Here is a 57,671-nt window from a genome sequence, read left to right on the forward strand (position 1 = left end):
GGGGCCGTCGACACCGTGGACGGTGTCGACGAGGACCGGGGGTCGCCGCCGGGCGCGTCACACCCGTACGGGTGCGGGTGCGGACGGCGTCCCGGTGGTGGCGTGGCGGGTGGTGGCAGAGCGGGTGGCGGAAGTGCGGGTGGCGGACGTCCGGTCCGGTGCCCGCGGGACGGCCGGACGCCCGGGCGGGCAGCCGGTCCCGGCCGTGCTCGGCAGGGACCGCCCCGGCGCGGGCGGGCGCGCGGCGGGATGCTCGTCCGCCCCTGCGCGGACGTACGGCACCGCACCGCGGTTCCGCGTCCGGCCGACGACCAGCAACGCCACGGGCGCCATCGCCCTCTCCGTTCGGGAAACTGTCAGAACACGGCCGCCGCCGACGCGCCTACCGGTCGCGCACGGCCAGCGGCCGGACCGTTCACGTGGTCGTAACGCTAGGGTCGGGACGGGATTTGGTGAAGCCCTCGAATCCCTCAATTGGCCGTCATCGGAACCGTCATTTGCCCGTCATCGCGCGGCTCGGCAGCGCGCGGGCCGGCATCGCCCGGCCTCTCTATCTCCAACCTGCGTTGTTCCTAGAATGGCCGTGTGAACGACATCGACGCCATCGCGGCACTGCAGGATCCGGTACGACGCCGGCTGTACGAGTACGTGGCCGCACAGGGCCGCGAGGTCGGCCGCAACGAGGCTGCCGAGGCGACCGGGGTGGCGCGCACGCTCGCCGCGCACCACCTGGACCGGCTGGCCGAGGCCGGACTGCTCGACACCGGGAGCCGGCGGCTGACCGGGCGCTCGGGGCCGGGCGCGGGCCGGCCGGCCAAGGTGTACACGCGGGCCCGTGCGGAGCGGGCGGTGTCGCTGCCCGCCCGCGACTACCGCACCGCCGCCGAACTGCTCGCCGAGGCCGCCGAGCAGGCGGGACTGGACGCCGGGCTGTGCGTGGCCGCCCGCCGCCGCGGTGAGGCCCTGCGCGGTTCGGCGGCGCCCTGCGGCGGCCTCGAAGAAGCCATGGAGACCCTCGCGGCCCGAGGGTACGAACCGCACCTGGAAGCCGCCGTGGGCGCGGAGGGCGCGGAGGAGGGTGCGGCCGGGGCGGCCGGCGCCGTCGTCCGTATGCGCAACTGCCCCTTCCATGCCGTCGCCGAACGCTTTCCGCCGCTCGTCTGCGGCATGAACCTCGCGCTGCTGGAGGGGCTGCTCGGCACCGAAGGGCCGGTCCGGGCCCGCATGGCCGCCCGGCCGGGCGAGTGCTGCGTGGTCGTGGAGGAGGCCGTCGGCGAAGAACTCTAAAAACAACGGTGATTGACATAGAAGGGGGTGCGTGCTGATATGAGGCCATGACCGCATCCGCGTACGCAGCCCACCTCGCCCAGCTGAATGTCGCCACGCTCCGCTTCCCCCTCGACGACCCGCGCATGACGCCGTTCGTCGAGATGCTCGACACGGTCAACGCCGCTGCCGACGGCGCGCCCGGCTTCGTGTGGCGGCTCGTGGAGGACGGCGCTGCCGACGCCACCGCCCTGCGTCCGGCGGGCGAGGACGTCATCGTCAACCTGACGGTGTGGGAGACGCAGGAGGCGCTGTGGGGCTTCACCTACCGCAGTGGCCATCTGGACGTGATGCGGCGCCGGCGCGAGTGGTTCGAGCGGCATGCCGAGGCGCACCTGGTGCTCTGGTGGGTTCCCGCCGGTCACCTCCCGACCGCCGGCGAGGCCCTGGACCGGCTGGCCGACCTGCGCGCACACGGACCCTCGGCGCGCGCCTTCACCTTCGCCGCCGCCTACTCCGCGGACGAGGCCGCCCTTGCGCCGGCCCCGGTCCCGGACGTCCGTACGGCTGCCGCCGGGCGCGGACCCGGGCGCTGAGCCGGACCGCGGTGGCGCGACGGCGGGACCGGCGCGGTGGCGTCCGCCGCCCGTCGCGAGCGCGACCTTCTCCGTGAAGGGGCCCGTCACCGCGCCTCTGCCGCCGCCGCGGGGGCGGGAAGGCCGGCCGGGTAGGCCTGGCCGAAGTCCGCCGACCGGCTCACCGGCTCCCAGGCGGCAGCCTCCGCCAGCTGGCCGTGTGAGTAGTCCTGCGCCATCCGTACGGCACCGGCGCCCAGGATCAGGTGCGAGGGCGGGTTCTCCGACTTGACGACCCGGACCAGGATCTCCCCGGCGCGCTGCGGGTCCCCGGCGGTGGCCACGGCGCCGCCGAGCAGGCGCACCATCGCGCCGACGGTCGGGTCGTACTCCGGCGCGACCTCGGGGATCTGCATCGAGGGGCCGGCCCAGTCGGTGGCGAAGCCGCCCGGTTCCACGACGAGGCAGCGGATGCCGAAGGGTGCGGTCTCGGCGGCCAGGACGCGGGTGAAGCCGTCGACCGCGAACTTGGCGGCCTGGTAGGAGCCGAGGCCGGGGGTCCCGCCGACGCGCCCGCCGATGGAGGAGAACTGCACGATCGTGCCGCCGCCCTGCGCCCTGAGGACCGGGAGCGCTGCCGTCGAGACGTTGTAGACGCCCCAGAAGTTGGTGTCGAACTGGCGGCGGAAGTCGTCCTCCGGGGTGGTCTCGACGGCGGCGAGGTTGGCGTATCCGGCGTTGTTGACCACGACGTCGACCCTGCCGAACCGGTCGACGGCCGCCCGGAGGCCGGTCACCGCGGCTGCCCCGTCGGTGACGTCGAGCGCGACGGCGAGGACGCGCTCGTCGTACTTCCGCACGAGGTCGTCGAGCTGCTCGGGCCTGCGTGCCGTGGCCACGACGTTGTCGCCGGCCTCCAGGGCCGCGATCGCGAGGTTGCGGCCGAAGCCGCGGGACGAGCCGGTGATGAACCAGGTGTGTGTAGTCATGTCGATAGCAAAACACGGTTGCGGTATTACTGCAACCCTGTTGTGTTACGAGTGGCCGACAGGGGCGCCGGGGCCGGTCTTCGGGTCGGTCTTCGGGTCGGTCCCCGGGCGGGACCGTCGGCCGCCTCCGGCGGTCAGACGGCCTTGATCGGCGGATACACCGGCTGCCACATGGCGGCCCTGACCCGCTTCTCGACGGAGTCGTCGACGGTCGTGCCGGCCACGCCGTCGGTGGCCGCGGCGTGAGCCACCGCGACGGCGACCGCCACCGAGGTCTCGCGCAGCTGGTCGGTGAGGGGCAGGATCGGGGCGCCGGGGCCGGTGGCGTCCGTCTGCCCGGCGACGGCGTGCGCGGCGGCGACCAGCATGCCGTCGGTGACCCGGCCGGCCCTGGCGACGATCGCGCCGAGCCCGAGGCCCGGGAAGACCAGCGCGTTGTTGGCCTGCCCGATCAGGTACCGGACGCCGTCCCGCTCGACCGGGCGGAACGGGCTGCCGGTGGCGATCAGGGCGCGGCCGTCGGTCCAGGCCAGCAGGTCGGCCGGGACCGCCTCGGCCAGGTCCGTCGGGTTGGACATCGGCAGGATGATCGGCCGCTCGGCGTGGGCGGCCATGGTGCGGACCGTCTCCTCGGTGAAGGAGCCGCCCTGCCCGGAGGTGCCGATCAGGACCGTCGGCCGGACCCGCGCGACGACCTCGGCCAGCGCGATGCCGCCCACCTCCGCGTCCCGCCGCCAGCCGGCGACCTCGGCGGCCGGGCGGGCGTAGCGGACCTGGAAGTCGCGCAGGTCCTGCTGGTCCTCGGTGAGCAGCCCGTGGCGGTCGACGCCGAAGATGCGGGCGGTGGCCTCCTCGGCGGTCAGTCCGTCGGCGGCCATGGCGTCCCGCAGCTGGTCGGCGACGCCGATGCCGGCGGTGCCCGCGCCGAAGACCACGACCCGGTGGTCGCGCAGCGGGATCCCGCTGGCCTTCACCCCGGAGAGCACGGCGGCGAGGTTGACGGCACCGGTGCCCTGGACGTCGTCGTTGAAGGTGAACTCGGTCGGGCGGTAACGCTCCAGGATGCGGCGGGCGTTGGCGGCGCCGAAGTCCTCCCAGTGCAGCAGGGCGGCCGGGAAGAGCCGGCGGGCGGTGGTGACGTAGGCGTCGATGAACGCGTCGTACGTCTCCCGGTCCACGCGCGTGTGCCGGTTGCCGAGGTAGAGGGGGTTGTCGAGGAGTTCCTGGCGGTTGGTGCCGACGTCCAGCATCACCGCCAGGGTGCGGTTGGGGTCGATGCCGGCGGCGGCCGTGTAGACGGCGAGCTTGCCCACCGAGATGTCGATGCCGCCCACTCCCCAGTCCCCGATGCCGAGGATCGCCTCGCCGTCCGTGGCGACGATCAGGTCCACGTCGTCGGGGCCCAGGCCGGCGGCGGTGAGCGCGCTCTCGATCTCCTCCGGGGCGTGCACCGACAGGTAGACGCCGGACGGGCGCCGGTACTCGTTGCTGTAGCGCTGGATCGCCCTGCCCACGGTCGGGGTGTAGACGATGGGCAGCATCTCGTCGAGGTGGTCGCCGAGCAGGCGGTAGAAGAGCACCTGGTTGCGGTCGTGCAGCGCGGTGAGGTTGACGTTCTTGGCGAGGTCGGTCGGCTGGGCCGCGTACTGCAGGTACGCCCGCTCGGCCTGCTGCTCCAGGGTCAGCACCGCGGGCGGCACCAGGCCCACCAGGCCCAGCGTCCGCCGCTCCTCGGGGGTGAAGGCGGTGCCCCGGTTGAGGCGGGGCTGGGAGAGCACGGCACGCCCGCGGGCGGTGGTCTCGATACGTCCTTCGCCGGCGTTCCACTGGGTCGTCATGATCGGCTCCTTGCCCGTTTCCGTATCGCTTCCAGGATCCCGTGCGGGACGCGCCGAGTCGCTTCGGGTCGCTCGGCGGCCCTTCCGGGGCCGGTCGGCCGCGGCGGGCCGTGGCGAGAACGTCGTCGTCGAGTTCCCCTTCGCGCCCGAGGGCAGCCCCGCCCGGCTGGCGGGCCGGACCGCCGTCCACGAGTACCTGAAGGGCTGCCCCGACCTCATCGACGTGCACCGGATCGCGTCGCTGACCGTCCACGCCACCGACGGCCCGGACACGGCCGTCGCCGACTTGGAGCGTCACCGATGAGGTGCCGGCCAACGGGAACCCGTACGAGATGAGTTGCGCGACGTTCGTGACGTTCAGGGACGGAAAGATCGTCGGGTACCGCGAGTTCTGGAACCCGCTGGCGTTCCTCAAGGCGCTGGGCGGCGAGGGTTCCTGACCGCCGGGGATCGCGGCACTTCCCGCGGAGCGCCTACGCCGCCGGCCGGATCAGCCCCGACTCGTAGGCGAAGGCGACCGCCTGTACCCGGGCGCGGGCGCCGATCTTCGCGAGGACGTTGCTGACGTGGGTCTTCACGGTGGTCGGGGCGATGGACAGCCACTGCGCGATCTCGGCGTTGGTCCAGCCGGAGGCGACCGCGATCAGGACGTCGCGTTCGCGCCCGGTGAGGGCGCCGAGCCCCGAGGTGCGGGGGAGGGGGCGGACGGTGTGCTGCTGGCGGACGGCGTCGATGAGCGCGCGGGTCAGGCCGGGCGTGATGACGGCGTCGCCGGCGGCCACCATCCGGATCGCCGCGGTCAGTTCGGCCGGGTCGGCGTCGTTGAGCAGGAAGCCGCCGGCCCCCGCCCGCAGCGCCGCCCAGGCGTCCGCCTCCTGCTCGGCCGCGGTCAGCATCAGGACCCGGGAGACGCGGGAGGCGGCCGCCGCCTCGCCGGTGAAGCCGGGGGAGGGGGTGCGGGTCCGGGCAGCGGGGCGGGCGATGCGCCGGATGGTGTCGATGGCGTCCGCCCGGGACGGCTGGCTGTCCATGAGGACGACGTCGGGGCGGAGCGCGGCGCTCGCACGGATCGCCTCGTCCCCGTCCGTCGCCTCCCCGACGACCGTCAGCCCGGGCTCGGCCGCGAGGAGCATGCGCAGGGCGAGACGCTGGAGGGATTGGTCGTTGACGACGAGTACGGAGACCGTGCCTGTCTTCTCCATGCGAGGTCCGTTCCGTGAACGAAACTGTTTCGTTCACATGCTACGCCTGGCGCCGCCGTACCGGGAGAGGGGGGTACCCGGAGAGGGGATCACCGGGCGAGGAGCGGCCGCCGACTACCTGGCCCGGACCAGTCCGGCAGTACGGGCTGAGGGTGTCGTACCAGGAGTCGGGCAGCAGCGAGGCCAGCCCGGGCAGGATCAGCAGGATGCCGACCAGGGAGGCGATGGCCCCCGCGGAGTTGCGCAGCAGCACGCCCAGGGCCACCCCGAAGACGGCGACCAGACCGAGGTAGAGACCGGCCCCGGCGAGGCTGCGCAGCACCCCGTCGTCACCGAGCGACAGGGAGATCTTCTCGCCGTCCAGCCCTGGCGAGCCCAGCCCGAACGCGGCCAGCGCGCCCAGGGTGGTGAGGACCAGCGCGATCGGGCCGATCACGGCGGCCTTCCCCCACAGCACCGGCAGCCGGCGCGGGACGGCCGTGAGCGTGGAGCGGACCATGCCGGTGCTGTACTCGCCGGCCGACAGCAGCACCCCGAGCACGCCCACGGCCAGCGACGCGAACGTCACCCCGGTCAGGGCCAGGCCGACCGCGTCGCTGTCGCCGCTGCTCGGGCCGGGCGGGCCGCCCGCCGTGGCGCCCGCGGTGTAGGTGTAGCTGGCGATCGTCCCGAACAGGACCAGCAGGAACACGGCGACCGAGAGGGTGATCCAACTGGAGCGCAGCGACCAGAACTTGGCCCACTCCGAACGCAGCACCCGGGCGCCGGTGACCTTGTACGCGGCCGGGCGGGCGGGGGCGATGCTGGTGACGGTCATCAGGCGGCCTTTCGTGCGGTGCCGGCCGGAGCGCTCTGGTACTCGACCACGTCCCGGGTGAGGTCCATGAACGCCGTCTCCAGGGAGACGGCCTGCGGGGTGAGTTCGTACAGCGGTACGCCGTGCAGCGCGGCGACCGTGCCGATCTCCCGGGCGTCCCGGCCCGCGACCAGCAGTTCCTCGGCGGAGGAGGAGGTGATCGTGACGTCGGGTCCGGCCAGCAGCGAGCGCAGCTTCGCGGGCTCGCCGGTGACGACCTTCACGCCGCCGCCCGCCTCCCGGGTGAAGTCCTCGACCGTGGTGTCCGCGAGCAGCCTGCCCCGACCGATGATCACCAGGTGGTCGGCGATCAGCGCGGTCTCGCTCATCAGGTGCGAGGAGAGCATCACGGCCCGCCCCTCGTCGGCCAGTTGCCGCAGCAGGTTGCGCACCCACAGCACGCCCTCGGGGTCGAGGCCGTTGACCGGTTCGTCGAGCATCACGATCGCCGGGTCGCCGAGCAGCGCGGAGGCGATGCCGAGCCGCTGGCCCATGCCGAGCGAGAAGGCGCCGACCCGCTTGCCGGCCACGCTCGTCAGCCCGGCCAGCTCGATGACCTCCTCGACCCGGCTGCGCGGGATGCCGTGCGTGTAGGCGAGCGCCATCAGGTGGTTGACCGCGCTGCGCCCCGGGTGGACCGACTTGGCCTCCAGGAGGGTGCCGATCTCCTGGAGCGGGGCCGAATGCCGGGCGTGGGAACGGCCGTTGACGGTGACCGAGCCGTGCGTGGGGGCGTCCAGGCCGACGATCATCCGCATGGTGGTGGACTTGCCCGCGCCGTTGGGACCGAGGAAGCCGGTCACCTCGCCCGGCTTCACGGTGAAACTCAGACGGTCGACGACGGTCTTGTCGCCGTAGCGCTTCGTCAGTTCGCGCGCTTCGATCATGGAGCTGGGCCTTCCTGCCTCGCACTCGGCCGCGGCCGGTCCCGGCGCGGTGTCCGATGTCGACGGTAGGAGCGGGCAGGCCCCGGGCCCTGGGACCCCGGGGGAATCTTCGGCGGGCGACTGGTACCGGGGTACCAGTGCGGTGTCCTCACTCCGGTGGACGGCACACCGACCGCCCGGCCCCCCGGCGCTACCTACTTGAGCGCGGCCGGCGCTGTCCGCTGGGCGACCGGGTTCGTGTCCGGCGAAAAAGTGTTATCCCGGAACCCCGCACTCCGTCTCCACACTGTGATCCCCGACATTGCCAAGGTCGCCGCCCCGGCTGAGAGGGTGCGGTTATGAGGACGGACGTGCCGGTGTCGCGGCAGTGGCGGGCCACGGTCGCCGCCGCGCAGGCCGGCGACCGGCGCGCGCTGGACGAACTGGTCGAGGGCTGGCTGCCGTTGGTCTACAACGTGGTCGGCCGTGCGCTCAACGGCCACGCCGACGTCGACGACGTCGTCCAGGAGACCATGCTGCGCGCCGTCGACAACCTCGGCACCCTGCGCGACCCGGACAGCTTCCGGTCCTGGCTGGTCGCCATCGCCATGCGGCAGATCCGGGACCGGGCGCGCCGCCGGCAGGACCGGAAACTGGACGAGGCGGTCCCGGACGGCACCGCCGACTTCGCCGAACTCACCGTGCTGCGGCTCCAGTTGGCGGGCCAGCGACGGGAGGTCGCGGAGGCCGTGCGCTGGCTGGACGCCGAGGACCGGCAACTGGTGTCGCTGTGGTGGCTGGAGGTCTCCGGCGAACTCACCCGGCGCGAACTGGCGGCGGCCGTCGGCATCAGCCGGCAGCACGCCGCCGTCCGCGTGCAGCGGATGAAGGAGCGGCTGGAGACCTCGCGGGGCATCGTGCGCGCGCTGGACGGGGCCTGCCCCGAGCTGCGCGAGCTGACCGGCCGCTGGGACGGGCGGCCCGACTCCGTCTGGCGCAAGCGGCTGGCCCGGCACATCCGCGGCTGCGGCTACTGCGGAGACGCCCGCGACTCCGTCGTACCGGCGGAACGGCTGCTGGTCGGGATCGCCCTGGTCCCGGTGCCGGTCGGCTTCACGCTGTCCCTGGCGCTCGGCGGCAAGACGGCGGCGGCCGCCTCCGCGACGTCCGCCGGGTGGTCGGCGAAGGTGCTGGGCGCGCTGACCAAGCCGGCCGTGGCGGTGACGGCGGGCGCGACGATCGTGGCGGGCGGCGCGTACGTCGCCGTACGGACGCCGCACGACCCGGCACCGCGGACGGCGGTGTCGCCGACGGCGGCGGTCACGCGCGCGGTGCCGCGGACGCCGGCGACCGCTCCCGCGCCGTCCCCCTCCACCTCGCCGTCCCTCTCCCCGTCCCGGTCTCCGTCCCCGTCGGTTTCGGCGGGCGCGGCGGTCTACGGCTCGGTCGTCGACGCGGTCGACACGGCGCCGGACCCGGACACCAGGCCGGGCGCGCTGCCGCACCGGCCGGAGGGCGGGATCACCAGCAGCGGCGGGGCGCACGCCGTGCTGAACCACCGCGGCGACAGCGTGACCCTCAGCGGCCAGGGCTATGTGCTGGTCCGCTGGCAGATCTCGCCCCAGTACCGGGCCGGCAGCCTGGTCATGCCGTCCTGGACCGCGCTGAAGGGGAAGATCTTCCATGTGGCGTCCGGCGGCGGGCGGCGCATGGACGACCGCGTGAGTACGACGGACGCGTCCGCGACGGGGATGGGGAACTCGGCGGTGGGGTACGCGGTGCTGCCCGCCGGCGCTCAGCAGATGTGGCAGAACGAGTACTACTACGTGGACGGCAGCGTGACGTTCACGGTGAACGAACGCGGGGCCGACTACGGGGTGAGCGTCTTCCCGTCCACGTGGGACGCGGCCGAGAAGGACGTGCTCTACGGGCCCGCGGACGGGGCGATCCGGTACGGGCTGGTACGGGACGACGGGAAGGATTCGGCGCCGGTGCCGCAGTACGTGACGCGGTCGGCGCCGAGCGATCCGGCGACGGTGGCTCAGAGGTCGGTCGTGTAGCCGCGTACGGCGTTGAGCACGTCCACCCTGTTCGTCGTGATCGAGTCGACGCCCGTGTCCAGCAGGCGGCGCATCGAGCGGCGGGTGTCCGGCGTCCAGCACGAGACCAGGCAGCCGCTGCGGTGGACGTGTTCGGCCAGGGCGCGGTCGAGCAGGGCGAAGCGGTAGTTCAGGTAACGGGGGCGGATCACGTCCAGCAGCGCGGGGCGGACCGGCGCCAGGGTCTTGCGGGTCAGGGCGATCTCGGCGGACGGGTCGGCCGCCCGGACCGCCAGCATCGCGACGGCGTCCCCCGTGTAGTAGACACGGTCCGCCGCGCCGCACTCCCGGGCCACGCCCACGATCCTGGCCACCGCCCGCTCGCCCGGATCGCCGGGCAGGTCGAGCATCAGCCGGCTGCCCTCCGTCGCCGCCAGCGCCTGGGCCAGGGTCGGGACACCACCCTCGGTGAGGCCCCACACCTCGTCCGCCGACAGGGCGCGCAGCGGGCGGTCGTGCCCCCACAGCCGCTTGAGCGTCTCGTCGTGCAGGAGGACGGGGACGCCGTCACGGGTGAGCCGTACGTCGGTCTCCACCGCGTCCGCGCCCCGGCGGAGCGCGGAACGCAGGGAGTCGAGCGTGTTCTCGCGGAAGCGGTAGGGGTCGCCGCGATGGGCCACGGCGGTCACGGTCTGCATGAGCCCATGTTCTCAGGGCCCGACAGCGGGCCGCCGGGGGCTCGGCGTGGGACGCGGTGCGGGACTGGGCGCACTCGGTGCGGGGCTCGTCAGGGGGCGAGCCACGCCTTCGTGTACGCGTCGATCTCGGCGGAGATCCTCGCCTTGCCGGGCACGTCCAGGAAGGACGCCTCCACGGCGTTCTTCGCGAGGTCCGCGAGGCCGCGCTCGTCGAGGCCGAGGAGACGGGCGGCGACCGCGTACTCGTTGTTGAGGTCGGTGCCGAACATCGGCGGGTCGTCGGAGTTGACCGTGACCAGGACACCGGCGGCCACGAAGTCCTTGATCGGGTGCTCTTCGAGGGTGCGGACCGCGCGGGTGGCGATGTTGGAGGTCGGGCACACCTCCAGCGCGATGCGGTGCTCGGCGAGATGGGCGAGGAGCTTCGGGTCCTGCGCGGAGCTGGTGCCGTGGCCGATGCGCTCGGCGCCCAGGTGGGTCAGCGCGTCCCAGACCGTGCCGGGTCCCGTGGTCTCGCCCGCGTGCGGGACGGAGCGCAGGCCGGCCGCGATCGCCCGGTCGAAGTACGGCTTGAACTGAGGCCGGGGCACGCCGATCTCGGGTCCGCCGAGACCGAACGAGACCAGGCCCTCCGGCCGCAGCCGGTCGTCGGTCGCCAGCCGGACCGTCTCCTCGGCGGCCTCAAGACCCGCCTCGCCCGGGATGTCGAAGCACCAGCGCAGCACCGTGCCGAACTCGGCCTCCGCCGCCTTCCGCGCGTCCTCGATCGCGTCCATGAAGGCCCGCGCGTCGATCCCGCGCCGGGTGGACGAGAACGGGGTGACCGTCAGCTCGGCGTACCGCACCTGCTGGCGGGTCAGGTCGCGGGCCACCTCGTAGGTGAGCAGCCGCACGTCCTCGGGCGTGCGGATCAGGTCGACCACCGACAGATAGACCTCGATGAAGTGCGCGAAGTCCGTGAACGTGAAGTAGTCGGCCAGGGCCTCGGGGTCGGTCGGGACCTTGGAGTCGGGGTGCCGGGCGGCCAGTTCCGACACGATGCGGGGGGAGGCGGAGCCGACGTGGTGGACGTGCAGTTCGGCCTTCGGCAGTCCGGCGACGAAGGCGTGCACGTCGCGCGGGGCGGCGGGGTCGGTGTGGCGGTCGGTCAAGGGTTCCTCCCCGGAACGGCGCGGGCCGCCTACGGCGGGGTACGGCCGTGGGGCCCTGCGCGGTGATCGGCTGATCGGTGACTCGGGCTCATGGTAGGCCGGGCCGGGATCCGGCAAGGGGGCGGGCCGTAGCATGACGGCGGCATGCGCGCAGGAGAGGGGACATCGCACGATGGCTGACGAGGTGCCGGAGGCTCCGAAGGTACGGCTGGACAAGGGGGAGGCCGCGGGGGAGGGGGCCGGGGTGGAGGTGGAGGCGCCGGTGGCGACGCCGTCCGTCCATGGGCAGACGGTTCATGAGCAGTCGGTCCACGAGCAAGGGACGGTGGCGGCGATACCCGGGCCGTCCGCCGCCCCGCCGCCGCAGGGCTGGGCCAACCCCTTCGCCGCGCCGTCCGACACGCCCCCGGCTCCGCCGGTGAACCCCTTCGCGGCGCCGGACCCCGCCGGGCCGCCGCCCAATCCCTACGCCCCGCCTGCGGCGCAGCAGCCGCAGCAGCCGCGGAGTGCGGCGGTGCCGCCTCCGCCGATCGCGCCGAACGGGCCGGGGCCGGTCCCGTACGGCTACCCCGGCGTCCCCGGTCCCGGCGGCGCGCCGGTGCCGGGGTACGGCTATCCCGGACAGCCGCTGCCGCCGTATCCGGCCGGGCCCGGGGGGTACGGCGGCTGGGCGGGGATGCAGCCGATGCCGAACAACGGGCTGGGGACGGCCTCCATGGTGACCGGGATCATCAGCGCGATCGGGTTCTGCCTGGCGCCGGTGGCGCTGGTGATGGGGGTGCTGGCGATCGTGTTCGGGTCGATCGGGCGGGGGCGGGTGAAGCGGGGGGAGGCGACGAACGGTGGGCAGGCGCTGGCCGGGATCATCTGCGGGTCGGCGGGGCTGGTGCTTGCCGGTGCGTTCATCACGTTGATCGTGGTGGCGGGGAGCCAGGGGAGCCAATAGCCCCGGCGGTTCGGTGGGTGGTCGGGTGCGGGCGAGTGGGGGCTGGTCGCGCAGTTCCCCGCGCCCCCTTTAGGCAGGGACGGTTCGGTCGGGGAGAAGCGTCGCGTCCCTTTAGGCAGGGACGGTTCGGTCCGTGAGAAGCGCCGCGTCTCCTTGGGCGGGGCCGGTCCCGTCGGACGCCAGCGTTGCCCCTGTATCGCCCTACGCCCCCGCCGCCCTCAGCTGCTCCCGTGCCTCCATCAACGCGAACCCCAAAAGGTTCAGCCCCCGCCACCGTCCCGGGTCCTCCGCCGCCGGGTCCGTCGCCGCGAGGCCGATGCCCCATATGCGGTCCACCGGGCTCGCCTCCACCAGGACGCGGTCGCCGGTGGCCAGGAGGTAGTCGCGCAGCTCGGGCTCGGCGGCGAACTTGTGGGCGCTGCCCTCGGCGACGATCCGGAAGCGCTCCCGCGTCCATATCGGCTCGTCGAAGCCCCGGACCAGTCGGCCCGCCTTCTTCGCCTCGGCGGGGTGGGCCGCGGCGAGGACCGCCCGTTCCGCCTCCGGGTCCCCGAAGAGTCGGGCCTTTCCCGCCATCATCCAGTGCTCGGCGGTCGCGTACTCGACACCGTCGACCACGAAGGGTGACGGCCACCACTGGCTCAGGCAGCTCGCCGAGACCTGCCCGTCGGGACGCGGTCGGTGTCCCCAGAAGTGCAGGTACTTGATCCCGGCCCCCGCCTGGACCGCCCTGATCAGGGCCTCCACAGAATCGATCTTCGCCATGCACGCCAGTCTGGCAGCCACCACTGACACTCCGTCCTGCCTTTTCACCGCCGACTCGACACCTGGTCGACAGATTCCGTCGCGTAACCAAAAGGCAACAACGGAATCACTTGTTGGTCGCCCCCTGCTCTGTCAGGATCGGCAGTCAAATCCAGCTGGAGCTACGCCACCCGCCTCTCGGGACGGGGTGACGGCGGAGGAGAAGCGACATGGACAACCCGGGCACCGCCACCCCGGAGACCTTCCCCGCGCAGGAGCGGCTCGCGGGCGGCGCGCAGTACATCGCGGGCCGGTTCGCCAAGGGCACGTCAGGCCGTACGCACGCCGTCGTAGACCCGGCCACCGGCGCGGACGTGTACACGTACGAGCTGGCCGGCACCGAGGACGTCGACCGGGCCGTGGCCGCCGCGCGGGCCGCCTTCCCCGGCTGGGCCGGGACCACGCCCGGCGACCGGTCGGACGCGCTGCACCGGTTCGCCGCCGTGCTCGCCGACCGCGCCGAGGAATTCGCCCGTGCCGAGTCCCTCCAGTGCGGCAAGCCGCTGAAGCTGACCCGTGAGTTCGACGTGCCGGGGACCATCGACAACACCGCGTTCTTCGCGGGGGCCGCCCGGCACCTCCAGGGCCAGGCCGCCGCCGAGTACTCCGGCGACCACACGTCGTACGTCCGCCGCGAGCCCATCGGTGTCGTCGGCTCCATCGCGCCCTGGAACTATCCGCTCCAGATGGCCGCCTGGAAGATCCTCCCGGCGATCGCCGCCGGCAACACGATCGTGCTGAAGCCGGCCGAGCTGACCCCGCTGACCTCGCTGCTCTTCGCGGAGGCCGCCACGCTCGCCGGTATCCCGGACGGCGTGATCAACATCGTCACCGGGACGGGAAAGGTGGCCGGCGAGCATCTCGTCGGACACCCCGACGTGGCCATGACCTCCTTCACCGGGTCCACGGGCGTGGGGAAGCGGGTCGCCGAGGTCGCCACCGCGACCGTGAAGCGGCTGCACCTGGAGCTCGGCGGCAAGGCGCCGTTCGTGGTCTTCGACGACGCGGACCTGGAGGCGGCCGCCAACGGGGCCGTCGCGGGTGCCCTCATCAACACCGGGCAGGACTGCACCGCCGCCACGCGTGCGTACGTGCAGCGGCCGCTCTACGACGCGTTCGTCGAGCGGACGGCCGCCCTGATGGAGACCGTGCGGCTCGGGGATCCGTTCGCTCCGGGTACCGATCTCGGGCCGCTGATCTCGCACGCCCAGCGGGACCGGGTCGCAGGCTTCGTGGAGCGGGCGCGCGGCTACGCGCGCGTGGTGACCGGCGGGGAGGCTCCCGGAGGGGAGCTGAAGAGCGGCGCCTACTACCGGCCGACCCTGGTCGCCGACGCGCCGCAGGACAGCGAGATCGTCCAGTCCGAGATCTTCGGGCCGGTGCTGGTCGTTCTGCCGTTCGACAGTGATGATGAGGGGATCCGGCTGGCGAACGACACCCCGTACGGTCTGGCCGCCTCCGCGTGGACCGGCGGCGTCTACCGGGCGAACCGCGCGACGCGCGAGATCAAGGCGGGGTGCGTGTGGGTCAACGACCACATTCCGATCATCAGCGAGATGCCGCACGGCGGCTACAAGGCGTCCGGCTTCGGCAAGGACATGTCGGCGTACTCGTTCGAGGAGTACACCCAGGTCAAGCACGTAATGTTCGACAATACGGCGGTGGCGCGGAAGGACTGGCACCGCACGATCTTCGGGGACCGATAGTCACAGCACCGGCCGTTCGGTGAACGGCCGTCTTCCCGAAAGGGCATCTAGCGCATGAGGCAGTACGAGCCCGACCGCCCTAACCCGGTCGAAATGGCCGCCATGCGGCGCAGTCTCCGCAACGGCCGGGCCGCCCTGGCCCGCCGGTCGTTCCTGGGCGGCGCGCTCGCGGTGGGCGGCGTCGGGGCGCTGAGCGCCTGCGGCATCCCCGCGGCCGGCAAGTCCCAGGGCGGGGTCTCCGCCGACGACCACTCGGCCACGGAGAAGGTCGTCAACTTCTCCAACTGGCCCGAGTACATCGACGTCGACGACAGCGGGAAGACCCACCCCACGCTGGACGCGTTCCGCAAGCGGACCGGCATCACGGTGAAGTACACCGAGGACATCAACGACAACGACGAGTTCTTCGGCAAGATCCAGCCGCAGCTCGCCGCAGGCCAGGACACCGGCCGGGACCTGATCGTCCTCACCGACTGGCTGGCCGCCCGCATGATCCGGCTCGGCTACGTCCAGAAGCTGGACGCGTCGAACCTGCCGCACGCCTTCGCCAACCTGTCGGACCAGTTCCGCAGCCCCGACTGGGACCCGGGCCGGGCCTACTCGTACGTGTGGCAGGGCATCTCCACGGTCGTCGCCTTCAACAAGAAGGCGCTGAACGGCGTCGAGGTGAAGTCGGTCTCCGACCTGCTCGACAACCCCGCGCTCAAGGGCCGGGTCGGCCTGCTGACCGAGATGCGCGACACCGTCGGCATGACCATGCTCGACATGGGCATCGACCCGGGGAAGTTCACCGACGACAACTACGACGCGGTGATCGCGCGCCTCCAGAAGGCCGTCGACAAGGGGCAGATCCGCCGGTTCACCGGCAACGACTACACCTCGGACCTCAGCAAGGGCGACCTGGCCGCCTGTGTCGCCTGGGGCGGCGACATCGTGCAGCTCCAGGCCGACAACCCGGACGTCGCCTACGTCATCCCGGACAGCGGCTACATGACGTCGACCGACAACCTGCTGATCCCGAACAAGGCGCGCCACAAGACGAACGCCGAGCGGCTCATCGACTACTACTACGAGCCCGAACCGGCCGCCCAGCTCTCCGCCTACGTCAACTACGTCAGCCCCGTCGCGGACGTGCAGCCGTACCTCGCCAAGATCGACAAGGGGGCGGCGAGCAACCCGCTGATCGTCCCCGACAAGGCCATGCAGGCCAAGTCCCACGCCTTCCGAGCCCTCAGCTCGAAGGAAGAGACGGCCTACCAGCAGAAGTTCGCGAAGCTCACAGGGGCGTGACGACACCATGACGACAGACAGCAGCGGCGACGTCCGCCTCACCGGCATCGGCAAGACCTACGACAACGGCTTCACCGCCGTCCAGCCGATGGACCTGACCGTGCCGCAGGGCTCCTTCTTCGCCCTCCTTGGTGCCTCCGGGTGCGGCAAGACCACCACCCTGCGCATGATCGCGGGCCTGGAGGAGCCGACCACCGGCACCGTGCACCTCGGCGACCAGGACGTCACCCATCTGCCGCCGTACAAGAGGCCGGTGAACACGGTCTTCCAGTCGTACGCCCTCTTCCCGCACCTCGACATCTTCGAGAACGTCGCCTTCGGCCTGCGCCGGCGCGGCATCAAGAGCGTGAAGAAGCAGGTCGAGGACATGCTGGAGCTGGTCCAGCTCGGCGAGCAGGCGCGCAAGAAGCCGCACCAGCTCTCCGGCGGCCAGCAGCAGCGTGTCGCGGTGGCGCGGGCGCTGATCAACCACCCCAAGGTGCTCCTGCTCGACGAGCCGCTCGGCGCCCTCGACCTCAAGCTGCGCCGCCAGATGCAGCTGGAGCTCAAGCGGATCCAGACCGAGGTCGGCATCACCTTCGTGCACGTCACGCACGACCAGGAGGAGGCCATGACCATGGCCGACACGGTCGCCGTGATGAACGCGGGCCGCGTCGAGCAGCTCGGCTCGCCCGCCGACCTCTACGAGAACCCGAACACCACCTTCGTCGCCAACTTCCTCGGCACCTCGAACCTGATCGAGGCCGAGGTCGACACGAAGAACGGCGACGACATCATCCTCAAGGCCGGCGGCGGCAAGCTGGTGCTGCCCGAGGCGCGATGTTCGGCGCCCACCACGACCGGCGGCAAGGTGCTGGTCGGCATCCGCCCCGAGAAGATCTCCCTCACCCACGCCGACGACGCGGGCTCCATCCCCGAGGGCCGCAACCGCATCACCGGCAAGGTGGCCGACGCCAGTTTCATCGGCGTCTCCACGCAGTACGTCATCGACAGCGCGGTCTGCCCCGAGTTCGCGGTGTACGTGCAGAACGTCGAGCGCGACGGACGCCTCGTCCCCGGCGCCGACGTCGTCCTGCACTGGAGCCCGGCGCACACCTTCGGTCTCGACGCCGCCCAGTCCCTGCTTGCTGGGACAGTGGGCTCCGCCGGCACCGAGGAGGAGGCGGCCTGATGGCCACGCTGACGGAAGCGCCGCCGCCGCTGGCGCCGGCCCCCGAGAAGAAGCCCCCGCGCAAGCGCGGCCGGTTCACCCCCTACTGGCTGCTGCTCCCCGGCATCCTGTGGCTGGTCATCTTCTTCGCCCTGCCGATGATCTACCAGGGGTCCACGTCGATCCAGACGGGTTCCCTGGAAGAGGGCTACAAGGTCACCTGGCACTTCGCGACCTACTGGGACGCGCTCAGCGAGTACTGGCCGCAGTTCCTGCGGTCCGTCTTCTACGCGGCGGCGGCCACGGTCCTGTGCCTGCTGCTCGGCTACCCGCTGGCGTATCTCATCGCCTTCCGTGCGGGGCGCTGGCGGAACCTGATCATGATCCTGGTGATCGCGCCGTTCTTCACCAGCTTCCTGATCCGCACCCTGGCCTGGAAGACGATCCTCGCCGACAACGGCCCGGTCGTGCACGTGCTGAACTCGCTGCACATCCTGAGCGTCACCGACTTCCTCGGCTGGACGGCCGGCGACCGCGTCCTGGCCACACCACTGGCCGTCGTCTGCGGTCTGACGTACAACTTCCTGCCGTTCATGATCCTGCCGCTCTACACCTCGCTGGAGCGCATCGACGGCCGGCTGCACGAGGCCGCCGGCGACCTGTACGCCAAGCCGTGGACGACGTTCCGCAAGGTCACCTTCCCGCTGTCGATGCCGGGCGTGGTCTCCGGCACGCTGCTGACCTTCATCCCGGCGGCCGGTGACTACGTCAACGCCGAACTCCTCGGCTCGACCGACACCCGCATGATCGGAAACGTGATCCAGACGCAGTTCCTGCGGATCCTCGACTATCCGACGGCCGCCGCGCTCTCCTTCATCCTCATGGCCGCGATCCTCGCCATGGTCACCATCTACATCCGCCGGTCCGGGACGGAGGATCTGGTCTAAATGCCCTTCGTCAACTGGCTCAAGAAGCATCTGGTCGTCATCGCGGGACTGGTGACCCTCGGATATCTCCTGCTCCCGAACGTCATCGTCACGGTGTTCTCCTTCAACAAACCGAAGGGGCGCTTCAACTACGAATGGCAGCAGTTCTCGCTGGACGCCTGGAAGCAGCCGTGCGGGGTCGCCGACATGTGCGGCTCGCTCTCCATCAGCCTCCGGATCGCCGCCCTGGCGACGATCGGCGCCACCGTCCTCGGCACGATGATCGCCTTCGCGCTGGTCCGCTACCGGTTCCGCGCCCGCGGCGCCGTGAACTCGCTGATCTTCCTGCCGATGGCCATGCCCGAGGTCGTCATGGCGGCCTCGCTGCTCACCCTGTTCCTCAACATGGGCGCCCAGCTGGGCTTCTACACCATCCTGATCGCCCACATCATGTTCTGCCTCAGCTTCGTCGTCACCGCGGTCAAGGCGCGCGTGATGTCGATGGACCCGCGCCTGGAGGAGGCGGCCCGCGACCTCTACGCCGGACCGGTGCAGACGTTCGTCAGGGTCACCCTCCCCATCGCGGCCCCCGGAATCGCGGCGGGCGCGCTGCTGTCCTTCGCGCTCTCCTTCGACGATTTCATCATCACCAATTTCAACGCGGGCTCCACCGTCACCTTCCCCATGTTCGTCTGGGGTTCGGCACAGCGCGGCACGCCCGTCCAGATCAACGTCATCGGTACGGCCATGTTCCTCGTCGCCGTACTGCTCGTCCTGGTATCGATGCTCGTCAACAGCCGCCGCAACAGGCAAAAGGCATAGCCCTTTAACTGACTCTGTAGGGAGTTGAAAATCATGGCCCCAAGCGCCATGAGCCGTCAGGCAAATTGGACCAAGTCTCTCTCCGAAGCACAGCCGGTGTCGTACTGGCTGGAAGACCCCGGCAAGCCCCACCCCGAGCCCGCGCTGACCGGCGCCGACACCTGCGACCTGCTGGTCGTCGGCGGCGGCTACAGCGGACTGTGGACCGCGCTCAACGCCAAGGAGCGCGACCCCGGGCGCGAGGTGGTCCTGCTGGAAGGCCACGAGGTGGGCTGGGCCGCCTCGGGCCGCAACGGCGGCTTCTGCGCCGCCTCCCTCACCCACGGACTGCCCAACGGGCTCGCCCGCTGGCCCGACGAGATCCGCACACTCCAGGAGCTGGGCCGGCGCAACCTCGACGAGATCGAGGCCGCCGTCGCCCGGCACGGCATCGACTGCGAGTTCGAGCGCACCGGCGAGATCGACGTCGCCACCGAGACCTACCAGGCGTGGGAACTGCGCGACTGGCACAGGCAACTGGAGCAGCAGGGCCTCGCGGACGACATCGAGTTCCTCGACGCCGACGCGGTGCGCGCCCAGGTCGCCTCGCCCACCTTCGAGGCGGGCCTCTGGGACCGGCGGGGCGTGGCCATGCTCCACCCGGCCAAGCTCGCCTGGGGCCTCAAGCAGGCCTGCCTCGCGCTCGGCGTCCGGGTGTACGAGCACACGCCCGCCCTGGCCCTGAAGGCCTACGGCGCCGGCATGGCCGTACGCACCCCGTACGGCTCGGTCCGCGCCCGGCAGGTCGCGCTCGCCACCAACATCTTCCCGAACCTGGTCAAGCGGGTCCGCGCCTATACCGTCCCGGTCTACGACTACGCCCTGATGACCGAACCGCTCACCGCCGAGCAGCTCGGCGCGATCGGCTGGAAGAACCGGCAGGGCCTCGGCGACTCCGCCAACCAGTTCCACTACTTCCGCCTCTCGGCCGACAACCGCATCCTGTGGGGCGGCTACGACGCCATCCACCACTACGGCGGCCGGGTGCGCCGGGAGTACGACGACCGTCCGGAGACCTACGCCAAGCTCGCCGGGCACTTCTTCACCTGCTTCCCGCAGCTGGAGGGCGTCCGCTTCAGCCACGCATGGGGCGGCGCGATCGACACCTGCTCCCGCTTCTCGGCGTTCTTCGGCACCGCGCACCAGGGGCGGGTCGCGTACGCGGCCGGGTACACCGGCCTCGGTGTCGGCGCGACCCGGTTCGGCGCCGACGTGATGCTGGACCTGCTGGCCGGGGAGGAGACCGAGCGCACCCGGCTTGAGATGGTCCGCAAGAAGCCGCTGCCGTTCCCGCCCGAGCCGTTCGCCTGGACGGGCATCGCCCTCACCAAGTGGTCGCTGGCCCGCGCCGACGCCCATGGCGGCCGTCGCAACCTGTGGCTGCGGGCGATGGACCGGCTGGGGCTGGGCTTCGACAGCTGAGCCGCCTCGGTATGTGATCCAGGTCACTTGAATACGGTGCCGAAACCCGCGTAATGCCCCTGGAGGACCTCCCTCTCTCCCCGTGACGCGACGCCCGCGTCGACGAGCGAGATGGGGAGGTCTTCTGATGACTGGGGCGAAGACGGCGGTCGAGTGGCTGGCATCCGTCGCACCGGATCCCGAGGCCTGCCGCTGGGAATGGGAGCGCAACCCGCGTGGGGTCGCGCTGCTGCCCGCCGGCAGGGCCTGGGACGTGCTGATCCTGCCGGGTGGACTCGGCTATCCGACCCTCGACGTGCTCACCCGCGTCCTCGACCAGCCGGGGCCCGTCCTGGCCGACTTCGGGGACAACCGGGTGGGCTTCTTCGTGCCGCCCGGCACGGCCGCCCGGTGGCTCGGCACCGGGATCCGCACGGCGGGTACCGGCACCTGGATCGTCGTGCCGTATCCCGGCCGGGCGACCCAGGGGGTGCGGTGGCTGGTGGCGCCGGACGGGTCGGGGACGCTGACGGATCCGGCGTTGCTGGAGCTGGCGATGCACGAGGCTGCCGCCGGCTTGGCCGACGGTGAGTAGCCGTCGTGGCGGGTGCGGTCGGCGGTCGGGTGCGGCGGCGTCGTGGCTGGTCGCGCCCACGCGGCGGAGCCGCAAATGTCACAGCCCCGCGCCCCTGAAGGGGCGCGCTGCCGGGCCGTCGGTAGATCGGTGCCGTAGCTCTTGACAGGTGAATTGGTCTGGACCAAGTTGAGTGCGCACCTCACCTCCAAATCCCCCATCCCCGGAGGCACTTGTGGTTCGCGCGAGACCTGTCCTCACCATGCTCACGGCCGCGTTGCTGGCCGTGCCCGGTATCACCGCGCTCTCGTCGGCCGCCCGTGCGGCCGACGCGGACCTCGCCGTCAACGGCGGATTCGAGTCGGGCCTGTCCGGCTGGACCTGTACGGCGGGCAGCGGTACGACGGTCAACTCGCCTGTGCACGGCGGAAGTTCCGCGCTGCAGGCGACCCCGGCAGGCAGTGACAACGCCCAGTGCGCGCAGACCGTGACGGTCAAGCCGGGTTCGCAGTACACCCTGTCCGGTTACGTCCGCGGCTCCTACGTCTACCTCGGCGCGAGCGGCACCGGCACCACCGACGTCTCCACCTGGACCCAGTCCGCCCCCGACTGGCAGAAGCTCACGACCACCTTCACCACCGGCGCCTCGACCACCAAGGTCACCATCTACACCCACGGCTGGTACGGCACCGGCGCCTACTACGCCGACGACGTGTCGCTGGTCGGGCCGGGTGCCTCCGCGGGCCAGCCGCCGGCCGCGCCCACCGGGCTGAAGGCCGGGACCGTCACGTCCTCCAGCGTGGCCCTGTCCTGGGCCGCGGTCACCGGCGCGACGAGCTACGCGGTCTACCGGGACGGGGCGAAGGTCCAGACGGCGACCGGGACCTCGGCGACCGTGACCGGGCTGAACCCGTCGACGGCGTACGGCTTCCAGGTCACCGCCGTGAACGACGCCGGCGAGTCCGCGAAGTCGGCCGCGGTGACGGCGACCACGACCGCCGGTTCCTCCGGCGACCTGCCCACCCACGCCCTGGTCGGCTACCTCCACTCCTCCTTCGCCAACGGATCCGGGTACACCCGGCTCGCCGACGTCCCCGACAGCTGGGACGTCATCGACCTGGCCTTCGGCGAACCGACCTCGGCCACCTCCGGGGACATCCGCTTCAACCGCTGCCCGGTCACCGAGTGCCCGAACGTGGAAAGCGACGCCGACTTCAAGGCGGCGATCAAGGCCAAGCAGGCGGCCGGCAAGAAGGTGCTGATATCGATCGGCGGCGCCAACGGCCAGGTGCAGCTGACCACCACGGCCGCGCGGGACGCCTTCGTCTCCTCCGTCTCGAACATCATCGACACCTACGGCCTCGACGGCCTCGACATCGACTTCGAGGGCCACTCGCTCTCCCTGGACGCGAGCGACACGGACTTCAGGAACCCGACGACCCCGGTGATCGTCAACCTCATCTCCGCCCTGAAGACCCTGAAGGCGAAGTACGGGTCGAAGTTCGTGCTGTCGATGGCGCCCGAGACGTTCTTCGTGCAGATGGGCTACCAGTACTACGGCACCGGCAAGTGGGGCGGCCAGGACCCGCGCTGCGGGGCGTACCTCCCGGTCATCTACGCCCTCCGCGACGACCTGACCCTGCTGCACGTCCAGGACTACAACTCGGGCCCGATCATGGGCCTCGACAACCAGTACCACTCCATGGGCGGCGCCGACTTCCACATCGCCATGACCGACATGCTGCTCACCGGCTTCCCGGTGGCCGGCGACGCCGGCAACGTCTTCCCGCCGCTGCGCCCCGACCAGATCGCGATCGGCATGCCGGCGTCGGTCAACGCGGGCAACGGCTACGTGGCGCCGTCCGAGGTCACCAAGGCACTGGACTGCCTGACGAAGAAGACCAACTGCGGCTCGTACACCACCCACGGCACCTGGCCGGCCCTGCGCGGCCTGATGACCTGGTCGGTCAACTGGGACCGGTTCTCGAACTGGGAGTTCCAGAAGAACTTCGACGCGTACTTCGGCTGAGCAGCAGCCGTAGCGACGTCAGCAGGACGGTGGCCAGGCACCAGCTGGCCACCACGTCCAGCGGCCAGTGGTAGCCGCGGCGGACCAGGCCGTAGGAGACGCCGAGGACGAGCGCCGCGCAGACGGCGACCGTGGTGCGGCGGGCGGCGGCGGAGGTGAGCCAGGGGAGGAGGAGCAGGGTCGCGGAGCCGTACGCGATCGCCGCCGTCGCCGTGTGGCCGGAGGGGAAGTAGCCGACAGCCGGGGGCACCACGGGGGTCCCCGGACGGGCGGTCCACTCCTTGAGCGGCACGACGACCGCCGGGACGAGGGCCATCAGGACGGCGGCGGCCGTGGGCGGCAGCCACCACCGGTCTGTACCAGTGGCACGGCCGCGCCGGGCGACCCACGCGATGACGAGGACCAGGACCGGGACCGCGACCTGCGCGTTCCCGAGGTCGGAGAGGAGCTCGGAGAACCGGTCCGGGTGGACGAGTGCGCTGCTCAGGCGGCTGTCCAGGCGGAGCAGGGGGCCGTGGGCCACGACCTGCCAGGTGATCAGCGCGAAGAGGAGGGCCGGAAGGCCCGGCAGTCCCAGGAGTCCCGCGAGGGGAAAACGGAGGAAGGAGGTCGGCCGCCCCGGAACAGGGGGGGTGGTTCCGAGGCGGCCGTCCGGATCGGAATGTCGCGCGCCCCGGGGGGTTTGGGGCGAGCGACCGTCCGATCGGTGAGGAGATCCGGAGCCGGAGGCACCGGTTGTGTGCGCGAGGGCACGACCAGGTCGAAGCTGGGGAGGCCCCGGCCTGAAATCGCCCACAGTCCCCTGTGGGCGGGGTGTATCTCTCATCTGGGTAGAACCTACGGCAGGGTCAGGTGCGACGACAGGCGGAATCGCGTCCCGTCATGCACCTCGCACACCTTCTTCACACGGCCCGACGGGGGCCGCCCCAGCCCCCCACATCACGCCGGACGGGAGGGGTGGGGCGGTGGTGGCACACGGGTTCGAGCCCCTTTGTGCCGACTTGGCGAACCCTGTGGCTCAGATCCGCGCGAAGGCCTGCTCGATGATGTCGAGGCCCTCGTTGAGGAGGTCGTCGCCGATGACCAGCGGGGGCAGGAAACGCAGCACGTTGCCGTAGGTGCCACAGGTCAGGACCAGCAGTCCCTCCTGGTGGCAGGCCTTGGCGAGGGCGGCGGTGGCCTCCGGGTTCGGCTCCTTGGTGGCGCGGTCCTTGACCAGCTCGATGGCGATCATCGCGCCCCGGCCGCGGACGTCGCCGATGACGTCGAACTTCTCGGCCATGGCGGCGAGCCGCGGCTTCATGATCGACTCGATGTTCTTCGCCCTGGCGTTGAGGTCGAGCTCCTTCATGGTCTCGATGGCCCCGAGCGCACCGGCGCAGGCGACCGGGTTGCCGCCGTAGGTGCCGCCGAGCCCGCCGGCGTGCGCGGCGTCCATGATCTCGGCACGGCCGGTCACGGCGGCCAGCGGCAGACCGCCGGCGATGCCCTTGGCCGTGGTGATCAGGTCCGGGACGATGCCCTCGTCCTCGCACGCGAACCACTGACCGGTACGGCAGAACCCGGACTGGATCTCGTCCGCGACGAACACGATCCCGTTGTCCGCGGCGAACTGGCTGATCGCCGGCAGGAAGCCCTTCGCCGGCTCGATGAAGCCGCCCTCGCCGAGCACCGGCTCGATGATGATCGCGGCGACGTTGTCGGCGCCGATCTGCTTGCTGATCTGGTCGATGGCCTGCTTGGCGGCCTCGGGACCGGCGTTCTCCGGGCCGGTGAGCCAGCGGTAGGCGTAGGCGACCGGGACCCGGTACACCTCGGGCGCGAACGGCCCGAAGCCGTTCTTGTACGGCATGTTCTTCGAGGTCAGCGCCATCGTGAGGTTGGTCCGGCCGTGGTAGCCGTGGTCGAAGACGACGACGGCCTGGCGCTTGGTGTACGCACGCGCGATCTTCACGGCGTTCTCGACGGCCTCGGCGCCGGAGTTGAACAGCGCCGACTTCTTGGCGTGGTCACCCGGGGTGAGCTCCGCGAGGGCCTCGGCGACCTCCACGTAGCCCTCGTACGGGGTGACCATGAAACAGGTGTGGGTGAAATCGGCCAGCTGGGCGCTCGCCCGGCGTACGACGGCCTCGGCGGAGGCGCCGACGGAGGTCACGGCGATGCCGGAACCGAAGTCGATGAGGCGGTTGCCGTCGACGTCCTCGATGATCCCGCCGCCCGCGCGCACGGTGAAGACGGGCAGCACCGAACCCACACCCTGCGCCACCGCGGCGAGACGGCGGGACTGCAGCTCCTGCGACTTCGGGCCGGGTATGGCGGTGACGACGCGACGCTCCTGCGGAAGTGCGGTCATGGGGGCTCCCTGATGAGTCGTGCGAACCGATGCGTGCCGGGCGCGTCCCGTCCGGTTGCTCCGGTGGTGCGTTTTCGGACGCTTTCCTTCTTTCTTCGCAGGCTAGGGCCGGGTGTGGGAGGTGGGCATGCTCCATGTGGGCGTTGTCGGAGAGTGACGTTGTCCGCGATGGACATAGTGCGGTCGGGGGAGCGGTGTCCGGCCGGACGGCTCCTCGGCCGCGTAAGCGGTGAACTCCCCTTGCGAGGGCGTTAGATTGGCCGCTGACGGTGGACGGAAGAACGGCTGGTCAGGGAGCGAGAGCGATGGACAGCGACGGGACGCGGGACACGCGGCGTACGCATGCGAATCCTGTACCGCGTCCGGCGGGACCACAGGACGCGGACGCGGTGCCGACCGAGGCGTCCGCGATGCCGCCACGGCCGACGGCACCGCCGACGGTCCCGCCGCTGCCGGACGGGTCCGCCTTCCTGACCTGGCTGCGGGCGCCCAGGCCCGAGGCGGCACCGGGGGTGTGGCGGTTCGGGTACCGGCCCCGGGCCGAGCAGGAACCCGAGGAACTGCCCACCCGGCAACTGCTCAGCGGCGCCCTGATCGCCTTCCTGGTGGGGTGGCTGGTCTGGTCCCTGCTGACGCACGGGTACCTGGGGGCGTGGTGGGGCCTGCCGCTCCAGCTGTTCCTTCCCGACTCGTGGCAGGGCGCCGACGCCACGATCCCGGCCGTCGCGACCCGTTTCATCTACGAGGGCTACACGTACCTGGTCGCTCTCACCATCATGCTCGTGGTGGGCAGGCTCGGCCGCTGGGGCGAGGTGTGGCGGCGGTTCGTGGCGCCCAGGTTCAGGGCCGCGGCGACCGCGGGAGCCCGCCAGGAGCCTCCCGCCCCCTCGGAGGATCCCGCCCAGTGGCCGCACCTCCGGGCCGCCGGGGCCGGCGCCGCCGCCGACCGGCTTGCCGGGGAGGCGCGCAGTGGGCTGATGCGGGACGTGGACCATGCCCGGATCGCCCGCGCCTGGCAGGGCGTACGCAGCGGCCGGCACACCATGGCCGGCTTCACCGCCGCCGTGGTCAAGGACGGCGCCGCCGCCTGCCTGCACCCCTCCGGCGAACGCGACCTGCCCGCCCGGCACGCCCGCCACGACCTGGTCACCGGCCAGGTCCGGCTCGGCACCACGGCCGACGACCCCCGCAACCCCTACCGGTACCGGGGCACCGGCCTCGCCCTCGGCCCCGACCTGCTCGGTACCTCGCTGCTCGCCGTCGGCCCGGCCGGCTCCGGCAAGACCGGCAGCCTGGTCCGCCCGCTCGCCGAGTCGCTCTGCCTGCACGCGCTCGCCGGCCGCGCCTCCGTGGTTGTCGTCGGCGCGGCCGGCGCCGGCCTCGGACCCGCCGACGCCTACGACGTCGTCGTCCGCATCGCCCACCCCGAGTCCGTCTACGACCTCGACCTGTACGGCGGCACCACCGACCCCGACGAGGCCGCCGCCATACTCGCCGAGGCCCTCGCCGGCGACCTCGCCGACCCGCACCCCGGCAGTGACAGCCGCCGCTCCACCACCGTCCTCGCCCAGCTGCTCGGCCCGTTCCGGGCGGTCCACGGCCGCTTCCCCTCCGTGCCCGAACTCCGCCAGCTCCTCGACGGCGCCCCGGGCCCGCTCGCCGCGCTCCGCAAGGCGCTGACGACGACCGGCCACGAGTCGCTGCTGCGCGAACTGGACGCGCGGGAACGCCAGATGGGTCACCCCGGGGACGTCGGCGCGGTCCTCGCCGACCGCATCGCGCTCCTCGACCGCCCGGCCTTCGCCGGCTTCTTCGACACCTCCGGCCAGTCCCGCCCCTTCTCCCTCAAGGCCCTCGACCACCCGGTCCGGGTCCGCATCGACCTGCCCGAGCGCGGCCACGCGGACGCCTCCCGCATCCTGGCCCGCCTGGTCCTCGCCCAGTTCACGGCGAGCGTCTCGGTACGGGACGACCGCTCGCTCTTCTCCTGCCTGCTCCTCGACGACGCGACCGGCGTGGTGACGCCGGAGGCGGTCCGCGCCATGCAGCGGCTGCGCTCCGCCAACGCGGGCGTGGTGCTGACCCTGCGCACCCTGGACGACGTACCCCGCCCGCTCCGCGGCCCGCTGCTCGGCGCCGCCGGCTGCAGGATGGCCTTCGCCGGACTCACCCCCTGGGACGGGCAGGACTTCGCCGAGGTCTGGGGCAAGGAGTGGACCGAGGCCCGGGACGTCACCGACCGCCAGATCATCGCGGAGACCCCGGCGGGCAAGGCGCTGCACGTCGTACGCCGGGTGATCACCGGCAAGGCGGCCACCGCACGGGCGGTCACCGTCCGGCAGGTGGAGCGCGAACGCTGGTCGGCCTCGGAACTGGCCCACGGTCTCCCGCCGGGCCACGCGGTCCTCTCCCTGACCACGGTCAAGGGCGAGCACGCGCCCCCGCTGCTGGTCGACCTGAGGCCCGGCGGCCGGGTCTGAACACCGGGGCACGCGGGACCGTACAGTGAGGCAGAATCGAGAGAGGCCGTTCATACGGGACGGCCAAAGACCACTGCCCTCACTCGCGGCGCTCACGAAGCTCACGGAACTCGCGGCGCTCAAGACCGAAGAGAAGACCTGACGGCCTGATGCCACCGACGCTCGCCTCGCTCGTCCACCACTCCGCGCTCAAACTGACCGTGCGCGCGGGCGAGGACCGCCTCGACGTGCCCGTGCGCTGGGCCCACGTCAGCGAACTCGCCGACCCCGTGCCGTACATGGAGGGCGGGGAACTGCTCCTGATCACCGCGCTGAAGCTGGACGCGGAGGATCCGGAGGCGATGCGGAAGTACGTGAAGCGCCTGGTCGGAGCCGGTGTGGTGGGCCTCGGCTTCGCCGTCGGGGTCAACTACGACGAGATCCCCAAGGCCCTGGTCGACGCCGCGGAACGCGAGGGCCTGCCCCTCCTCGAAGTGCCCCGCCGCACCCCCTTCCTCGCCATCAGCAAGGCGGTCTCGGCGGCGATCGCGGCCGACCAGTACCGGGCGGTGACGGCGGGCTTCGCCGCCCAGCGCGAACTGACCAGGCAGGCCCTGAACGCCGGCCCGGAGGGCCTGCTCACCGCGCTCGCCGCGCAGGTGGACGGCTGGGCGGCGCTGTACGACGCGTCCGGCGCGGTCGTCGCGACGGCACCGGAGTGGGCGGGGCGCCGCGCGGCCCGCCTGACGGCGGAGGTGGAGCGGCTGCGGGAACGCCCGGCACCGGCCTCCTCGGTGGTCGGCGGCCCCGACAACGAGGACCGCGTGGAACTCCACTCCCTCGGCACCGGCCGCCGCCCGCGGGCGGCCCTGGCGGTCGGCACGGCCTCGGCGCTGGGCACGGCGGAGCGCTACGCCGTCCACTCCGCGATCGCCCTCCTCACCCTCACGACGGAACGCTCCCGCTCGCTGCACGCGGCCGAGCAGCGGGTCGGGGCGGCGGTGCTGCGCATGCTGCTCGCCGGCCAGCCGGACCACGCCCGCGGGGTCGCCGGTGACCTGTACGGCGGGCTGCTCGACGCCCCGTTCCGGATGATCGTCGCCGACGCGGGCGGCGAGCTGCTGGCCGGCCTCACCGAGGCGGTGGAGTCGGCCGCGGCCCGGTCCGGGGAGGCGGTGCTGGTGGTGCCGGAGGGCGAGCGGCTGGTGGTGCTGGCCGCGGACGGGGGCGCGGCGGTGGCGGCCACCGTGGAGTACGCGGCGGCGCGGGAGGCGGCCAGGGCGGCGCCGGAGCAGCCGGACGCCGCGGACGACGACCTGGTCGTCGGCCTCTCCGCCCCGTCCGGCCCGATCGCCGCGGCGGCCGCCTACAAGCAGGCCGAACAGGCCTTGTCCGTGGCCCGGCGCCGGGGCCGGGTCCTGGTCGAGCACGACCAGCTGGCGTCGGGCTCGGTCCTTCCCCTCCTCGCCGACGACGCGGTGAAGGCGTTCGCCGACGGCCTGCTCAGGCCGCTGTACGAGCACGACGCGACCGGCCGGGGTGACCTGGTCGCCTCCCTCCGGGCCTGGCTCTCCCGGCACGGCCAGTGGGACGCGGCGGCGGCCGACCTCGGCGTCCACCGGCATACCCTGCGCTACCGGATGCGCAGGGTGGAGGAGATCCTGGGCCGTTCCCTCGACGACCCGGACGTCCGGATGGAGCTGTGGCTGGCCCTGAAGGCGACGGCGGGGGAGTAGCCGCGCACTCGCCCACCGACCCGCCTCGCCCGCCCGGTGTTCAGGCGGCGGGCAGGTCGAAGGCGGCACGGTTCTGGGCGATGAAGCCCTCGATGTCGAGGGGGTCGCTGCCGCCGATCGTCTTGACCAGGTCGTTGGTGCCGGCGAAGACGCCGTTGCGGTAGTCGACGGCCACGGCGAGCAGGTGCTGGATCAGGTGGTCGGGCGCGCCGCGCCCGCGCAGGATGGCGGCGAACTCGTCGAGTTCGATGGGTACGTAGGTGACGTCACGGCCCAGTGCCTTCGACATCTTCTGGGCGATCTCGTGGTGGTCGAGCTCCTCGGCTCCGTAGAGCGGGTAGATCTGGCCGGCGTGCGGGGCGGGGTCCTCCAGGATGGCCGCGATCACCCTGGCCTGGTCGCTCTCGGCGATGGGGGCGTGGCGTCCGTCGGCGAAGGGCAGGCGCAGTTCGCCGGTTCCGTCGGCCCAGGTGTCGATCAGCCACTGGGCGAAGAAGGTCGGGCGGAGGTGGGTGACGGGGACAGGGGCGTGGTCGAGGACGCGTTCGGCGACCCAGTGCCGGCGGGCCGCGTTGCTGGCGGTGTTGCGGCGGGCGGAGACCTGGGACATGTTCACGATGGCCTGGACCTCGTTCTCCTCCGCGGCCTGGGCCACGTTGGCGGTGGCGTCCATCAGGCCGGGGCGGATCGGGTAGGTGAAGTACAGGGCGTCGATGCCCTTGGTCGCCCGGGCCAGGGAGTCCAGGTCGAGGACGTCGCCTTCGACGACGTCCGCGCCGAGGGCGGCGAGCCGTTCGGCGCGCCCGTCGAGGCCGCGGACGAGGGCGCGGACGCGGTGTCCTCGCCGGAGCAGGAGCTCGGTGGTCTGGCTGCCGGTCTTGCCGGTGGCCCCGATCACGAGGAGGGTGCGTTCCATGACGGTGATCTCCGTTTCCTGAGCGGGAGCTGGGCGGAGCTGGGGGGATTCCCGGCGTCGGCTCGGCGCGCGGGTCCCGCACGAGGCGGGGCCGGCGGTGCGGCCTGTGCGGACCTCCCGTCCACCTCTCAAAAAAGTGGGCCTGGAAGCCCTTTTTCCGTCTGCGTCAAGAGAACGCCTCACGGAATGGGTTGTCAAGCCCTTTTTAGGGTTACAGTGGTGACCATGACCACCACCAGCCAGGTATCGGACCGGAAGCTGACCGCCAAGGGCGCGGCCACCCGCGAGCGCATCGTCCGGGCGGCTGCTGAGCTGATCTACGAGCACGGTGCGCAGAACACCAACAACGAGCAGATCCGGGAGGCCGCCGGGGTCAGCGGCTCGCAGCTGACGCGCCACTTCCCCACCAAGGAGTCCCTGGTGCGCGCGGTGCTCGCCTGGCAGGCCGACGGCATCGTCGCCCGCCACCAGGTGCCGGAGCTGGGCGAGCTGGACAGCCTCGCCGCCCTGCACCGGTGGGCCGACTCCTACATCGCGTCGCAGGACATGCTGCGCGGCGGGTGCACGTTCGGCTCGCTGGCCGCCGAGGTCGTCAAGAACGAGCCCGCCCACCGGGACGCGGTGGCCGACGGCTTCGAGCGGTGGCAGGCGCTGTTCAGGCGCGGTCTGACCAGGATGCGCGAGCGCGGCGAACTGCGGCCGGACGCCGACCCGGCCGCCCTCGCCCACCTGCTCACCGCCGCGTTCCAGGGCGGCGCGCTGCTGGACCAGGCGGCCGGCGAGTCCACGCCCCTGCGGGACGCGCTGCACGGAGCGCTGGCCTACGTCGAGTCGTTCGCCGTGCCGCGCGGCCCGGACGACGGCCCGGCCGCCGGCCGGTGACCCCCGGCCGACCCGACCTGCCGGGAGCCACCGGCCGGCGGAGCCCGGGTGCCGCAGTCGGCCACAACTACCGGCGAAGGGGCGGGAGTCGGGCGCCGCGCCTGGTCGGTGCAGGTACGTTTCCGGCGGAGGGCGAAAGGTCGGCGCTGTGTCTTTCCTTCTGAACACCGATGACGTCGAAGACCGTGATCGCGCCGAGTTCGTCCACGAGGCGCTCGGCGCGACGATGGTGCCGATCGAACTGCACTGGCCCGGGCACCGCCGGTCGGTGGCCGCGCACGGCACCATCACGGACCTGGGCGACCTGACCGTCTGCTCGGGACGGACCACCGCCCAGCGGGTGGAACGCACCGCCGCCCTCGCCCGTGACTCGACGGAACCGAGCGTCTTCGTCAACGTGCAGCTCTCCGGGTCGAGCATGGTCGTCCAGCACGACCGGGAAGCGGTGCTCCGGCCCGGCGAACTGATCATGTACGACTCCACGTCTCCCTACACGCTGCTGAACGACAGCGGCATGACCGGCCACTTCTTCCGAGTGCCGCACTCGGCGCTGGCGATGCCGCACGACATGATCCGCGCGGCGTGCGCGGTCAGGTTGAGTCCCGGGCACCCGGTGGCCTCGCTGACCCACGACTACCTGCGCCGACTGGCCGCCGACCCCGCCCTGCCCACCGCGGTCGACGCCGACCTCGTCGGCCACCCGAGCATCGAACTCGTCCGCGCCGTGATCGCGACCCATCTGCGCGCCGACGAGTCGGCCGCCGCGCCCATGGCCGTCACCCTGCGCACGCGCATCCTCGAATACGCCCGCCGGCACCTCCACGACCCCGGCCTGTCCGCCGAACAGATCGCGGCCGCGCACCACATCTCCGTGCGCCACCTCTACAAGGTGCTGGCCGCAAGCGGCATCGGTCTCGCCGACTGGATCCGCACCCGCCGCCTCGAAGCGTGCAGGCAGGCCCTCGCCGACGACGACGCCGCGGCCATCGGCGCCGTCGCGCGACGCCACGGTTTCTCCGACCCGTCCAGCTTCAGCCGCGCGTTCCGGGCCGCATACGGCATGTCCCCCAGCCAATGGCGAAAGCGCTGAGCGGACCGCGGGGACTGTGCGCGAAGTGAACCCCGCTGTGCGTGCCGTGCACGGCAGGGGACACCGGCCCCCGCGTGCCGTACGGGACTGACAAGGTGTTCGAAGGTGCTTGTCGCGGTGGCCGGCAACGAGGCGGACCGGGCGAGCGCAGTCATCGCTGGGAACGGACAGGGAGAAGCGGGCATGCCCTCCATCACCACCTCCGACGGCCTCGACATCCACTACAAGGACTGGGGCTCAGGCCGGCCCCTCGTCTTCTGCCACGGTTGGCCGCTCTCGTCGGACGACTGGGACCCTCAGCTGCTGTTCTTCCTCGACCAGGGCTATCGCGTGGTCGCCGCCGACCGCCGCGGCCACGGCCGCTCCACCCAGACCGACAGCGGTCACGACATGGACCACTACGCCGACGACCTGGCCGCGGTGGTCGACCATCTCGACCTGCGCGACGCCGTGTTCGTCGGCCACTCCACCGGCGGTGGGGAGGTCGCGCACTACCTGGCCCGGCACGGCCAGGACCGGGCGGCCAAGGCCGCGCTGATCGGAGCCGTTCCGCCGCTGATGGTCCAGACCGATGCCAACCCCGGCGGTCTGCCCAAGGCGGTCTTCGACGACCTGCAGGCGCAGCTGGCGGCGAACCGCTCGGTCTTCTACCGCGCGCTGGCCGCCGGCCCGTTCTACGGGTTCAACCGTCCGGGACGCGAGCCCGACGAGGCGATCGTCGACAACTGGTAGCGGCAGGGGATGACGGGCAGCGCCAAGGCCCACTACGACGGCATCGTGGCCTTCTCCCAGACGGACTTCACCGACGACCTCACGAAGATCACGGTGCCGGTCCTGGTCATGCACGGAGACGACGACCAGATCGTGCCCATCGACGACTCGGCACGGCTGTCGTCCAAGCTGCTGCCCAACGGGAGCCTGAAGGTGTATCCGGGCTTCCCGCACGGCATGCCGACCACGGAGGCACCGACGATCAACGCGGACCTGCTGGAGTTCATCCGCTCCTGACCTCCGCGGGGCCCCGGCCCGCGGGACCGGCCCCGCGCCCCGCCCGTACGGTCCGTACGGCGACCGAGCGGCCGAGTGCGACCAGGACCCGGTCCCGGGCATCGGCCGCTCACTGTCACGATCGGGGTGCGGCGGTGCCGGTCCCAGGCATGCCGTTCGGGCGGCCGGATCGCCCGCCGGGCGCGCCGGTGGTCGTCCCGCGCCCGGCGCGCGTGCCTGCTCGCGGCTGTCGTCTCCGCCGGTGAAAGGCGTGTCGGCGGAAGCCTCGTCCGGCCGGATCCCGGAATCCGTGCCGGGCCGGATCCTGGAAATCGTGCCGGGCCGCAGCCCTGGAAGCCGTGCCGGGCCGGATCCTGGAAATCGTGCCGGGCCGCAGCCCTGGAAGCCGTGCCGGGCCGGATCCTGGAAAGCCGCACCGGGCCGCGGCCCAGAAAGCCGCACCGGGCGGCAGCCCAGAAAACCGCACCAGGCCGCAGCCCCGGAGTGGCCGGTGGAGCAGCGGGCGCCCATGGACGATGGGACGGGCAGGGACGCGTAGGGACGGGGGCAGCGACGCGTAGGGACGTGAAGGGACGCTTAGGGCGGGGCGGCGAATCGGGGGCGCGGTCGGGGGGAGGGCGCGCGGTCTGCTCCGGACCGTGCCAATCCGGCGCACCCCCCGCCCCCACCACTACACCCCGGACAAACACACCCCCGCGCCCGCCGACCTACCGTGGACCCGAACACCCTGCACACCCACCCCCAACGCGGAAGGGCCGGGACTCGCAATGACCGCCACCCACGCCTTCTGGCTCGCCGGCCGCCAGGCCACCGGCGAGGACACCTTCGACGTCACCAACCCGTGGGACGCCCGTCTCGTCGGCAAGGTCAGCGTGCCCACCGACGCCCAGGTCGAGGAAGCCGTCGCCGCCGCGTACGCCGTACGGGACGAGTTCGCCGCCACCCCGGCCCACATACGCGCCGCCGCCCTCGACCACGTCAGCCGCCGCCTCGTGGAGCGCACCGAGGACATCGCCCGGCTGATCTCCGCCGAGAACGGCAAGCCGATCAAGTGGGCCCGCGGCGAGGTAGGCCGCGCCGTGTCCGTGTTCCGGTTCGCGGCCGAGGAAGCCCGCCGGTTCAACGGCGGCGAGGCCCAGCGCCTCGACACCGACCTCGGCGGCCAGGGCCGCCTCGCGCTCACCCGCCGCTTCCCGAAGGGCGTCGTCCTCGGCATCGCGCCGTTCAACTTCCCCCTCAACCTGTGCGCCCACAAGATCGCCCCGGCGATCGCGGCCGGCGTGCCGATCATCCTGAAGCCGGCCCCCGCGACCCCGCTCTCCGGCCTGGTCATCGGCGACCTGCTCGCCGAGACGGCCGGTCTCCCGGTCGGCTCCTGGTCGATCCTCCCGGTCGCCAACGACAAGATGGCCGCCCTCGTCCAGGACGAGCGCCTCCCGGTCATCTCCTTCACCGGTTCCGAGAAGGTCGGCTACTCGATCATGGACTCGGTGCCCCGCAAGCACTGCACCCTGGAGCTCGGCGGCAACGGCGCGGCCGTGGTCCTCGGCGACTACTCCTCCGACGCCGACCTCGACTGGGCCGCGACCCGCATCGCGACCTTCTCGAACTACCAGGGCGGCCAGTCCTGCATCTCGGTGCAGCGGGTCATCGCCGACGCGTCCGTCTACGACCGCCTCCTCCCGCGCATCGTCGCCGCCGTCGAGGCCCAGGCCACCGGCGACCCCGCCGACGACCGGACCGACGTCGGCCCGCTGGTCAGCGAGGCCGCGGCCGAGCGGGTCGAGGCGTGGGTGAAGGAGGCCGTCGAGGACGGCGCCACCCTGGTCACCGGCGGCGACCGCGACGGCGCCACCTACGCGCCGACCGTCCTCACCGACGTCCCGGCCGGCACCACCCTCTCCCGCGAGGAGATCTTCGGACCCGTCCTCACCGTGCAGAAGGTGAACGGCGAGGCCGAGGCCTTCGCCGCCGTCAACGACTCCAAGTACGGCCTCCAGGCGGGCGTGTTCACCCACGACCTCCAGGCCGCCTTCCGCGCCCACCGCGCGCTGGAGGTCGGCGGCGTGGTCGTCGGCGACGTCCCCTCCTACCGCGCCGACCAGATGCCGTACGGCGGCGCCAAGCAGTCCGGCGTCGGCCGCGAGGGCGTCAAGTTCGCCATGGACGACTACACCTACGAGCGCGTCCTGGTGCTCACGGGCCTGGCCCTCTGACCTCCCACGGACCACACACACCACGGCCGGAGCCCGCTGTGCGGGGGCTCCGGCCGTGGTGTGTCCGCGGTGTGACTCAGACCCGGTTGCTCTGCCCGGGCTCGATCAGACGGCGGTCGAGGGCGGCCACCTCCCCACGGGTGAGTACCGGCGGAACCCACTGCCCGACCGCCGCGACGACCGGGGCACCAACCACGGCCGCCGCCACGACCGTGACAACACCCAGCACGACCTTCTGCCAGGTCGCGACGGAAAGGCCCGGCACCGATGTCGTGCGGTGCCGGGCCCTTCGCTGTGTCGGCTGTTCCGGACCCTCAACCGGAGAAGCCGACGTGCGCGAGCCGTAGGGGGCCGCGCAGTCCGAGGCGGAGGTCGTGCACGCCGTCCGCGGGGAGGGGAGCGGTGAGCGAGGTGTAGGTGTACGCGTCGGCGGTCGGCTCGTCGAGGGTGAGCACGGCGAGCGGCGGGGCGCCGTCGAGGGACAGTTCCAGGGTGCCCCGGCCCGCCACCCGGGCCGTGACCTCGGTCGTGCCGGTGCCGAAGTCGCAGTTCCGGTAGACGAGTTCGCCGGGTCCGCCGGTCGCCGGGGTCACCGCGTCGCCCGCCGTCCGCGTACGGTCCACGATCGCGATGCCCGACTGCTCGTCGAAGTCCGCCGGTTCCAGGCCGGATCCGGAGGCGAGGGCCCGCGGCGCCGCCGGCTCGCCGTCGAGGACCACCGTCGTACGGAGGCGGACGTCCGCGCTGGACGCGCCGACGAGGACGTCGTACGGGCCCGGTTCGCGGCGCCGTCCGCCGCGTGCCACGTCCCAGAACCCGAAGGCGGAGAGCGGGACTTCGAAGGTCATGGGGGTTCGTTCGCCGGGCGCGAGGGTGAGCCGGCGGTGGGCGAGGAGTTCGCGGCGCGGGCGTACCGCCGACGGCTCGACGGCCCGGGTGTAGAGCTGGGCCACCTCGTCCGCCGGTACGGCACCCGTGTTGGCGACCGTGCAGGAGACCCGGAGCGTGCCGTCCGCCACCTCGGCCGTCAGGTCCGCGTAGGAGAAGGACGCGTACGACAGCCCGTGGCCGAACGGGAAGAGCGGGGTGCCCTCGAAGTGGAGGTACGTCTGGCGGGCGCCCAGCACGTCGTAGTCGAGCAGGTCGGGAAGGTCGGCGTCGGCCGCGTACCAGGTCTGCGGGAGGCGGCCCGCGGGGGAGACGTCACCGGCCAGGACGCGGGCGAGGGCGGTGCCCGCCGCCTGGCCGCCGTGGGCCGTCCAGAGCACGGCGGGCAGCCGGGCCACGTCCACCGCGTACGGGTACGACGACACCAGCGCCAGCACCGTGTCCGGGTTCGCCGCGCGGGCGGCCCGCAGGAGGCGCTCCTGGTGCGGGGGCAGGGCAAGGGTCGTACGGTCCTCGGTCTCGCGGCCGTTGATGTGCGGGTCGTTGCCCGCGACCACCAGGACCGCGTCGGCCGCGGCGGCCACCCTGGTGACGGCGTCCGTACCGCGTTCGACGATGATCAACTCGAGGATCGAGGCGTTTTCGGCGGCAACCTTCACCCCGTCGGCGGCGACAGAGACGTGGCGACCCGTGCCGAGGTGCCGGAGGAGGTGACCGTTCTCGTGGGGTTCCAGGCGGAACGTCTCCTGGACGACCCAGCCGCCGGGCTGGTCCGCGGCGGCCCGGACGAAGCCGTCCTCGGCGACGGAGAGGTACCGGCCGTCCGGGGCACGCAGGGTCAGGACCCCCTCGCCCCAGTCGGCCAGCGCGAACTCGGTGCCCGTCCCGGTGGCGTCGGCGGTCAGCGGGGGCAGGTCCGTGCGGCCCGCGAGCAGCGCCGGGTCCAGGGCGCCCGCCGCGCCGCGCGCCTCGTCGGCGGCCTCGGGCGCGGCTGGCACGTGCAGGAAGGAGCCGTCCGCGAGCCGCAGCCGGACCCGGTCCACCCCCTCCGCGAACTCCACGCGCGCCGCGCCGAACCGCTCGTACAGGCCCTCCAGGGGAGTGGAGCGGTGGATCAACGTGCCGCTGTACCAGTCGAGTTTGCACTCGTCGGCGAGCAGACCGACCACGGCGATCCGGGCGTCGGACGCGAGCGGCAGCAGGTCGCCGTCGTTCTTGAGGAGCACGACCGCCTGTTCCGCCGCCTCCTGGGCGAGAGCGCGGTGGGCCGGGGTGTCGAACGCCGCCGTGCCCGGATGCGGGTCGTCGTGCGGGTCGAACTCGCCGAGGCGGAAGCGGACCGAGAGCTGGCGGCGGACCGCCGTGTCGATGTCCTTCTCCGTCAGCAGGCCCTGGGACAGCGCCCCGTGGACCCGGGCGACGATCCGCGTGCTGTCCGTGCCGTGGTCGGTGAAGCTGTCGACGCCGGCCAGCAGGGCGGCGGCCGTCGCCTCCTCGTGCGTGGCGAAGTAGTGCTCGTGGTCGACCAGGTTGCTGGGCGCACCGGCGTCCGAGCAGACCAGCAGCTCCTCCTCCGTCCAGGTCCGCAACTGCTCGCGCAGGTACGGGGAGACGTGGTTGGGGCGGCCGTTGACCAGGTTGTACGCGGGCATCACCCCGGCCACCGCGCCCGCCTCCACGGTCTCCCTGAAGGCGCGCAGGTCGTACTCGTGCAGGACGCGCGGGCGGACCGAGGAGGAGGAAGTGGCCCGGTCCGTCTCGTTGTTGTGGGCCAGCCAGTGCTTCAGGACGGGGGCCGTGCGCCAGTACACCGGGTGGTCGCCGCGCAGGCCGCGGGTGTACGCGGTGGCGATGGCCGAGGTGAGCTTCGGGTCCTCGGAGTAGCCCTCCTCGTTACGGCCCCACAGCGGGTGGCGCAGCAGGTTCACCGTCGGCGCCCAGACGTTGAGGCCGACGCGGTCGTCGCGGGCGCGCATCGCCCGGACCTCCTTGGACACCGCCTCGCCCACCCGCCGCACGAGCTCGGTGTTCCAGGTCGCGCCCAGGCCCACCGCCTGCGGGAACACCGTCGCCGGGCCCATCCAGGCCACGCCGTGCAGAGCCTCCTGCCCGGTGCGGAACGCGGCGATGCCCAGCCGTTCGACGGCGGGTGCGAACTGGTGGAGGAAGGAGACCTTCTCGTCCAGGGTGAGCCGGGCCAGCAGATCGTCGATGCGCTTCGCGAACGGCAGACGAGGATCGCGGAAAGGCGGCGTAGGCGGCGTTTGAGCGGTCACGTGCGGTTCCCCTTGCGATGGAGCGACGAGGAGCTTTCGAAGCGCTTCGATGCTCATTCGACGCAGGGGTGGGTGTCAAGGGATGCACACCGTTATTTCAAGCCCTGCATACCCAGAGGTCATCCCCGGTGCCTCGGAGGAATCTTGGAAGCGACCCTTGTGCACCCCCGGGTGTTCACTTAACCTCGCAGCAACATCGAAGCGCTTCGACTACCCGATCCCCTCCGCACCGGACACACCACGGGGACGCACCACGGGGACCCGCGACACGGGTCGAAGGGCCGCTTCCGCTCAGCCAGTTCCACTCAAGACACCGCAGCCGACGGCCACCGCCGGGTGTCCTGGTGCGCCACGAAGGGTTGACGCAATGACGCCGAACGCCGCTTCCGCCCCCTCCGGGCCGAGCCGGAGAAGTTTCCTCGCCTCCACGGCAGTCGCCACCGCAGCGGTGGCGGGCGGGATGCCGCTGCTCGCCGCCTGCGGGGCGTCGGACAGCGGGTCGGGAGGGGGCTCCTCCTCGGGCAAGGACGCGAAGAAGCTGCTGCCGTCGTACGTCGCCAACAACGTGGTGACCCCGGACATCCCGTCGAAGTACGGCTCCTCGATCGGCTTCACCGGCAAGCTCGACCTGGCGACCCTGAAGACCTCGGTCCCGAAGAAGCTCGGCAAGGGCGGCAAGGTCACCGTCATGTCGCCGTTCTGGGGCTCCCCGCCCAAGCAGGACAACCCGTACTACAACGCCATGAACGACATGATCGGCGTCGACGTCGAGTGGCAGAACCAGGACGGCAACACCTACGACCAGAAGCTCGGCGCGGTCCTCGCCTCCAGCGACGTGCCGGACGTCGTCGTCATCCCGAACTGGAACATGGGCGGCAAGATACCCACCGCCATCATCAGCAAGTTCGCCGACCTGGGCCCGTACCTGTCCGGTGACAAGGTGAAGGACTACCCGAACCTCGCCGCCATCCCGACCGACGCCTGGCGGCGCTGCATCTTCGGCGGCAAGCTGCGCGGACTGCCCATGCCGGCCTCGTACGTCACCAACATCGTGCCCTTCTACCGCAAGGACATCTTCGACAAGGAGGGCTACGACGTCCCGCGCTCGGCGGACGAGTTCCTCTCCCTGGCCAAGGAGATCACCAACGCCAAGGCCAAGCGCTGGGCCTGCATGGACATGAAGTGGACCGCCTGGCAGATGTTCAGCGTGCTCTCCGGCAGCGAGAAGCCGCTCGGCTGGAACCTCGTCGACGGCAAGCTGATCAACCGCATCGAGACCGACGAGTACCTCGAAGCGCTGGAGTGGACCCGCAAGCTCTTCGCCGCCGGGGTCGTCCACCCCGACTCCATGCTGGGCAAGAACGCCCCCGACGCGGGCCCCAAGTTCGCGGCCGGCGAGTTCCTGATCTACCCCAACGACATCAGCCAGTGGTGGAGCCGCACCGCCGAACAGGCCACCCAGAACCCGGACTACAAGATCTGGGGCATGGACGTCTACGCCCACGACGGCGGCGACCCGCAGGTCTGGGCCGAACAGCCCGCCGGCATCTTCGCCTTCGTCAACAAGAAGGCCTCGGAGTCCGTGATCCACGACGTGCTGGCCGTCGCCAACACCACCGCCGCGCCGTACGGCACCAAGGAGTACATGGCCACCAACTACGGCGTCGAGGGCACCCATTACACCGTCAAGAACGGCGTGCCCGCCAAGACCACCCGGGGCAACAACGAGGTCATCAACGCCTACGTCATGGTCGCCAGCCCCGCCTCCACCATCGCCCACCCCGACTTCCCCGACGTCGCCAAGGCCCAGGTCGAGTGGCAGCAGCGGATGGGCTCCTTCACCAGGAAGTCCAGCTTCTTCGGCCAGATGATCACCGAGCCGTCCCGCTACACCAACCTCATGAACGACTTCGAGCAGCTCGAAGACGACATCACGCGCGGCCGCAAGAAGATCAGCGACATGCAGCAGGCCGTCGCCGAATGGAAGAGCAAGGGCGGCGACAAGCTGCGCGACTGGTACCAGAAGCTGCTCGACGACAACGGCTCGTCGGCGAGCTGACCCGGCACCGAGGCAAGGGAGAACGGCCGTGTCCCACAGCACGGTGCCTCGCAGCAGGGCCGAGGCAGACGACGACGGAACGGGGCGGACCCCGGTGGCGTCCGGCGGCGCCACCGGAACCGGGAAGAACGGGAGGAGGGCGGACACCGGGAAACTGGGCCTGCGCCTCAGATTCAGGCGCGACCGCGCCCTGATCCTGATGACCCTGCCCGCGGTCCTGCTGCTCCTGGTCTTCAACTACCTGCCGATCCTCGGCAACATCGTCGCCTTCCAGGACTACGACCCGTACGTCAGCGACAACGGGATCGTCTCCATGCTGCACAGCGCCTGGGTGGGCGTGGAGAACTTCCAGCAGATCTTCGCCGACTCCGCCTTCTGGAACGCGGTGAAGAACACCCTGGTGCTGTTCTTCCTGCAACTCGCGCTGTTCTTCCCTATCCCGATCGCCCTCGCGCTGCTCATCAACAGCGTGGTCCGGCCCCGGGTACGGGCGATGGCCCAGGCGGTGCTGTACCTTCCGCACTTCTTCTCCTGGGTGCTGGTCATCTCCGTCTTCCAGCAGATCTTCGGCGGCGCCGGCGTGCTCTCGCAGCTGCTGCGTCAGCACGGCTACGACGGCCTCGACATCATGACCGACCCGTCCACCTTCAAGTTCCTCGTCACGGCCGAGGGCATCTGGAAGGACGCGGGCTGGGGGATCATCGTCTTCCTGGCGGCCCTGGCGTCCGTGAGCCCGGACCTCTACGAGGCCGCCGCGATGGACGGCGCGGGCCGCCGGCGCCGCATCTGGCACGTCACCCTGCCCGCCCTGCGCCCGGTCATCGCCCTGCTGCTGGTCCTGCGGGTCGGCGACGCGCTGACCGTCGGCTTCGAACAGATCCTGCTCCAGCGCGACGCCGTCGGACCGGGAGCCGCGGAGGTCCTCGACACCTTCGTCTGGTGGAACGGCGTCCGCAACCAGGACTTCGGCTACGCGGCCGCCGCGGGCCTCATCAAGGGCGTGGTCAGCCTCGGTCTGGTCCTCGCCGCCAACAAGGTGGCCCATCTCATGGGCGAGCAGGGGGTGTACAAGAAATGACCGCCGTCATCGACGAACCGCCCACGCGCGAACGGCCGCCGTCCCGGTGGGCCGCACCGCCCCGCCCGGTCTGGGAGGAGGAACCTGGCAGGGCCGGCGTCGTCGGCAAGGGCCTGGTCCTGACCCTGGCCTGCCTCGGCGTCCTCTTCCCGCTCTGGATCGTGGTCGTCACCAGCCTGTCCTCCCGGAAGACCATCGACGAGGCGGGCGGCCTCGTGATGATCCCCAAGGGCATCACCTTCGTCGCCTACAGGGAGCTGCTGAGCGGTGGTCAGGTCACCCGGGCCACGGTCATCTCCGTCCTGATCACCGTCGTCGGCACGCTGTTCTCGATGACCGTGTCGGTCCTGTGCGCCTACGGCCTCTCGCGCATCGGCTCGCTCGGCCACCGCTGGTTCCTGATGCTGCTGATGGCGACGATGTTCTTCAGCGCCGGCCTGATCCCCACCTACCTGCTGGTCCAGTCCTTGGGCCTCACCGACAGCTATCTCGCGCTGATCCTCCCGAGCGCGGTGAGCGTCTTCAACATCCTCGTCCTGCGCGGGTTCTTCATGGGCATCTCGCAGGAACTGACCGACAGCGCGCGCATCGACGGCGCCGGCGACTTCCGGATCCTGTGGCAGATCGTCATGCCGCTGTCCCGGGCGGTGCTGGCCGTGATCACCTTGTTCTATGCGGTCGGGTACTGGAGCGCCTGGTTCAACGCGTCCCTGTACCTCAACGACCAGGACAAGATGCCGCTGCAGAACGTCATGATCCAACTGGTCCAGAAGCAGCAGGCCCCGGTGGGACTGGGGCAGGCGATCAAGACGGGTGAACTGTCCTATCTCTCCGTGCAGATGGCGGTCATGGTGATGGCCCTGCTGCCGGTGGCGGTGCTCTCACCCTTCGTCCAGAAGCACTTCAAGAAGGGGATGCTGACGGGGGCGGTGAAGGGCTGACCGTCGCCTTCTGAAGGGGCGCGGTTCGGTCGCCGGTCGGCTGCGGGCCGGTGGGGGTTGCTCGCGCAGCTCCCCGCGCCCCCAAAAGACAAAGACGAAGACCCAGCTGCGGGCAGTCGTGCCGCTGGGGCGGCACGGGTGGGCGCAGCGGCACCCGGCCGGCGCCGGCAAGCGTCCCCACCCCCCGCCCGCACCCCGGCCCGCACACCAAACCCACCGAAGGTTCCCCATGCCCACCCTGCGCCGCAGAACCGTCCTCGCCGGCACCGCGGCAACCGCCGCCCTCGCCGCCCTCCCCGCCCTCGAAGGCGGCACCGCCCACGCGGCCGAGCCCCAGCCGCAGGCGTACCGCTGGCGCAACGCGGTGATCGGCGGCACCGGCTTCGTCACCGGCGCCCTCTTCCACCCCACCACCCCCGGCCTCGCCTACGCCCGCACGGACATCGGCGGCGCCTACCGCTGGGACGCCCGCACCGCCCGCTGGACCCCCCTCACCGACCACCTCGGCTGGGACGACTGGAACCTCCTCGGCGTGGAGGCGATGGCCGTCGACCCGGCCCACCCCGACCGGCTCTACCTCGCCCTCGGCACCTACGCCCAGTCCTGGGCCGGGAACGGCGCGGTCCTGCGCTCGGACGACCGCGGCACCACCTGGACCCGCACCGACCTCACCGTGAAACTCGGCGCCAACGAGGACGGCCGGGGCATGGGCGAACGCCTCCTCGTCGACCCGCGGGACAGCGACACCCTGTGGCTGGGGACGAGACACGACGGACTGCTCAGGTCGACCGACCGGGGCGCCACCTGGGCCGCGGCCCCCGGCTTCCCGCCCGCACCCTTCGCCTCCGGCCAAGGCGTCAGCCTCCTCGTCGCCGTCGGCCGTGCCGTCTACGCCGGCTGGGCGGACGGCGACGGCGGCGCGAGCGCCGTCGGGCTGTACCGCACCGCCGACGGGACCACGTGGGAGGCCGTCCCCGGTCAGCCCACCGGCACCGCCGCCAGGATTCCGGTCCGCGCCGCCTACGACCGCCACGCCCGCGAGCTGTACGTGACGTACGCCGACGCACCCGGCCCCAACGGCCAGGCGAACGGCAGCGTGCACAAGCTCGCCACCGCCGACGCCACCGGCACCGGCAAGTGGACGGAGGTCACGCCCGTCCCGCCCGGCGGCAGCGACACCTTCGGCTACGGCGGGGTCGCCGTTGATGCCCGCCGGCCCGGTACCGTCGTCGTCTCGACGAACAACCGGTGGGCGGCCGTGGACACCCTCTACCGGACCACCGACGGCGGCCGTACCTGGACGTCCCTCAAGGACTCCGCCGTCTTCGACGTGTCGGAGACTCCTTTCCTCAAGTGGGGCGGCGACCAGCCGAAGTTCGGGTGGTGGATCCAGGCCGTCGCCGTCGATCCGTACGACTCGAAGCACATCGTCTACGGCACCGGCGCCACCCTCTACGGCACCCGTGACCTCGTCCACTGGGCCCCGCGGATCCGCGGCCTGGAGGAGACGTCGGTGCTCCAGCTGGTGTCGCCCCCGGTCGGGGAGGCACACCTGCTGAGCGGCTCGGGGGACATCGGCGTCCTGTACCACGAGCGGCTCACCGCGTCTCCGTCCCGCGGTATGGCCACGAACCCCGTGTTCGGGTCGGCGACGGGGCTCGCGCAGGCCGCGGGCCGGCCGGCGTACGTGGTCCGCACCGGCTGGGGCGACCACGGCAACGGCGCCTTCTCGGACGACGGGGGCCGGACCTGGGCGCCCTTCGCCGCCCAGCCCTCCCTCGCCCACGATGCGCCGGGGCCGATCGCCGCCAACGCCGACGGCAGCGTGCTGCTGTGGTCCTTCGTGCACTGGGACGGGACCAGGTACCCCGCCCACCGGTCGGACGACAACGGCGCCACCTGGACCGAGATCTCCTCCTTCCCGAAGGGCGCCACGCCGGTCGCCGACCCGGCCGACCCGACGCTCTTCTACGCGTACGACACCGACACAGGAACGCTACAAGCCAGCACTGACAGTGGCCGTTCGTTCACGGCGCGTGCGGGCGGGCTGCCCGCGGGAGACAGCCAGTTCCAGCTGGTCGCGGCCCCGGGCAGGTCAGGTGACCTGTGGCTGAGCGTGAAGTGGAACGGGCTGTACCGGTCCACCGACGGCGGGGCCACCTTCGCCAGGATCACCAGCTGCCGGGCCGCCTACACCCTCGGCTTCGGCAAGGCGGCCCCCGGCGCCGGCTACCCGGCGCTGTACCTGGTCGGCTCCACCGAATCGATCACCGCCGTCCACCGCTCCGACGACGAGGCCGGGTCCTGGACCCGGATCAACGACGACCGGCACCAGTGGGGCTGGACCGGGCAGGCCGTCACCGGCGACCCGCGCGTGTACGGCAGGGTCTACCTGGCCACCAACGGGCGCGGCATCCAGTACGGGGACCCCGTCCGATGACCGCCGGACGCAGGCCGCCCGGCCTCTCCGACGCCACCCGCGGGCGGATCCTCTTCGGCGGCGACTACAACCCCGAGCAGTGGCCCGAGGAGACCTGGCAGGAGGACGTCCGGCTGATGACGGCCGCCGGCGTCAACTCCGTGACCATGGGCGTCTTCTCCTGGTCGAAGCTCGAACCGCAGCCGGGGGAGCGGGACTTCGGCTGGCTGGACCGGCTCATGGACCTGATGCACGGCCACGGCATCGGCGTCGTCCTCGCCACCCCCACCGCGGCACCCCCGCCGTGGCTCGGCCGGCTGCACCCGGAGACCCTGCCCCGGGACGCCGACGGCCGCACCGAGTGGTGGGGCGGCCGTCAGCACTTCGCGCACTCCAGCGCCGCCTACCGCCGCTACGCCGCCGCCATCACCGAGGACCTCGCCGCCCGCTACGCCGGCCATCCCGCCCTCACGATGTGGCACATCAACAACGAGTACTGCACCTTCGACCACGGCGACGAGGCCGCCGCCGCCTTCCGCCGCTGGCTGCGCGAGCGCTACGGCACCCTCGACGCCCTCAACACCGCGTGGGGCACGGCGTTCTGGAGCCAGGGCTACGACACCTGGGACGGCATCCTGCCGCCACGCCACGCCCACTACCTGAAGAACCCCACCCAGGTGCTGGACTTCCGCCGCTTCACCTCCGACATGCTCCTGGAGTGCTTCCGGGCCGAACGGGACATCGTCGCCCGGCACACCCCGCACATCCCGGTGACCACGAACTTCATGCCGCTCTGGATCGGCCAGGACGCCTGGCGCTGGGCCGCCGAGGAGGACGTCGTCTCCGTCGACCTCTACCCCGACCCGCGGGACCCCCTGGGCGCGCAGCACGGCGCGCTCGTCCACGACCTCACCCGCTCCCAGGCCCGCGGCCCGTGGATGCTCATGGAGCAGGCCGCCGGGCCGGTCAACTGGCGCGGGGTGAACCACCCCAAGCCCCGCGGCCTCAACCGCCAGTGGTCCCTCCAGGCCGTGGCCCGGGGCGCGGACGCCGTCTGCTACTTCCAGTGGCGGCAGTCGCGGCAGGGCGCGGAGAAGTTCCACTCCGGGATGGTCGGCCACGCGGGGGAGGAGGGCCGTACGTACCAGGAGATCAAGCGGCTCGGCGCCGAACTGGCCGCCATCGCCGACCAGGTGACCGACCATCACATCGACGCGGACATCGCGGTCCTGCACGACTGGCACTCCTGGTGGGCCGGTGCCCACGAAGGCAGGCTCTCCACCGAGGTGGACCTCCCCGACGTCCTGCACGCCTGGCACCGGGCCCTGTGGGAGTCGAACCTCACCACCGACTTCGCCCACCCCGAACACGACCTGTCCGCCTACAAGCTGGTCGTCGTCCCGCAGCTCTACCTCCTCACCGACGCCGCGATCGGCAACCTCCTCGGCTACGTCCGCGGCGGCGGCACCCTGGTCAGCGGCTTCCTGACCGGCATCGCCGACGAGGACGACCGGATCCGCCCCGGCGGCATGGACGCACGGCTGCGCGAGCTCTTCGGCATCCGCACCCTGCACGAGTGGTGGCCGCTGGACGCCGGGGAGACCGTCGCCTGCGAGGGCTTCCGGGGAACCCTGTGGTCGGAGGAGATCGAGGCCGCGCCCGGGCTCTCCGAGGCCGTGCCGTACCACGGCGGTGAACTGGACGGCAGGCCGGCCGTGCTGCGCAACGGACGCGCCTGGTACGTCTCCACGCTCCCGGAGCCGGCGGCGCTGCGCGGGCTGGCCGGCAGGATCGCCGCCGAGGCGGGGGTTCGCCCGGTGCTGGACGGGCTGCCGAAGGGCGTCGAGGCGGTCCGGCGAGGTGAGCTGTTGTTCCTGTTCAACCACGGTCGCGATGATGTGAAGATCGCTCTCATGGGAACACATCGAGACCTGCTGACCGGTGCGACCGTCACCGGCGAGACCGTACTCGGCCGCTACGGAGCGGCGGTGCTCAAGCCATGACCGCCACCGGCACGGACAACAGTGTCCACACCGCCACCGGCCCCGTCCACGGCACCTGGGAGCCGGCCCCCGCCGCCCGCTGGGAGGACGCCTTCCTGAGCGGCAACGGCCACCACGGCATCCTCGCGTTCGGCGATCCGAACGACGACCGTGTCATCGTCACCCAGCACACCCTCGTCCGTCCGAACGGCGGCGAACACGCCCGCCCGCCCCGCCTGGCGGCCGAACTGGCCGACGTGCAGGACAGGTTGCTCGCCGGGGAGTCCGACGCGGCCGAGAGCTTCACCGACGGCCGTCCGCTCGAGTGGGTCCAGCCCTTCCACCCCGCCTTCCAGATCCGGCTGCGCAGGCCGCACGGCCGGTCCGACGGCTACCGCCGCTCCGTCGACTTCACGACCGGCGAGGTCACCGCCACCGCCGCCGACTGGACCAGCCGGGTCTTCGTCTCCCGCGCGGACGACGTGATCGTGCAGCAGGTCGTGGGCACCGCCGCCCTCGACATCGCCCTCGACCACCGGCTCCCCGGCGCCCCGCCCGGCCTGGGCGTCGGCCACGGCGCGCTGCGCACCCCCGAGGGCGCCCTGCTCAGCCTCCGCGCCCGCTATCCCGACAGCGACCGCGCCTACACCGGCGTCACCCTGGTCGCCGTCACCGGCGGCAGCACCGGACTCGTCCCGCCGGGCGTCCGCGTCACCGGCGCCGACTCCGTGCTCCTGCTCACCCGGGTCCGCCGCCACACCGGCGAACTCGACGTGACCGCCGAGGCGCGCGACCTGAGCGACCTGCTCGCCGACCAGGAGTCGTACGACGCGCTGCTCGCCCGCCACCTCGGCCCGCACCGCGGCGCCTACACCCGCGTCACCCTCGACCTGGGCGCCGACCCGGCAGAACGCGCGCTGCCGGGATCCGAGTTGCTCAAGCGTCCCACCGAAGCGGCCCTGATGGAACGGCTCTTCGCCGCCGGCCGCTACCACCTGCTCTCCGCGTCCGGACTCAACCCGCCCCGCCTGACCGGCCTGTGGACCGGCGACTGGGACACCGCCTGGTCGGGGGCGTTCACCACCAACGCCAACCTCAACCTCCAGACCGCCTCGGCGGCGGCCGGCGCCCTGCCCGAGGTCACCGCGGCCCACGCGGCCCTGATCCACCGCCAGTTGCCGCAGTGGCGGGAGAACGCCCGTGCCGTCTTCGGCGCCCGGGGCGTCGTGGCGCCCACCCACACCGACGGCGAGTCCGGGTACTCGTACCACTTCGACCGCGAGTATCCGCACCAGCTGTGGACGGCCGGCGCCGACTGGCTGCTCAAGCCACTGGTCGACCACGACGAGATCCGCGGCGAGCGCGACCCCCGCACGGCGGCGGTACTGGCCGAAGTCGCTCGGTTCTACGAGGACTTCCTCACCCGGACCGACGCCGACGGCCACCTTGTGATCGTCCCCTCCTACTCGCCGGAGAACCGGCCCGCGAACGCGAGCTGGGGCACGATCAACGCGGCGATGGACCTCTCCGCCGCCCGGCACGCGCTGCGCACCGCGGCCGACTACCACCCGGGCCCGGACGCCGACCGCTGGCGCGCCCTCGCCGACCGGCTGCCCCCGCACCGGACCAACGCCGACGGCGCCCTCGCCGAATGGGCCTGGCCCGGCCTCGACGACACCTACGACCACCGCCACCTCAGCCACCTGTACGGCGTCTGGCCGCTCGACGAGATCACCCCGTACGACACCCCGGAGCTCGCGGCCGCCGCCCACCGCGCCCTCGAACTGCGCGGCGCCGAGAACGACTCGGCCCACGGCCACCTCCACCACGCGCTCGTCGCGGCCCGCCTGCGCGACGGCGAGCGGGTCGGCGCCGCCCTCGACCGGGTCCTGGCCGGCGACTTCTTCCACGCCTCCCTGATGAGCGCCCACTACCCGCACCGCGACGTCTACAACGCCGACGCCGCACACACCCTGCCCGCCGTGCTCGTCGAGGCCTTCGTCCAGTCGACGCCGGACCGCCTGGTCCTGCTCCCGGCCGCCCCGACGGCCCTGAGCACGGGCCGGCTGCACGGCATCCGCACCCGGTTCGGCGCCGAACTCGACCTGGACTGGACCCCCGACGGCGCGCGGGCCGTCCTCAAGCCGCGGCGGACGCTCCGCGTCGACCTGTGGACTTCCTCCGGCCGTCGGCCGCTCGACCTCGTCGCCGGAGAAGACCACGTCCTCACCCTGGGGACGTGGTAGCCACCGCACCTCCCCCCACCCATGGAAGGGACACCATGGCAACACGCACGCCCGGCAGGCTCGCCACCGCCCTGCTCGCCCCCGCGCTCGCCCTCGGCGCCACCGTCGGCCTCGCCGCGGCCCCCGCCTCGGCCGCCGTCTGGAGCTCCTGCGACCAGTGGGGCAACACCACGCTGAGCGGCTACACCCTCTACAACAACATCTGGGGCTCCGGCGCCGGCACCCAGTGCATCTGGGCCAACTCCGGCACCAACTGGGGCGTCAACGCCAACCACCCCAACACCGGCGGCATCAAGTCGTACCCCAACGCCAAGAAGGTCATCAACAAGACGATCACCTCTCTCGGGTCGCTCACCAGCAGCTACAACGTGACCGTCCCGTCGTCCGGCGCGTACAACACGTCGTACGACATCTGGGACACCGGCTACGCCAACGAGATCATGCTCTGGGTCAACAAGACCGGCGCCGTCGGCCCGCTCGGCACCTCGCAGGGCACCCTGACGCTGGGCAGCAACACCTGGACCGTCTACAAGGGCAACAACGGCTCGAACAACGTGTATTCGTTCGTCCGCAGCTCCAACTCCACCTCCGGCACGATCGACATCCTGCCGATCTTGAAGTGGATCAAGGACACCAAGGGCTGGTTCGGCAACGTCACCATCGGTGACGTGCAGTTCGGCTTCGAGATCACGTCCTCGTCCGGCGGGCTGGACTTCACCGTCAACAGCGAGACGGTCAGCAGCAGTTGAGTCACCAGGGCGGTCCCGCCGGCGGTGGGACCGCCCCCTGCGCCGTCAGGCCCGGTCGACCTCGGCGCGCAGCGCGTTGTAGTCCGCGAACGCCGTGTCCACGTCCGTTCGGGTCAGGCCGTAGCGGGCCAGGTCGTAGCTGTGCACGCGGGTCCCCCTGGGGCGGGCGGCGACGGCCGGGAGGCGGGCCGCGTCGGCCTCGGTCCAGCGGGCGCCGACGGCCGCGTAGAGCTTCGGGGCGCCCGCGGCCGGGTCGGCACCCAGCCAGGAGTACGGCACGTCGACGAGGGACTCGCGGGGGATGCCGGCGCGGGCCGCGAGACCGCGGGCGGCTGAGCGGGCCAGCAGTTCCAGCCAGGTGGCGCCGATCCCGTGCAGGTCGAGGGGGTGGGTGTTCACCGCCATGCCGTGCTCGACCAGGCTGCAGAACGAGGCCACGGCGGTGGCCGGATCGCGGTGCGTCCACACGATCACGGCGTCCGGGAAGACCGCGCGCAGCGCGTCCAGGTTCTCCAGGTGCAGCGGCGACTTCAGCACCCAGCGGCGGCGCGGGCGGCCGTACTGGAGCACCTGGTAGATCTGCTTGAGGTAGCGGTAGTCGGCCTCGAAGTCACGGGTCTCGTGCCAGGGCAGGTACTCCGGGATCACCGCCTGGGAGAGCGGCATCACCGTGTGCGGCAGCGCGAAGGTGCACTCCTCGGGGCCCTCGGGGCGCAGGTTGTGGATGTGGCGGAAGCGCGGGGAGAAGAGGTTGATGCCGCCGACCAGGCGACGGGCGGTCGTGATCGCCTTCTCGCGCTCCTCCGGCGGGAGTTCGAGGTCGGGGGTGAGCAACTCCCAGAGCAGTGGGCAGCGGTGGTCCGCGGAGAGGGACAGGATGCCGTGGGTGAGCGTGGTGGCGGTGCGCGGCAGGCCCACCACGAACACCGGCCGCTCGACGGGCTCCCGCTCGATGTCGGGGTGCTCGGCGAGCAGCCGGCGGATCCGGGCCCGGTTGGCGAGATGCCGGCCGACGTGTCCGCGTGCGGACAGCCAGCCGACCGGGGTGAGACGCTCGGCTCCCGCCCAACATCGCAGCAGATGACGGAAGTCGTCGGTGAACCGTTCGTCGTCCTGGACGGGACCGGCGGCGTCGAGCAGCCGGTCGAAGGCCCGGTCCGGCGTCCGGCGGGCCCGGGAACCGGGTCCGAGAAGCAGGTTGGCGAGCGTGAGGGGGAGCGGACCTGAGGGCACGGCAGCGGGACCCTTCGTGGGGGGACAGGGGAGGGGATACTGACTACCCCCTCCAACTGCTTGACCACACTGCCGAGTTGAGACATTTACCGGCCGGTAACGGTAGGCGTCGCAATCCGGCCGGGCTACTCCGGCTCCGCGACCGGCAGCTCCGCCCCGTCGCGCAGGAACAGCGGGATGCGGTCCAGCGGCGCGTCCACGGTCACCGCCGCACCGCCCTCGTACGACTCACCCGTCCACGCGTCCGTCCACCGGGCGCCCGCCGGCAGATACGTCGTCCGGGCCGTCGCACCCGCCGTCAGCACCGGCGCCACCAGCAGGTCAGGGCCGAAGAGGTACGCGTCGTCGACCGCCCAGGCCGCCTGGTCCCCGGGGAACTCCAGGAAGAGCGGCCGCAGCACCGGCAGGCCCTCCTCGTGGGCCTCCCGCATGACATCGAGGACGTACGGCCTCAGCCGCTCGCGCAGCCGCAGGTACTTCTCCAGGATCGCGCCGGCCTCCATGCCGTACGACCACACCTCGTTCGGGCCGCCGGTCATGTCGGGACCCAGCGGCATGCCCGGGTCGCGGAAGCCGTGCAGGCGCATCAGCGGGGAGAGCGCGCCGAACTGGAACCAGCGGACCATCACCTCGCGGTAGGCCGGGTCGTCCGGGTCGCCGCCGTGGAAGCCGCCGATGTCCGTGTTCCACCAGGGGATGCCGGACAGGGCCGTGTTGAGGCCGGCCGCGATCTGGTGGCGCAGGGTCGTGAAGTCGGTGCCGATGTCACCGGACCACAGCGCGGCCCCGTACCGCTGACTGCCCGCCCACGCCGAACGGTTGAGGGTGACGACCTCCTCGCCCTCGGCCCGCAGCCCCTCGTGGAAGGTCCGGGAGTTCTCCGCGGGGTAGCTGTTGCCGACCTCCAGGCCGGGGCCCGTCCAGTAGCGCAGGTTCTCCTGGAAACCCGGCTTCAGTTCGGGCTCGCAGGCGTCCAGCCAGAACGCCGTGATGCCGTACGGGTCCAGGTAGTTCTCCTTGACCCTGGACCACACGAACCCGCGGGCGTCCGGGTTGGTGGCGTCGTAGAAGGCGACCTGGACGGTCGACGCGACCCCCTTGTCCGGCCAGTCGGCGTGCGCCGTCGGGCCGTACTGGGTGCCGATGAAGTAGCCGCGCTGCTCCATCACCGGGTGGTTCTCCGACAGCGGGGACACCGACGGCCAGACGCTCACCACCAGCTTGACGCCGAGCTCGTCGAGTTCGCGGACCATCGCGGCCGGGTCCGGCCACTCGGCGAGGTCGAACTTCCACTCGCCGAGGTGGGTCCAGTGGAAGAAATCGCACACGATCGCCGAGAGGGGCAGGCCCCGGCGCTTGTACTCCCGTGCCACGGCGAGGAGTTCGTCCTGGGTGCGGTAGCGCAGCTTGCACTGCCAGAAGCCCGCCGCCCACTCCGGCAGCATCGGCGAACGGCCGGTCACCGCACTGTAGTTGCGCTGGCCGTCCGCCGGATCGCCGACGGTGACCCAGTAGTCGAGCTGGCGGGCCGAGTCGGCCACCCAGCGGGTGCCGTTGCCGGCCAGTTCGACGCGCCCGATCGCCGGGTTGTTCCAGAGCACGGTGTAGCCGCGGCTGGAGACCAGGACCGGGATGGAGACCTCGGCGTTGCGCTGGACCAGGTCCAGGACCAGGCCCTTCTGGTCCAGGCGCCCGTGCTGGTGCTGGCCCAGGCCGAACAGCTTCTCGCCCTCGTAGGCGGCGAACCGCTGCTCCAGGCGGTGGTGGCCGTTGCCGACCGCGGTGTACAGGCGCGAGCCGGGCCACCAGAAATGGGCGCGCTCCTCGGCCAGCACCTCCGAGCGGTCGGCGGAGCGCAGGAAGCGGACCAGGCCCTCGGCGGACACCTCGACGGTCAGCCCGCCGACCGTCAACTGCCCCTCGCCGTCACCGATCTTGACGGTCGACGCGGTGGCGGGCGGCTCGTCGAGCAGGGCGCCCGGCAGCCCTTCGAGGATCGGCCCGCCGAGCCGGGCCCGCACCCGGACCGCGTCCGGACCCCACGGCTCGATCCGCAACGTCTCCTGACGGCCGCTCCACTCCAGGGCCCCGTCCCGCTCCCGGAACGTGCCGACGGTGGGGGAGGACTGCGCGAGGCTGACCTTCGACTGCGGCGCGGCAGACGGGTTTTCGGCAGGCTGGTTCACGTGCGCGCTCCTGTATGAGTGCAGACATGGCAGACATGGCAGACATGGGGGTGCCCCGGCTCGGCAGGACGGGGTGAGACTCGGCTGGACAGGCCGAGACTTGGCGGGACTGGGGTGGGAACCGGGGTGGGACCGGGTGGGAGGGGCGAGCGGTTCAGGCCCCGGCAGGCGCCGGTCCCGTGCTCGCCCGTACCGTCAACTCGGGTGCGATCAGGACGACTTCGTCACTGGCCCGGCCGTCCAGCTTGGCGACCAGGTGTTCCACGGCGTACCGGCCCATCTCCTGCGCGGGGATGGCGACCGAGGTCAGCCGCACCGAGGCCTGCACGGCGACCTGGTCCGGGCAGATCGCGACCACGGACACGTCCTCCGGCACCGCCCGGCCCTGCTGGCGCAGCAGCGCGAGCAGCGGCTCCACCGCGGACTCGTTCTGGACGACGAAACCCGTGGTGCCCGGGCGCTCGTCGAAGATCCTGGCCAGCGTGGCGGCCATCGCGTCGTACCCGCCCTCGCACGGCCGGTGCAGCACCCGCAGGCCCAGCTCCCGGGCCCGGGAGCGCAGTCCGTCCAGGGTGCGCTCGGCGAAGCCGGTGTGCCGCTCGTAGACGGCCGGGGCCTCGCCGATGACAGCGATGTCACGGTGACCGAGCTTCGCGAGGTGCTCCACGCACAGTGCGCCGGTCGCCCCGAAGTCGAGATCGACGCAGGTCAGCCCCGAGGTGGAGGCCGGCAGTCCGATGAGCACGGACGGCTGGTCGGTCTGCCGCAGCAGCGGCAGCCGCTCGTCCTCCAGCTCCACGTCCATCAGGATCATGGCGTCGGCGAGCCCGCTGCCGGTGACCCGGCGCACCGCGTCCGGACCCTCCTCGCCGGTGAGCAGCAGGACGTCGTAGCCGTGCGCGCGGGCCGTGGTGGCCACCGCGATCGCGATCTCCATCATCACCGGCACGTACATGTCCGTACGCAGCGGGATCATCAGCGCGATGATGTTCGACCGGCTGCTGGCCAGGGCGCGGGCGCCCGCGTTCGGGTGGTAGCCCAGCTCCCGGATGCTCTGCTCGACCCGCTGCCGGGTGATGGCGGAGATGGACCGCTTGCCGCTGAGGACATAGCTCACCGTGCTTGCCGAGACTCCGGCGTGCTGGGCGACCTCGGCGAGGGTGACCATCCAGCTCTCCAAGCTTTGTGAAGCGCTTCGACAGTGCGCATTGCTGACAGGTGGCGAGTGAGGGTGGTTCGACAGTAGCCTCAGTGCGGGTAGGTGTCCATAGGTTGTCGAAGCGCTTCGACAGCGAATTGCCGGGACGGCGTCGGCAACCTTTCCAGGGGGCGGCGGCCACAGAGGTCGTACGGCCGTCCGGCGGGTCGTACCCGAACCGTCCCCCGGAAGGCCCCCTCGACGCAACACCGCAGACCGCGCCGGCCCGCGCCCCGTCGTACTCCGTCGACAGCGGCCGGGAAACGCGTCGGCCGGGAAACGCGTCGGCCGGGGAACGCGTCCGTGGGGCGATCCGTCAGCCGATCGGACCGCGGGGACTGGTGGGTACGGCCCGTTTCGGGTACCAACGATCCAGTAGCACTGGTCGGTAATGAACGGTCCTCAACAGCCCCTTTCGTGGCGAGGTGAGCCTCAATGTCCGCCCCCACCACCAAGAAACCCACCGTCACCGAGCGGGAGGCCCGCCAGGTGGCGGAGGCCGCCCGGGAACAGGACTGGCGCAAGCCCAGTTTCGCCAAGGAACTGTTCCTCGGGCGCTTCCGGCTCGACCTCATCCACCCGCATCCGCTCCCGGCGGACGAGGACGTGCAGCGCGGCGAGGAGTTCCTGGCGCGGCTGCACGAGTTCTGCGAGACGAAGATCGACTCGGCGCTCATCGAGCGCGAGGCACGCATCCCCGACGAGGTGATCGCCGGCCTCAAGGAGCTCGGCGCCCTCGGCATGAAGATCGACACCAAGTACGGCGGCCTCGGCCTCACCCAGGTGTACTACAACCGGGCCCTGTCCCTGGTCGGCTCCGCCAACCCGGCGGTCGGCGCGCTGCTCTCGGCCCACCAGTCGATCGGCGTCCCGCAGCCGCTGAAGATCTTCGGCACCCAGGAGCAGAAGGACGCCTTCCTGCCGCGCTGTGCCCGCACCGACATCTCGGCGTTTCTGCTCACCGAGCCGGACGTCGGCTCGGACCCGGCCCGCCTGGCCACCACGGCCGTCCGGGACGGCGACGACTACGTCCTCGACGGCGTGAAGCTCTGGACCACCAACGGCGTGGTCGCCGACCTGCTCGTGGTCATGGCCCGGGTCCCGAAGACCGAGGACGGCAAGGACGGCAAGGGCGGCATCACCGCCTTCGTCGTCGAGGCCGACGCGCCGGGCATCACCGTGGAGAACCGCAACGCCTTCATGGGCCTGCGCGGCATCGAGAACGGCGTCACCCGCTTCCACCAGGTCCGGGTCCCCGCCGCCAACCGCATCGGCGCCGAGGGTGCGGGCCTCAAGATCGCCCTCACCACCCTCAACACCGGGCGGCTCTCGCTCCCCGCGATGTGCGTGGGCGCCGGCAAGTGGTGCCTGAAGATCGCCCGCGAGTGGTCGGCGGTCCGCGAGCAGTGGGGCAAGCCGGTCGCGCTGCACGAGGCCGTCGGCTCCAAGATCAGCTTCATCGCGGCGACCACCTTCGCCCTGGAGGCGGTCGTCGACCTGTCCTCCCAGATGGCCGACGAGAACCGCAACGACATCCGCATCGAGGCCGCCCTCGCCAAGCTCTACGGCTCCGAGATGGCCTGCCTGATGGCCGACGAGCTGGTCCAGATCCGCGGCGGCCGCGGCTTCGAGACGGCCGAGTCGCTGGCGGCCCGCGGCGAACGCGCGGTCCCCGCCGAGCAGCTCCTGCGCGACCTGCGCATCAACCGCATCTTCGAGGGCTCCACGGAGATCATGCACCTGCTGATCGCGCGCGAGGCCGTCGACGCCCACCTCTCGGTCGCCGGCGACCTCATCGACCCCGACAAGTCCCTCCAGGACAAGGCGAGGGCGGGCGCGAACGCCGGCGTCTTCTACGCCAAGTGGCTGCCGAAGCTGGTCGCGGGACCGGGCCAGCTCCCCACGTCGTACGGCGACTTCAAGCACGGCGTGGACCTCGCCCCGCACCTGCGCTACGTGGAGCGGCACGCCCGCAAGCTGGCCCGCTCCACCTTCTACGCCATGTCCCGCTGGCAGGGCCGGATGGAGACCAAGCAGGGCTTCCTGGGCCGGGTCGTGGACATCGGCGCCGAGCTGTTCGCGATGAGCGCGGCCTGCGTCCGCGCCGAACTGCTGCGCCGCCAGGGCGACCACGGCCGCGAGGCCTACCTGCTCGCCGACGCGTTCTGCCGGCAGGCCCGCATCCGCGTCGACGAGCTGTTCAACCGCCTCTGGTCGAACACCGACGACCTGGACCGCAAGGTCGTCAAGGGCGTGCTCGGCGGCTCCTTCGAATGGCTGGAGCAGGGGATCGTCGACCCGTCGGGCGAGGGCCCGTGGATCGCCGACGCGACCCCCGGGCCGTCCCGACGGGACAACGTCCGCCGCCCCTTCAAGTGATTCAGCAGTACTTGTCGCTCGGATCCCGCGTCGTCCAGGAGCAGGAGTCGACCTTGGCGCCACTCGCCTTGGTCAGCGTCGCCGTGTCGCTGGTGTTGTTCCACACGTAGGCGCGACGGTTCTGGTACTTGTCCGACGCGGTGTCCGTGCCCCGGCCGGTGTGCACCTTCATCGTCTTGTGGGCGCCGATCTTGACGCTCTTGAAGGTGT

The 57,671-nt window shown here is 71.9% G+C and carries 44 protein-coding genes and 1 pseudogene (1 of these 45 only partly in view); 27 read left to right on the plus strand and 18 right to left on the minus strand.

What is annotated here, in order from left to right; translation table 11 throughout:
- Positions 1-57 precede the first annotated feature (57 nt).
- Complete coding sequence (locus ACGF5O_RS34075) at positions 58-333, minus strand: hypothetical protein (RefSeq protein ID WP_393813730.1); 276 nt, start codon at positions 331-333, stop codon at positions 58-60.
- 252 nt (positions 334-585) lie between these two features.
- Between ACGF5O_RS34075 and ACGF5O_RS34080 the strand changes: the two genes are divergently transcribed.
- Both ACGF5O_RS34080 and ACGF5O_RS34085 read left to right on the plus strand, forming a co-directional pair.
- Positions 586-1,287 (plus strand): helix-turn-helix transcriptional regulator, encoded by a 702-nt coding sequence (locus ACGF5O_RS34080; RefSeq protein WP_393813731.1) that lies wholly within the window; start codon positions 586-588, stop codon positions 1,285-1,287.
- 47 nt (positions 1,288-1,334) lie between these two features.
- Positions 1,335-1,862, plus strand: coding sequence for a DUF3291 domain-containing protein (locus ACGF5O_RS34085; protein WP_393813732.1), 528 nt, complete (start codon positions 1,335-1,337; stop codon positions 1,860-1,862).
- 86 nt (positions 1,863-1,948) lie between these two features.
- Here ACGF5O_RS34085 and ACGF5O_RS34090 read toward each other — a convergent pair whose 3' ends face one another.
- Both ACGF5O_RS34090 and ACGF5O_RS34095 read right to left on the minus strand, forming a co-directional pair.
- Positions 1,949-2,830 (minus strand): SDR family NAD(P)-dependent oxidoreductase, encoded by an 882-nt coding sequence (locus ACGF5O_RS34090; RefSeq protein ID WP_393813733.1) that lies wholly within the window; start codon positions 2,828-2,830, stop codon positions 1,949-1,951.
- A 134-nt stretch (positions 2,831-2,964) separates the two neighbouring features.
- Positions 2,965-4,668 carry an NAD-dependent malic enzyme gene (locus ACGF5O_RS34095; protein ID WP_393813734.1) on the minus strand — a complete coding sequence of 568 codons (1,704 nt, stop codon included), beginning with the start codon at positions 4,666-4,668 and terminating at the stop codon, positions 2,965-2,967.
- A 10-nt stretch (positions 4,669-4,678) separates the two neighbouring features.
- Here ACGF5O_RS34095 and ACGF5O_RS34100 point away from each other — a divergent pair, with 10 nt between their 5' ends.
- Positions 4,679-4,972, plus strand: coding sequence for a hypothetical protein (locus ACGF5O_RS34100; protein WP_393813735.1), 294 nt, complete (start codon positions 4,679-4,681; stop codon positions 4,970-4,972).
- A gap of 169 nt (positions 4,973-5,141) precedes the next feature.
- Here the strand turns inward: ACGF5O_RS34100 and ACGF5O_RS34105 are convergent, their stop codons facing one another.
- The 3 genes from ACGF5O_RS34105 to ACGF5O_RS34115 are packed head-to-tail and all read right to left on the minus strand — an operon-like array spanning position 5,142 to position 7,613.
- The gene (locus ACGF5O_RS34105) at positions 5,142-5,870 is read right to left on the minus strand and encodes a LuxR C-terminal-related transcriptional regulator (protein ID WP_393813736.1); all 729 of its coding nucleotides are present in this window, start codon (positions 5,868-5,870) and stop codon (positions 5,142-5,144) included.
- A 40-nt stretch (positions 5,871-5,910) separates the two neighbouring features.
- Positions 5,911-6,687, minus strand: coding sequence for an ABC transporter permease (locus tag ACGF5O_RS34110; protein ID WP_393813737.1), 777 nt, complete (start codon positions 6,685-6,687; stop codon positions 5,911-5,913).
- A complete protein-coding gene (locus tag ACGF5O_RS34115) occupies positions 6,687-7,613 on the minus strand; it encodes an ABC transporter ATP-binding protein (RefSeq protein WP_393813738.1) in 927 nt (308 codons plus the stop codon). The genes ACGF5O_RS34110 and ACGF5O_RS34115 overlap by 1 nt, the downstream gene beginning before the upstream one ends.
- A gap of 338 nt (positions 7,614-7,951) precedes the next feature.
- On the opposite strand from ACGF5O_RS34115, the gene ACGF5O_RS34120 reads away from it, so the two are divergent.
- Positions 7,952-9,652, plus strand: coding sequence for an RNA polymerase sigma factor (locus tag ACGF5O_RS34120; protein ID WP_393813739.1), 1,701 nt, complete (start codon positions 7,952-7,954; stop codon positions 9,650-9,652).
- On the opposite strand, the gene ACGF5O_RS34125 is transcribed toward ACGF5O_RS34120, so the two are convergent.
- Together ACGF5O_RS34125 and ACGF5O_RS34130 are read right to left on the minus strand one after the other, a co-directional pair.
- The gene (locus ACGF5O_RS34125) at positions 9,634-10,329 is read right to left on the minus strand and encodes a glycerophosphodiester phosphodiesterase (RefSeq protein WP_393813740.1); all 696 of its coding nucleotides are present in this window, start codon (positions 10,327-10,329) and stop codon (positions 9,634-9,636) included. The two genes, ACGF5O_RS34120 and ACGF5O_RS34125, sit on opposite strands and share 19 nt — an antisense overlap.
- An 89-nt stretch (positions 10,330-10,418) precedes the next feature.
- Complete coding sequence (locus tag ACGF5O_RS34130; protein ID WP_393813741.1) at positions 10,419-11,615, minus strand: adenosine deaminase; 1,197 nt, start codon at positions 11,613-11,615, stop codon at positions 10,419-10,421.
- 37 nt (positions 11,616-11,652) lie between these two features.
- On the opposite strand from ACGF5O_RS34130, the gene ACGF5O_RS34135 reads away from it, so the two are divergent.
- Positions 11,653-12,426, plus strand: coding sequence for a DUF4190 domain-containing protein (locus tag ACGF5O_RS34135; protein ID WP_393813742.1), 774 nt, complete (start codon positions 11,653-11,655; stop codon positions 12,424-12,426).
- Positions 12,427-12,627: 201 nt separating this feature from the next.
- Here ACGF5O_RS34135 and ACGF5O_RS34140 read toward each other — a convergent pair whose 3' ends face one another.
- Positions 12,628-13,191, minus strand: a complete 564-nt coding sequence (locus ACGF5O_RS34140; protein ID WP_393813743.1) for an NADAR family protein — start codon at positions 13,189-13,191, stop codon at positions 12,628-12,630.
- 209 nt (positions 13,192-13,400) lie between these two features.
- On the opposite strand from ACGF5O_RS34140, the gene ACGF5O_RS34145 reads away from it, so the two are divergent.
- From ACGF5O_RS34145 to ACGF5O_RS34180, 8 genes are all read left to right on the plus strand, one after another.
- On the plus strand, positions 13,401-14,936 hold the full coding sequence (locus ACGF5O_RS34145; protein WP_393813744.1) for a gamma-aminobutyraldehyde dehydrogenase: 1,536 nt from the start codon (positions 13,401-13,403) through the stop codon (positions 14,934-14,936).
- A 54-nt stretch (positions 14,937-14,990) separates the two neighbouring features.
- Entirely contained in the window at positions 14,991-16,226 is a 1,236-nt protein-coding gene (locus ACGF5O_RS34150) for a PotD/PotF family extracellular solute-binding protein (RefSeq protein WP_393813745.1), read from the plus strand.
- Positions 16,227-16,233: 7 nt separating this feature from the next.
- Complete coding sequence (locus ACGF5O_RS34155; protein WP_393813746.1) at positions 16,234-17,397, plus strand: ABC transporter ATP-binding protein; 1,164 nt, start codon at positions 16,234-16,236, stop codon at positions 17,395-17,397.
- Positions 17,397-18,323 (plus strand): ABC transporter permease, encoded by a 927-nt coding sequence (locus tag ACGF5O_RS34160; RefSeq protein WP_393813747.1) that lies wholly within the window; start codon positions 17,397-17,399, stop codon positions 18,321-18,323. Before ACGF5O_RS34155 ends, ACGF5O_RS34160 begins: the two co-directional genes overlap by 1 nt.
- Positions 18,324-19,124 (plus strand): ABC transporter permease, encoded by an 801-nt coding sequence (locus tag ACGF5O_RS34165; RefSeq protein ID WP_393813748.1) that lies wholly within the window; start codon positions 18,324-18,326, stop codon positions 19,122-19,124.
- A gap of 33 nt (positions 19,125-19,157) precedes the next feature.
- A complete protein-coding gene (locus ACGF5O_RS34170; protein WP_393813749.1) occupies positions 19,158-20,585 on the plus strand; it encodes an NAD(P)/FAD-dependent oxidoreductase in 1,428 nt (475 codons plus the stop codon).
- Positions 20,586-20,712: 127 nt separating this feature from the next.
- A complete protein-coding gene (locus ACGF5O_RS34175; protein ID WP_393813750.1) occupies positions 20,713-21,159 on the plus strand; it encodes a hypothetical protein in 447 nt (148 codons plus the stop codon).
- A gap of 241 nt (positions 21,160-21,400) precedes the next feature.
- Positions 21,401-23,167: a chitinase gene (locus ACGF5O_RS34180; RefSeq protein WP_393813751.1), complete on the plus strand. Its 1,767-nt coding sequence runs from the start codon at positions 21,401-21,403 to the stop codon at positions 23,165-23,167.
- Here ACGF5O_RS34180 and ACGF5O_RS34185 read toward each other — a convergent pair.
- Both ACGF5O_RS34185 and gabT read right to left on the minus strand, forming a co-directional pair.
- A complete protein-coding gene (locus tag ACGF5O_RS34185) occupies positions 23,106-23,963 on the minus strand; it encodes a phosphatase PAP2 family protein (RefSeq protein WP_393813752.1) in 858 nt (285 codons plus the stop codon). The genes ACGF5O_RS34180 and ACGF5O_RS34185 overlap by 62 nt on opposite strands.
- 222 nt (positions 23,964-24,185) lie before the next feature.
- Complete coding sequence (gene gabT, locus ACGF5O_RS34190; RefSeq protein WP_393813753.1) at positions 24,186-25,520, minus strand: 4-aminobutyrate--2-oxoglutarate transaminase; 1,335 nt, start codon at positions 25,518-25,520, stop codon at positions 24,186-24,188.
- 305 nt (positions 25,521-25,825) lie between these two features.
- On the opposite strand from gabT, the gene ACGF5O_RS34195 reads away from it, so the two are divergent.
- Together ACGF5O_RS34195 and ACGF5O_RS34200 are read left to right on the plus strand one after the other, a co-directional pair.
- Positions 25,826-28,000, plus strand: coding sequence for an ATP-binding protein (locus tag ACGF5O_RS34195; protein WP_393813754.1), 2,175 nt, complete (start codon positions 25,826-25,828; stop codon positions 27,998-28,000).
- A gap of 149 nt (positions 28,001-28,149) precedes the next feature.
- The gene (locus tag ACGF5O_RS34200) at positions 28,150-29,715 is read left to right on the plus strand and encodes a PucR family transcriptional regulator (RefSeq protein ID WP_393813755.1); all 1,566 of its coding nucleotides are present in this window, start codon (positions 28,150-28,152) and stop codon (positions 29,713-29,715) included.
- Positions 29,716-29,755: 40 nt separating this feature from the next.
- On the opposite strand, the gene ACGF5O_RS34205 is transcribed toward ACGF5O_RS34200, so the two are convergent.
- Positions 29,756-30,631 carry an NmrA family NAD(P)-binding protein gene (locus ACGF5O_RS34205; protein ID WP_393813756.1) on the minus strand — a complete coding sequence of 292 codons (876 nt, stop codon included), beginning with the start codon at positions 30,629-30,631 and terminating at the stop codon, positions 29,756-29,758.
- 225 nt (positions 30,632-30,856) lie between these two features.
- On the opposite strand from ACGF5O_RS34205, the gene ACGF5O_RS34210 reads away from it, so the two are divergent.
- The 4 genes and pseudogenes from ACGF5O_RS34210 to ACGF5O_RS34225 all read left to right on the plus strand — a co-directional run bounded on the left by ACGF5O_RS34210 (position 30,857) and on the right by ACGF5O_RS34225 (position 35,827).
- Complete coding sequence (locus tag ACGF5O_RS34210; protein ID WP_393813757.1) at positions 30,857-31,513, plus strand: TetR/AcrR family transcriptional regulator; 657 nt, start codon at positions 30,857-30,859, stop codon at positions 31,511-31,513.
- A 148-nt stretch (positions 31,514-31,661) separates the two neighbouring features.
- Entirely contained in the window at positions 31,662-32,603 is a 942-nt protein-coding gene (locus ACGF5O_RS34215) for a helix-turn-helix domain-containing protein (protein WP_393813758.1), read from the plus strand.
- A 183-nt stretch (positions 32,604-32,786) separates the two neighbouring features.
- Positions 32,787-33,611, plus strand: a pseudogene (locus ACGF5O_RS34220) (alpha/beta fold hydrolase).
- 767 nt (positions 33,612-34,378) lie between these two features.
- On the plus strand, positions 34,379-35,827 hold the full coding sequence (locus tag ACGF5O_RS34225) for an aldehyde dehydrogenase family protein (protein WP_393813759.1): 1,449 nt from the start codon (positions 34,379-34,381) through the stop codon (positions 35,825-35,827).
- A gap of 76 nt (positions 35,828-35,903) precedes the next feature.
- Here the strand turns inward: ACGF5O_RS34225 and ACGF5O_RS34230 are convergent, their stop codons facing one another.
- Positions 35,904-36,092: a hypothetical protein gene (locus ACGF5O_RS34230; RefSeq protein ID WP_393813760.1), complete on the minus strand. Its 189-nt coding sequence runs from the start codon at positions 36,090-36,092 to the stop codon at positions 35,904-35,906.
- A 49-nt stretch (positions 36,093-36,141) separates the two neighbouring features.
- Positions 36,142-38,991 carry a glycoside hydrolase family 3 C-terminal domain-containing protein gene (locus ACGF5O_RS34235; RefSeq protein ID WP_393813761.1) on the minus strand — a complete coding sequence of 950 codons (2,850 nt, stop codon included), beginning with the start codon at positions 38,989-38,991 and terminating at the stop codon, positions 36,142-36,144.
- Between the two features lie 367 nt (positions 38,992-39,358).
- On the opposite strand from ACGF5O_RS34235, the gene ACGF5O_RS34240 reads away from it, so the two are divergent.
- From ACGF5O_RS34240 to ACGF5O_RS34270, 7 genes are all read left to right on the plus strand, one after another.
- On the plus strand, positions 39,359-41,050 hold the full coding sequence (locus ACGF5O_RS34240; RefSeq protein WP_393813762.1) for an extracellular solute-binding protein: 1,692 nt from the start codon (positions 39,359-39,361) through the stop codon (positions 41,048-41,050).
- A gap of 28 nt (positions 41,051-41,078) precedes the next feature.
- A complete protein-coding gene (locus ACGF5O_RS34245) occupies positions 41,079-42,128 on the plus strand; it encodes an ABC transporter permease (RefSeq protein ID WP_393813763.1) in 1,050 nt (349 codons plus the stop codon).
- On the plus strand, positions 42,125-43,069 hold the full coding sequence (locus ACGF5O_RS34250; RefSeq protein ID WP_393813764.1) for a carbohydrate ABC transporter permease: 945 nt from the start codon (positions 42,125-42,127) through the stop codon (positions 43,067-43,069). The genes ACGF5O_RS34245 and ACGF5O_RS34250 overlap by 4 nt, the downstream gene beginning before the upstream one ends.
- Before the next feature lie 229 nt (positions 43,070-43,298).
- A complete protein-coding gene (locus ACGF5O_RS34255; protein WP_393813765.1) occupies positions 43,299-45,509 on the plus strand; it encodes a 1,4-beta-glucanase in 2,211 nt (736 codons plus the stop codon).
- Positions 45,506-47,491 (plus strand): beta-galactosidase, encoded by a 1,986-nt coding sequence (locus ACGF5O_RS34260; protein WP_393813766.1) that lies wholly within the window; start codon positions 45,506-45,508, stop codon positions 47,489-47,491. The genes ACGF5O_RS34255 and ACGF5O_RS34260 overlap by 4 nt, the downstream gene beginning before the upstream one ends.
- Complete coding sequence (locus ACGF5O_RS34265) at positions 47,488-49,716, plus strand: glycoside hydrolase N-terminal domain-containing protein (RefSeq protein ID WP_393813767.1); 2,229 nt, start codon at positions 47,488-47,490, stop codon at positions 49,714-49,716. The genes ACGF5O_RS34260 and ACGF5O_RS34265 overlap by 4 nt, the downstream gene beginning before the upstream one ends.
- A 35-nt stretch (positions 49,717-49,751) precedes the next feature.
- Positions 49,752-50,465, plus strand: coding sequence for a hypothetical protein (locus tag ACGF5O_RS34270; RefSeq protein WP_393813768.1), 714 nt, complete (start codon positions 49,752-49,754; stop codon positions 50,463-50,465).
- A 45-nt stretch (positions 50,466-50,510) separates the two neighbouring features.
- Here the strand turns inward: ACGF5O_RS34270 and ACGF5O_RS34275 are convergent, their stop codons facing one another.
- From ACGF5O_RS34275 to ACGF5O_RS34285, 3 genes are all read right to left on the minus strand, one after another.
- Entirely contained in the window at positions 50,511-51,698 is a 1,188-nt protein-coding gene (locus ACGF5O_RS34275; protein ID WP_393813769.1) for a sulfotransferase family protein, read from the minus strand.
- 125 nt (positions 51,699-51,823) lie between these two features.
- A complete protein-coding gene (locus ACGF5O_RS34280; RefSeq protein ID WP_393813770.1) occupies positions 51,824-53,884 on the minus strand; it encodes a TIM-barrel domain-containing protein in 2,061 nt (686 codons plus the stop codon).
- Between the two features lie 154 nt (positions 53,885-54,038).
- Entirely contained in the window at positions 54,039-55,052 is a 1,014-nt protein-coding gene (locus ACGF5O_RS34285) for a LacI family DNA-binding transcriptional regulator (protein ID WP_393813771.1), read from the minus strand.
- A 465-nt stretch (positions 55,053-55,517) separates the two neighbouring features.
- On the opposite strand from ACGF5O_RS34285, the gene ACGF5O_RS34290 reads away from it, so the two are divergent.
- Positions 55,518-57,461, plus strand: coding sequence for an acyl-CoA dehydrogenase family protein (locus ACGF5O_RS34290; RefSeq protein WP_393813772.1), 1,944 nt, complete (start codon positions 55,518-55,520; stop codon positions 57,459-57,461).
- A gap of 1 nt (position 57,462) precedes the next feature.
- Here the strand turns inward: ACGF5O_RS34290 and ACGF5O_RS34295 are convergent, their stop codons facing one another.
- A protein-coding gene (locus ACGF5O_RS34295) for a lamin tail domain-containing protein (RefSeq protein ID WP_393813773.1) crosses the window boundary here: on the minus strand, positions 57,463-57,671 show its final stretch. Its footprint extends 250 nt past the window's final position; 209 of the gene's 459 nt are visible here — the last part of the coding sequence; its start codon lies beyond the right edge, outside the window; it ends in the stop codon at positions 57,463-57,465.

It is taken from the genome of Streptomyces sp. NPDC048291 (assembly GCF_043201715.1).
Classification (GTDB): Bacteria; Actinomycetota; Actinomycetes; order Streptomycetales; family Streptomycetaceae; genus Streptomyces.

Coding starts and splice junctions, on each gene's coding strand:
- ACGF5O_RS34150 (WP_393813745.1), top strand. CDS start 14,991: ATGAGGCAGTACGAGCCCGACCGCCCTAACCCGGTCGAAATGGCCGCC.
- ACGF5O_RS34250 (WP_393813764.1), top strand. CDS start 42,125: ATGACCGCCGTCATCGACGAACCGCCCACGCGCGAACGGCCGCCGTCC.
- ACGF5O_RS34195 (WP_393813754.1), top strand. CDS start 25,826: ATGGACAGCGACGGGACGCGGGACACGCGGCGTACGCATGCGAATCCT.
- ACGF5O_RS34270 (WP_393813768.1), top strand. CDS start 49,752: ATGGCAACACGCACGCCCGGCAGGCTCGCCACCGCCCTGCTCGCCCCC.
- ACGF5O_RS34130 (WP_393813741.1), bottom strand. CDS start 11,615: ATGCTACGGCCCGCCCCCTTGCCGGATCCCGGCCCGGCCTACCATGAG.
- ACGF5O_RS34290 (WP_393813772.1), top strand. CDS start 55,518: ATGTCCGCCCCCACCACCAAGAAACCCACCGTCACCGAGCGGGAGGCC.
- ACGF5O_RS34075 (WP_393813730.1), bottom strand. CDS start 333: ATGGCGCCCGTGGCGTTGCTGGTCGTCGGCCGGACGCGGAACCGCGGT.
- ACGF5O_RS34200 (WP_393813755.1), top strand. CDS start 28,150: ATGCCACCGACGCTCGCCTCGCTCGTCCACCACTCCGCGCTCAAACTG.
- ACGF5O_RS34260 (WP_393813766.1), top strand. CDS start 45,506: ATGACCGCCGGACGCAGGCCGCCCGGCCTCTCCGACGCCACCCGCGGG.
- ACGF5O_RS34170 (WP_393813749.1), top strand. CDS start 19,158: ATGGCCCCAAGCGCCATGAGCCGTCAGGCAAATTGGACCAAGTCTCTC.
- ACGF5O_RS34125 (WP_393813740.1), bottom strand. CDS start 10,329: ATGCAGACCGTGACCGCCGTGGCCCATCGCGGCGACCCCTACCGCTTC.
- ACGF5O_RS34135 (WP_393813742.1), top strand. CDS start 11,653: ATGGCTGACGAGGTGCCGGAGGCTCCGAAGGTACGGCTGGACAAGGGG.
- ACGF5O_RS34240 (WP_393813762.1), top strand. CDS start 39,359: ATGACGCCGAACGCCGCTTCCGCCCCCTCCGGGCCGAGCCGGAGAAGT.
- ACGF5O_RS34225 (WP_393813759.1), top strand. CDS start 34,379: ATGACCGCCACCCACGCCTTCTGGCTCGCCGGCCGCCAGGCCACCGGC.
- ACGF5O_RS34095 (WP_393813734.1), bottom strand. CDS start 4,668: ATGACGACCCAGTGGAACGCCGGCGAAGGACGTATCGAGACCACCGCC.
- ACGF5O_RS34180 (WP_393813751.1), top strand. CDS start 21,401: ATGCTCACGGCCGCGTTGCTGGCCGTGCCCGGTATCACCGCGCTCTCG.
- ACGF5O_RS34255 (WP_393813765.1), top strand. CDS start 43,299: ATGCCCACCCTGCGCCGCAGAACCGTCCTCGCCGGCACCGCGGCAACC.
- ACGF5O_RS34155 (WP_393813746.1), top strand. CDS start 16,234: ATGACGACAGACAGCAGCGGCGACGTCCGCCTCACCGGCATCGGCAAG.
- ACGF5O_RS34115 (WP_393813738.1), bottom strand. CDS start 7,613: ATGATCGAAGCGCGCGAACTGACGAAGCGCTACGGCGACAAGACCGTC.
- ACGF5O_RS34165 (WP_393813748.1), top strand. CDS start 18,324: ATGCCCTTCGTCAACTGGCTCAAGAAGCATCTGGTCGTCATCGCGGGA.
- ACGF5O_RS34140 (WP_393813743.1), bottom strand. CDS start 13,191: ATGGCGAAGATCGATTCTGTGGAGGCCCTGATCAGGGCGGTCCAGGCG.
- ACGF5O_RS34105 (WP_393813736.1), bottom strand. CDS start 5,870: ATGGAGAAGACAGGCACGGTCTCCGTACTCGTCGTCAACGACCAATCC.
- ACGF5O_RS34210 (WP_393813757.1), top strand. CDS start 30,857: ATGACCACCACCAGCCAGGTATCGGACCGGAAGCTGACCGCCAAGGGC.
- ACGF5O_RS34160 (WP_393813747.1), top strand. CDS start 17,397: ATGGCCACGCTGACGGAAGCGCCGCCGCCGCTGGCGCCGGCCCCCGAG.
- ACGF5O_RS34265 (WP_393813767.1), top strand. CDS start 47,488: ATGACCGCCACCGGCACGGACAACAGTGTCCACACCGCCACCGGCCCC.
- ACGF5O_RS34090 (WP_393813733.1), bottom strand. CDS start 2,830: ATGACTACACACACCTGGTTCATCACCGGCTCGTCCCGCGGCTTCGGC.
- ACGF5O_RS34110 (WP_393813737.1), bottom strand. CDS start 6,687: ATGACCGTCACCAGCATCGCCCCCGCCCGCCCGGCCGCGTACAAGGTC.
- ACGF5O_RS34145 (WP_393813744.1), top strand. CDS start 13,401: ATGGACAACCCGGGCACCGCCACCCCGGAGACCTTCCCCGCGCAGGAG.
- ACGF5O_RS34085 (WP_393813732.1), top strand. CDS start 1,335: ATGACCGCATCCGCGTACGCAGCCCACCTCGCCCAGCTGAATGTCGCC.
- ACGF5O_RS34175 (WP_393813750.1), top strand. CDS start 20,713: ATGACTGGGGCGAAGACGGCGGTCGAGTGGCTGGCATCCGTCGCACCG.
- ACGF5O_RS34120 (WP_393813739.1), top strand. CDS start 7,952: ATGAGGACGGACGTGCCGGTGTCGCGGCAGTGGCGGGCCACGGTCGCC.
- ACGF5O_RS34205 (WP_393813756.1), bottom strand. CDS start 30,631: ATGGAACGCACCCTCCTCGTGATCGGGGCCACCGGCAAGACCGGCAGC.
- gabT (WP_393813753.1), bottom strand. CDS start 25,520: ATGACCGCACTTCCGCAGGAGCGTCGCGTCGTCACCGCCATACCCGGC.
- ACGF5O_RS34285 (WP_393813771.1), bottom strand. CDS start 55,052: ATGGTCACCCTCGCCGAGGTCGCCCAGCACGCCGGAGTCTCGGCAAGC.